This window comes from Paracoccus haematequi (genome assembly GCF_900631945.1).
GTDB classification, from domain to species: domain Bacteria; phylum Pseudomonadota; class Alphaproteobacteria; order Rhodobacterales; family Rhodobacteraceae; genus Paracoccus; species Paracoccus haematequi_A.
The window spans coordinates 54861-112313 of sequence record NZ_UZWE01000033.1; the positions used below are offsets into that span (position 1 = coordinate 54861).

Genomic DNA, 57453 nt, shown 5'->3' on the forward strand with positions numbered 1-57453 from the left:
GGACCGGGGGCAGGGCCAGCGCGCCGCGACGCCGCATCGCCCGGTCGCGGGCCTGGACGGCCAGCCAGGCGGTCGGCGAAAGCCCGCTGTCCGGGAAGCGCGCGGCGTCCTTCCAGATGCCGATATAGACCTGTTCCAGAACCTCCTCGGCCTCTCGGCGGTCCTTCAGGATCGACAGGCACAGTGCGTTCAGCCGGGCCGAACTGGCCTGATACAGCGCGTCGAAGGCGCGGCGGTCGGCCTTGGCGACTCGGCCGATCAGATCCGACAGCATCTTGTGATGAGCGTCCGGCACTGGCCACGATCCTCTTGTGGTTGCGCGGCCAACTTAGCAGCCGTCCCGCCCCCGTCAACGCAGGGGCGGCTTGCGCATGGCGGACTTATGCGCAATCAAGGCAACGATACGATGAAAGGGCCTTGCGATGCTGGACATGAACGCCAAACCGACTGAGGAGATCGACCTGCGCGAGGTGTTCGGTCTGGACAGCGACATGAAGGTCAAGGGGTTCGCCGAACGCAGCGACCGGGTGCCCGAGGTCGACAGCACCTACAAGTTCGATCCCGACACCACGATGGCGATTCTGGCGGGCTTCGCCTATAATCGCCGGGTGATGATCCAGGGCTATCACGGCACCGGGAAATCCACCCATATCGAACAGGTGGCGGCGCGGTTGAACTGGCCCTGCGTGCGGGTGAACCTGGACAGCCATGTCAGCCGGATCGACCTGATCGGCAAGGACGCGATCAAGCTGGTGGACGGCAAGCAGGTCACCGTGTTCCACGAAGGCATCCTGCCCTGGGCGCTGCGCAACCCGACCGCCATCGTCTTCGACGAATACGACGCGGGCCGGGCCGACGTAATGTTCGTGATCCAGCGGGTTCTGGAAACCGACGGCAAGCTGACCCTGCTGGACCAGAACGAGGTGATCACGCCGAACCCCTTCTTCCGGCTGTTCGCGACGGCCAACACGGTGGGCCTGGGCGACACGACGGGCCTCTATCACGGCACCCAGCAGATCAACCAGGGCCAGATGGACCGCTGGTCGCTGGTCAGCACCCTGAACTATCTGTCGCATGACGCCGAGGCCGCGATCGTGCTGGCCAAGAACCCGACCTATAACACCGAAAAGGGCCGCAAGACCATCAACCAGATGGTGACGCTGGCCGATCTGACGCGGACGGCCTTCATGCAGGGCGATCTGTCCACCGTCATGTCGCCGCGCACGGTCATCACCTGGGCGCAGAACGCGCGGATCTTCGGCGACAATATCGGCTATGCCTTCCGCCTGACCTTCCTGAACAAATGCGACGAGCTGGAACGCCAGACCGTCGCCGAATTCTATCAGCGCCTGTTCGACGAGGAATTGCCGGAAAGCGCCGCCGCCAAGGCGAAGTGACGGGCAGGCGGGCCGGATCGGCCCGCCCACCAGGTCATCAGACTTCTTCCGCCACCGGATAATCGACATAGCCCTTGGCGCCGCCGACATAGAAGGTCGCCGGATCCTGCTGGTTCAGCGGCAGACCGCTGCGCAGGCGGGCCGGCAGGTCGGGCGTCGCAATGAAGTCCCTGCCGAAGGCCACCGCATCCGCGCGGCCCGAGGCGACCAGATCGCGCGCGCTGTCCGGCGTCAGTTGTTCATTGGCGATCACCACGCCGCCGAAGGCCGCCTTGATGTCGTCGATCAGGCTGTCCGGCGCCAGATATTCGCGCAGGCAGATGAAGGCGATCTTGCGGGCCGCCATCTCTTTCGCGACATGGGTGAACAGCGCGCGCGGATCGCTGTCGCCCATGTCGTGGCTGTCGCCGCGCGGCGACAGGTGCAGGCCCACGCGGTCCGCGCCCCAGACCGGAATGACGGCATCGGCGATCTCTGTCAGGAAACGCGCCCGGTTCTGGATCGGGCCGCCATACTGGTCCGTCCGCCTGTTGCTGCCGTCTTGCAGGAACTGGTCGATCAGATAGCCGTTCGCGGCGTGGATCTCGATGCCGTCGAAGCCTGCCTCCTTGGCGCGGATGGCGGCCTGGCGATAGGCCTCGACGATGCCGGGGATCTCGTCGGTTTCCAGGGCGCGGGGCGTTTCGTATTCCTTTTTCGGGCGCAGTAGGCTGACATGCCCCGCGGGCCGGACGGCACTGGGCGCGACCGGGGTTTCGCCGTCCAGGAAGGTCGGGTCCGAAATCCGTCCGACATGCCACAGTTGCAGAAAGATCAGCCCGCCTGCGTCATGGACGGCCTTCGTGACCAGCTTCCAGCCCTGGACCTGGTCATCGTTCCAGATGCCCGGCGTGTCGGCATAGCCCACGCCCATCGGGGTGACGCTGGTCGCCTCGGACAGGATCAGCCCGGCACCGGCGCGCTGCGCGTAATATTCGGCCATCAGCGCATTCGGCACACGGCTGGCCCCCGCGCGACTGCGGGTCAGAGGGGCCATGACGATGCGGTTCTTCAGCGTCAGCGGCCCGATCTGGAGGGGGTCGAAAAGGGTCGGCATGAAAACGTCCTTCATTGGTCTATCGCCTGCACCTGTGCGCGGGCGGCGATGCTGTCAACGGCGCGCCCGGCGAATTTTCCTTTGTTCCGCGCAAAGCAGCCATGCGCCCTGGGCTTGGCGCAGGCGCGGCGGGCGGTTAGAACGATCCTCCGGCCAAGGAGGATCGCATGGACACAGCCGCCCGCATCGCCCGCACCATCGCCGCCGAAATCGGCGCCTCGCCCAGCCAGGTGACGGCGGCGGCGGACCTGCTGGACGGGGGCGCGACGGTGCCCTTTGTCGCGCGCTATCGGAAAGAGGCGACGGGCGGGCTGGACGACACGCAGCTGCGCACCCTGTCCGACCGGCTGGCCTATCTGCGCGACATGGAAACGCGGCGGGCGGCGATCCTGTCTTCCATCCGCGACCAGGGCAAGCTGACCGATGACCTGGCCCGCGCGATTGCGGGGGCCGAGACGAAGGCCGCGCTGGAGGACATCTATCTGCCCTTCAAGCCCAAGCGCCGCACCAAGGCGATGATCGCGCGGGAAAACGGGCTGGAGCCGCTGCTGCGCGCGATCCAGGCAGACCGCGCCGCCGATCCCGCCGTGCTGGCGGCGGGCTTTGTCTCGGACGCGGTGCCGGATGCGAAGGCCGCGCTGGACGGCGCGCGCGACATCCTGGTCGAGGAACTGTCGGAAAACGCCGCCCTGCTGGGATCGCTGCGCGATTTCATGCGGGCCGAGGCGTTCATCGCCGCCCGGCTGATCGCGGGCAAGGAACAGGCGGGCGCCAAGTTCAGCGACTATTTCGACCACCGCGAAAGATGGTCGGCGATCCCCTCGCACCGGGCGCTTGCGATCCTGCGCGCGGCCAAGGAAGAGATCGTCACCATCGATATCGCGCCCGATCCCGAGACCGGCGCCCAGCGGGCCGAGGGGATCGTCGCGCGGGCCATCGGCCCCCTGGGCGACCAGCCGGGCGACCAGTGGCTGCGGCAGGTGGCGGGCTGGACCTGGCGGGTCAGGCTGTCGAACACCATGTATATCGACCTGATGTCCGAACTGCGCAAACGCGCCCATGACGAGGCGATCCGCGTTTTCGGCCGCAACCTGCGCGACCTGCTGCTGGCCGCGCCCGCCGGGCCGCGGGTGACGCTGGGGGTCGATCCAGGGATCCGCACCGGCTGCAAGGTCGCCGTGGTCGATGCCACCGGCAAGTTGCTGGACACCGCGACGATCTATCCCTTCCAGCCGAATAACGACCTGCGCGGGTCCGAAGCCGTGCTGCTGGCGCTGATCGCGAAGCATGGCGTGGACCTGATCGCCATCGGCAACGGCACCGCCAGCCGGGAAACCGAGCGGCTGGTGGCCGAGGTGCTGAAGCGCCTGCCCAAGGGCGCCCGCGTGCCGACCAAGGTGGTGGTCAGCGAGGCCGGGGCCTCGGTCTATTCGGCGTCTGAACTGGCCGCGAAAGAGTTTCCGCAGCTTGACGTGTCGCTGCGCGGCGCGGTCTCGATCGCGCGGCGTTTGCAGGATCCGCTGGCCGAACTGGTCAAGGTGCCGCCCGAATCCATCGGCGTCGGGCAGTATCAGCACGACGTGGACCAGCGGCAACTGGCCCGGACGCTGGAAGCTGTGGTCGAGGATGCGGTGAACGCGGTCGGCGTGGACCTGAACATGGCCTCGGCCCCGCTGCTGGCCCATGTCGCGGGGCTGGGGCCGTCGCTGGCCCAGAACATCGTCGCCTGGCGCGATCAGAACGGCGCCTTCCCGTCGCGCGCGGCGTTGAAAAAGGTCACCGGCCTGGGGCCGCGGGCGTTCGAGCAATGCGCGGGCTTCCTGCGCATCCGGGGCGGCAAGGAGCCGCTGGACGCCTCGGCCGTCCACCCCGAGGCCTACGGCGTGGCGCGCAAGATCGTCGCCGCCTGCGGACGCGACATCCGCGCGATCATGGGCGACGGGGCGGCGCTGAGGGGGATCCGCGCCGAACAGTTCGTGGACGAGCATTTCGGCTTGCCGACCATCCGCGACATCCTGGCTGAACTGGAAAAACCCGGCCGTGACCCGCGCCCAGGCTTCGTCACCGCCAGCTTCGCCGACGGGGTCGAGGAGATCACCGACCTCAAGCCCGGCATGGCCTTGGAGGGCACCGTCACCAATGTCGCGGCCTTCGGGGCCTTCGTGGATATCGGCGTCCATCAGGACGGGCTGGTCCATGTCAGCCAGCTTGCCGACCGCTTCGTCAAGGATCCGAACGAGGTGGTGAAGGTCGGCGATGTGGTCCGGGTGCGCGTGACCGAAATCGATGTGCCCCGCAAGCGCATCGGCCTGACCATGCGCAGCGGCGCCGACGCCGCGAAGCCCGCGTCGAAGACCCAGGCCAAGGCGGGGCCACGGTCGGCCAGTTCTGCCCCGAAAAGCAGCAGTCCGGGCGGTTTCGGCGCAGCCCTGGCCGAGGCGATGCGGCGGAAATAGCGATCTTTCCGCCCGCACGGATCCGATCCGGCCCGGCCATCGTTCGGTGCGGTGGCAACAAGGCGGATGCGATGCGGATCAGGATCGAAGTCGAACTTCACTATAAATTCACGACCCCTGGGCCGGCGATCCTGGCGGTCGAGGCCGCCGGGGCCTTCGGCCAGGAAATCAGCAACGCGGCCATCGACTTCGGTCCCGTCAAGCACCTGGCCCGCATTCCGGGCGAGGAGGGGATCGGCGAAAAGATCATCATCCGCACGGCCGAGGATCTGCACTGCACCTATTCCGCCGATGTGGTCGTGACGCGGCCCTGTCCGGTCTTCGAACGCATGTCCGCGGCCGAGGTGGACGAAATGCCGGGCGACGCGCTGCGCTATCTTCTGCCGTCGCGATACTGCCCGGCGGAACGCTTCGTGCCCTTCGCGCAGCAGCGGTTCGGCGACAGCCAGGGCGGCGCCAAGGTTCTGGCGATTCGCGATTGGATCGAACAGCGCCTGGATTATGTCTCGGGCGTCAGCGATTCGAACACCACGGCGGCCGATACCTTTCTGGAACGGCGCGGAGTCTGTCGCGATTACGCCCATCTGATGATCGCGCTGTGCCGCGCCGCGCAGATCCCAGCCCGCCTTGCCAGCGTCTTCGCGCCGGGGGTCGAGCCGCCGGATTTCCATGCCGTCGCCGAGGTCTATCTGGACGGCACCTGGCACCTGATCGACCCGACCGGCATGGCGACCGCCGACCAGATGGCGCTGATCGCCGTGGGCCGCGACGCCGTGGACGTGGCGTTCCTGACGACCTTCACCGGAACCGAATTGCTGACGCAGTCGGTCGCGGTGCGCCAATCCCGCTGAGGCCGGATGTTGACCGGCCCGCCCTTCCGGCGCAGGCTTTGCCTTGACGGCCGGGGGGCGGACGGTCTATATCGGAAATGAACGGTCGTTCAATAAATCGGGTGGGGGGATTGCCGATGTTCACGCGGGGGATGGAATTCGATCTGGGCGAGGATGTGAACGCGCTGCGCGACATGGTGCATCGCTGGGCGCAGGACCGCGTGAAGCCCATCGCGGCCGAGGTTGACCGGACCAACGCCTTCCCGAACGAATTGTGGACCGAGATGGGCGATCTGGGCCTGCTGGGCATCACCGTCCCCGAAGACTTCGGCGGCGCGGGCATGGGCTATCTGGCCCATGTCGTCGCGACCGAGGAGATCGCGCGGGCCAGCGCCTCGGTCAGCCTGTCCTACGGGGCGCATTCGAACCTGTGCGTGAACCAGATCAAGCTGAACGGCACCGACGAACAGCGCCGCAGATACCTGCCCGACCTGTGCAGCGGCAAGGCCGTGGGCGCCCTGGCGATGTCCGAGGAAGGCGCGGGCAGCGATGTCGTGGGCATGAAGCTGCGGGCGGAGAAGAAGAACGACCGCTATGTGCTGAACGGCAGCAAATACTGGATCACCAATGCGCCCGACGCGCAGACCCTGGTCGTCTATGCCAAGACCGACCCGGATGCGGGCAGCAAGGGCATCACCGCCTTCATCGTCGAACGCGGCATGGCGGGATTTTCGACCTCGCCCCATTTCGACAAGCTGGGGATGCGCGGATCGAACACGGGCGAGCTGATCTTCGAGAATTGCGAAGTCCCGTTCGAGAATGTCCTGGGCGAGGAAGGCCGGGGCGTCCGCGTGCTGATGTCGGGGCTGGATTACGAACGGCTGGTGCTGTCGGGCATCGGCACCGGCATCATGGCTGCCTGTCTGGACGAGGTGATGCCTTACATCCGCGACCGCAAGCAGTTCGGCCAGCCGATCGGGAATTTCCAGCTGATGCAGGCCAAGATCGCCGACATGTATGTCGCGCTGAACACCGCCCGCGCCTATGTCTACGAGGTGGCGAAGGCCTGCGACGCGGGCAAGGTGACGCGGCAGGACGCGGCGGGTGCGGTGCTTTACGCCAGCGAACAGGCGATGGTGCAGGCCCATCAGGCGGTGCAGGCGCTTGGCGGGGCGGGCTTCCTGAACGACAGCGTGGTCAGCCGGTTGTTCCGCGACGCCAAGCTGATGGAGATCGGCGCGGGCACCAGCGAAATCCGCCGGATGCTGATCGGGCGCGAGTTGATGGGGCTGGTCTGATGCGTTGGCTGGCCGTGGCGCTGCTGGCGGCGTCTCCCGCCTGGGCGCAGGATGAACCCGAACGGCCGCCCTTCGACGCCGGGCTGATCGACGCCTGCCTGGACGATGCCCGGAAATCGGGTTCCGACGCGCCCGATCCCATGGCTTGCGTCGGCGCGGCGTCAGGCCCCTGCATCGACAGCCCGAACGGATACAGCACCGTGGCCATGTCCTATTGCCTGTCCGAGGAATTGGCCGTCTGGGACAAAAAGCTGAACGACAGCTATGCCCGCGTGCTGGAAGCCGCCAAGGCCGCCGATGCCGAGATGGCGGAACTGGGATCGGCCGCCGAAAAGCAGGAGCCGCTGCTGCGCCGGATGCAGCGCGACTGGATCGCGTTCCGCGATTCGGCCTGCTCGTACGAGGGCAGCCGCTGGGGCGGCGGCACCGGCGCCGGTCCGGCAGGCGTCGATTGCAGCCTGCACCTGACCGCACAGCAATATTTCCGCCTGCGCGCCTGGGAGCCGGAGGAATAGGCCATGCGAACTGCCGCGCCCGCCCTGATCCTGGCCTTGGCCGTTCCCGCCGCCGCCTTGTCACAGCCCGCCTCGGTCCCGCTGGATTCGGCTGTGGTCGAGGCCTGCCTGGCCCAGACCCCGCCGCGAGAGACCCAAACCGACTGCATCGGCCTGGCCGCGAAACTGTGCCAGACCGCGCCCGACGGCGAGACGACCCTGGGCATCAGCGCCTGCCTGATGGCCGAGCATGACGCCTGGGACGAGATCCTGAACCGCGAATATGCCGAGACCCGCGCGCATTTCAGCCAGACTCGGGGACTGACGGATACGCTTCTGGCCGCGCAGCGCGCCTGGATCGCCTTCCGCGATGCCGAATGCACTCTGGCCTATGACCGCTGGGACGGCGGCTCGATGCGCACCATCGCCAGCGCGGATTGCCGGATGCGCCAAACCGCGCGCCGCGCGCTGGAACTGCGCGCCATGCGGCAACCATGACCATGGCGCGCGCCCGGACAGCAAAACGGCGCGCCCACTGCGAGGCGCGCCGGAAGAATCGGTCCCGTGGGTTCGGCCGATCAGAACTTCATCACATAGCTGACGCCGGCGACCACCGGGTCCACCTCGACCTGGCCGATATCGGCGCCGTTCAGCGTCACGTCGGCGTCGATGTCGATCCAGCGGACATCCGCGCGAACGGCGGAACGGTCGTTGATCCAGTAATCGGCGCCCAGATGCGCGGCCAGGCCCCAGCTGTTCTTCACGCGCAGATCGCTGCCGGCCAGATCGCCCCTGGATTCGGCGTCATAGAAGCCGGTGAAGTTCACGCCAACGCCCACGAAGGGCTTCAACTGCGGCGTGGCGTCGAAGTGGTATTGCAGCGACACGACCGGGGGCAGGTGCTTGACAGTGCCGATCTCGGCGCCGTTCGACTTGATCGAATGCTTGAAGGGCAGGGCGCCCAGCAGCTCCACCCCGATATTGTCGCGGATGAAATATTCGACCGTGACCGAGGGCCGGGTATTGTCGCCGATACTGACCGGAACCGTCCCGCCCGCCAGGGTGCCGTTGTCGGATTTCGGGTTCACATTGGCAAGGCCCAGACCCACGGTCCAGTCCCCCGCCTGCTGCGCGGCCACCGGAGAGACGACCGCCAGCGCGGCTGCGGCAGCAATGCACAGAGTTTTCATCATACGGCTCCTTCAAAGGTTGCAAGGCGTGGCATGGACCCAGCGAGGCGCCGAAAACATGATCTGGATCAAACCACTGTGAACATAAGCTCGGCTGCGGCAAAACGCCGCGCCCCTGTCGGGAAAGCCTGCCCATGAAGCTGACATCCTCGGCCCTGACCACGTCGGACACCTTCCGCGCCAACCGCGAGGCGCATTTGGCGCTGATCGAGGTCGCCCGCGACGCGGCCCTTGCCGCCGCCGCCGGGGGCGGTCCGCGCGCGATGGAGCGCCACACCAGCCGCGGCAAGATGCCGCCGCGCGAGCGGGTGGCGAACCTGCTGGATCCCGGCAGCCCGTTCCTGGAAATCGGCGCCACGGCCGCGCATGGCCTGTATGACGGCGCAGCGCCGGGCGCGGGCGTGATCGCGGGCGTGGGCCGGGTCCACGGCCAGGACGTGATGGTCGTGGCCAACGACGCCACCGTGAAGGGCGGCACCTATTATCCCTTGTCGGTGAAAAAGCACCTGCGCGCGCAGGAAATCGCCCAGGAATGCCATCTGCCCTGCGTCTATCTGGTCGATTCGGGCGGCGCCAACCTGCCCAACCAGGACGAAGTCTTTCCCGACCGCGACCATTTCGGCCGAATCTTCTTCAACCAGGCGCAGATGAGCGCCAAGGGAATCCCGCAGATCGCCGTGGTGATGGGCAGTTGCACGGCAGGGGGCGCCTATGTCCCGGCCATGTCCGACGTGACGATCATCGTGCGCAACCAGGGCACGATCTTCCTGGCCGGTCCCCCGTTGGTCAAGGCCGCCACGGGCGAGGTCGTGACGGCCGAGGATCTGGGGGGCGGCGATGTCCACACCCGGCTCTCGGGCGTGGCCGACTATCTGGCCGAAGATGATGCCCATGCGCTGGCCATGGCCCGTCGCGCCATCAGGAACCTGAACCGCCGGCTGCCCGAGACGGTCGTCTGGCAGTCCCCCGAAGCCCCTGCCTTCGACCCCGAGGAGATCCTGGGCGTCGTCCCCGCCGACCTGCGCACCCCCTATGACATCCGCGAGGTGATCGCCCGCGTCGTTGACGGCTCGCGCTTCGACGAGTTCAAGGCCCGCTTCGGCGAAACGCTGGTGACGGGCTTCGCCCATGTCGAGGGCTGCCCCGTCGGCATCGTCGCCAACAACGGCGTGCTGTTCAGCGAAGCCGCCCAGAAGGGCGCGCATTTCATCGAACTCTGTTCGCAGCGGTCGATCCCGCTGGTGTTCCTGCAAAACATCACCGGCTTCATGGTGGGCCGGAAATACGAAAACGAAGGCATCGCTCGCCACGGCGCCAAGATGGTCACGGCAGTCGCGACCACGAATGTCCCCAAGATCACCATGCTGGTGGGCGGGTCATTCGGGGCAGGCAATTACGGCATGGCGGGCCGCGCCTATTCGCCGCGCTTCCTCTGGACCTGGCCCAACTCGCGCATCAGCGTCATGGGCGGGGAACAGGCGGCGGGCGTCCTTGCCACCGTCCGCCGCGAGGGCATCGAACGCGCGGGCGGCACCTGGACGGCCGAGGAAGAGGCCGAATTCAAGCGCCCCACCATCGAGATGTTCGACCGCCAGTCCCACCCCCTCTACGCCTCGGCGCGGCTCTGGGACGACGGCATCATCGACCCTCGCAAGACCCGCGAGGTGCTGGCCCTGTCCCTGCGCGCCAGCCTGAATGCGCCCATCAAGCCGACCCGCTTCGGCGTCTTCAGGATGTAGAACCGATGGCTCCTTCACCTTTGTCCAAATATCCCGCGGGGGTCCGGGGGCGCGAAGCCCCCGGCTTGGCCCGCCACATGCAGGTGCCGCCATGTTCCAGAAAATCCTGATCGCCAACCGGGGCGAGATCGCCTGCCGCGTCATCGACACCTGCCGCAGGCTGGGTGTGCGCACGGTCGCGGTGTTTTCCGACGCCGACCGCGCCGCCCGCCATGTCGCCATGGCGGACGAGGCTGTCCATATCGGCGGACCCGCGCCAAAGGACAGCTACCTGCGCGGCGACGCGATAATCCGCGCGGCGCTGGATACCGGCGCCCAAGCCATTCATCCGGGCTATGGCTTCCTGTCGGAAAACCCCGATTTCGTCGATGCAGTGACGGCGGCGGGGCTGGTCTTCATCGGGCCGTCCGCCAGCGCCATCCGCAAGATGGGGCTGAAGGACGCGGCCAAGGCGCTGATGGCCGACGCGGGCGTGCCCGTGGTGCCCGGCTATCACGGCGACAACCAGGATCCCGCCCATCTGGAGGAACAGGCGGGCCGGATCGGCTATCCCGTCCTCATCAAGGCCGTGGCGGGCGGCGGCGGCAAGGGAATGCGCCTTGTCGAACGCCCGGCCGATTTCGCCGCCGCCCTGCAATCCGCGCAGGGCGAGGCCGCGACCGCCTTCGGCAACCCCGCCGTGCTGGTCGAGAAATACATCCAGCAGCCCCGCCATATCGAGGTCCAGGTCTTCGGCGACGGCACCCGCGCCGTCCACCTGTTCGAACGCGACTGTTCCCTGCAACGCCGCCACCAGAAGGTGATCGAGGAAGCCCCGGCCCCTGGCATGACCGCCGACATGCGCGCCGCGATGGGCGACGCGGCGGTCCGGGCCGCCGAAGCCATCGGCTATTCCGGCGCGGGCACCATCGAGTTCATTGTGGATGGCAGCCGCGGCCTGCGCCCCGACGGCTTCTGGTTCATGGAGATGAACACCCGCCTGCAAGTCGAACACCCCGTGACCGAGGCCATTACCGGCGTCGATCTGGTCGAATGGCAGCTACGCGTCGCCAGTGGCGAGGGGCTGCCCGCCCGGCAACAGGGTCTGGCCATCCACGGCCACGCCTTCGAGGCGCGGCTGTATGCCGAGGACGTGCCCGCCGGTTTCCTGCCCGCCACCGGGCGGCTGGCCCATCTGAAATTCGCCGAGGATGCCCGCAACGAGACCGGCGTCCGGCAGGGCGATACGATCAGCCCCTGGTATGACCCGATGATCGCCAAGGTCGTCACCTGGGGCAAGACCCGCGCCATCGCCCTGGGCAAGCTCGAGGCCGCCTTGGTCGATACCGAGGTTGCGGGCACCGTCACCAATATCGACTTCCTGATCGCCCTGACCCGGCATCAGGGATTCCGCGCGGGCCAGGTCGATACCGGCCTGATCGGTCGCGATCTGGATGCGCTGGTGGCGGCCTCGGGGCCCGATGCGGCCGCGCGCGCTCTGGCGGTGATCGGACTTGCGGGGCTGGCCGATCCGGCCGTCAAGGGCGGCATGACCCTGTGGCAGCCCCTGCGCCGCACCGTGGCGTGGCAGGGCGGCCAGGCCGTGCTGGAGGTGCTTGGCCCCGGCGCCGCGCGGGTCACGCTGGACGGCCAGCCGCTTGATGTCCGCTGGCAGGGCGACCGCTGGTGGGTGGACGGCGCCCTCTGCCGCCACCGCATCACCGCGCATGAGGCGGGCGTCAGCACCTTCGGCGCGGGCAGCCTGCATCTGGTGCCGCTTGATCCGCTGGACCGGCAGGCGGATGCCGGGGCAGGGGCGGCGCTGACCCTGTCGCCCATGCCGGGGCTGGTGAAATCCGTCCATGTCGAGGCGGGCCAGGCTGTGAAGGCGGGCGACCGGCTGGCCGTGCTGGAGGCGATGAAGATGGAACACAGCCTGACAGCCGCCCGCGACGGCGTGGTGGCCGAGGTGCTGGCCAATGCGGGCGACCAGGTCGAAGCCGGCGCCCCCCTGATCCGGCTGGAGGACGAGGATGCCTGATCCCACCCCTACCGACGCGCCGCCCCCGGCACAGGGCGGCCCGGTCAAGGACACCACGGCCGAGATCATCCTGTGGCACGTCCCCCTGTCGCGGTCGATGCGCATCCTGTGGCTGCTGAACGAATTGGACCTGCCCTTCACCCTGCGCGTGATGGACCTGCGCGGCAAGGACATGCGCGCCGCCGAATACGCGGCCATCCATCCGGTTGGCCGCGCCCCCGCCTTGCAGATCGACGGCAGCGTGATCCACGAATCCGGCGCCATGGTCGAATACCTGTGCGAAACGCGCGGCCCGCAACTGTGGCGCGCGCCGGGGGCCGAGGGGCGATTGGGCTGGCTCGACTGGCTGCATTTCGCCGAAACCATCGGCCAGCATATCGCCAACCTGACGCAAAGCCATTTGATGTTGCGCGATCCTGCCACGCGGTCGCTGACCGTGATGAAGCTGGAAACCGCGCGCCTGGCCCGCGCGCTGCGGCTGGTGGAACAGGCGGTCGAGAGCCAGGACTGGCTGATGGGGCAGGGATTTTCGGGCGTGGACTGCGCCGTGGGCTGGTCGGTCTGGACGGCGGGCCGCTTCACCCGGCTGACGCCCGCGCTGCAAGCCTATGCCGACCGCTGCACCGGGCGCCCCGCCTTTCAGCGCGCTCTGCCGCAGGAAGGCGAGCCGCAGCTTTACGAACGCGATTTCTACGAGCTTCCCGATGCCTGACACCGTTGAAATCTTCGAAATGGGGCCGCGCGACGGCCTCCAGAACGAAAAGCGCCTGATCCCGGCGGCGGACAAGATCGCCCTGGTCGACCTGCTGTCGCAGGCCGGTTTCCGACGCATAGAAGTCACCAGCTTCGTGTCCCCGAAATGGGTGCCGCAGATGGGCGACGCGGCGCAGGTCATGGCGGGCATTACCCGCGCGCAGGGCGTCCGCTATGCCGTGCTGACCCCGAACATGAAGGGCTATGAGGGTGCCAGGGCCGCGCGCGCCAGCGAGGTGGCGATCTTCGCCAGCGCCTCGGAAGGGTTCAGCCGCGCCAACCTGAACGCCACCATCGCCGAAAGCCTGGAACGGCTGGCTCCGGTCGCGGCGGCGGCGCGGGATGACGGCATCCCGGTTCGCGGCTATGTCAGCGTGGTGACGGACTGCCCCTTCGATGGTCCCACCCCCCCCGCCCATGTCGCCCGCGTGGCGGCGGCGCTGCGCGACATGGGCTGCTATGAGATCAGCCTGGGCGACACCATCGGCCAGGGCCGCCCCGAGACCGTCGACGCCATGCTGGCCGCCGTGCTTGATGAACTGCCCGCCGACCGGCTGGCAGGGCATTACCACGACACGGCGGGCCGGGCCTTGCAGAATATCGACGCCAGCCTGGCGCGCGGGCTGCGGGTCTTCGACGCCGCCGTGGGGGGCTTGGGCGGCTGCCCCTATGCGCCGGGCGCGGCGGGCAATGTCGCCACGGAAAAGGTCGCCGCGCATCTGGCCGCGCGGGGATATGTGCATGGGCTGGACATGGCGATGATCGACAAGGCCGCCGCCTTCGCCCGCAGCCTCAGGGGGACGGCCCATGTTTGAAACGATCCGCATCGACACGGACCCGCGAGGGGTTGCGACCCTGTGGCTGGCGCGCCCCGACAAGCACAACGCCCTGTCACAGAGAATGATGGAGGAACTGACCCAGGCTGCCGCGCAACTCGGCGTCGATCCGGCGGTGCGTGTCGTCGTGCTGGCGGGCGAAGGCACCAGCTTCTGCGCGGGCGGCGACCTGGCCTGGATGCGCGCGCAGATGGACGCCGATGCGAACACCCGCAGGGCGGGCGCGCGCGTGCTGGCGGGGATGCTGTCGGCGCTGAACCTGCTGCCCAAGCCGCTGATCGCACGGGTCCACGGCAATGCCTTCGGCGGCGGCGTGGGCATGATGGCGGTGGCCGACATCGCCATTGCCGCTGATGCCGCGCGCTTCGGCCTGACCGAGGTGAAGCTGGGCCTGATCCCCGCCACCATCGGCCCCTATGTCCTGGCCCGGATGGGAGAGGACAAGGCCCGGCGGGTGTTCTTCTCGGCCCGGCTGTTTGACGCGGACGAGGCGGTGGCGCTGAACCTTGCCGCCCGCGCGGTCGCCCCCGGCGATCTGGACGCGGCGGTGGAAGCCGAGGTCGCGCCCTTCCTGCTGGCAGCCCCCGGCGCGGTGGCGGCGGCCAAGGCGCAATGCCGCGCCCTTGGCCCGCGCATCGACCAGGCCGTGATCGAGGACAGCATCGACCGCCTTGTCGCCGTCTGGGAAGGGGACGAGGCCCCGGAAGGCATCGCGGCCTTCTTCGACAAGCGCAAGCCGCGCTGGCAGGTCTGACCCGCATCCGCTATGGCGGACCCGGAAGAAAGGGGGCGTCATGGAAGTCAGGATACTGGACCCGCGGATTCGCGACTGGGGGATCCCCGATTACCAGACGGCGGGATCGGCGGCGGTGGATCTGTTCGCCTGCGTGGACGAACCGCTGGAAATCGCCCCCCAGGCGCCGGCCGTGCTGATCAGCGCCGGGATCGCGCTGTCCTTCGGCGATTTCTCCTTTGCCGGGCTGATCCTTCCCCGGTCGGGGCAGGGGCACAAGCGCGGGCTGGTGCTGGGCAATTCGACCGGGCTGATCGACCCGGATTACACGGGCGAGATCCTCATCAGCACTTGGAACCGCAACCCTGCCGGAAGCCCCCCCATCACCGTCCAGCCGGGCGAGCGGATCGCGCAGATGATCTTCGTCCCGGTGCTGCGGCCCGCCTTCACGGTGGTGGACAGTTTCAGCCGGGAAACGGCGCGGGCGGCGGGCGGCTTCGGCTCGACCGGGGCGTGATCCGGTGACGGGGGTCTGGCTGCTGGCGGCGATTGCCGCAGGGGGCTGGGTCTTCGGCCTGCCGCGCCGCTGGCTGCTGGCGGTGCTGGCGCTGGCCTGGGCGGGGATCGTGCTGTCGCATCTGGCCGGGATCGGCCTGTTCGGCGGATCGGCGCGCGGCTGGCTGGTCGCGGGCGGGCTTGCGGCGCTGATCCTGGCCTATCGCGCGGGACTCTCCTGGCTGCGGGCGCGCGCTCTGCCGGTTGACCAAGCCGCGTCCCCACCGCCTGTCCCTGCGCCGCCTGCGGTCAGCGATGCCGAGCTGGACCGCTATGCCCGCCATCTGGTGCTGCGAGAGATCGGCGGGCCGGGCCAGATGCGCCTGCGCGACGCGCGGGTGCTGGTGGTGGGCGCCGGGGGGTTGGGGGCGCCGGTCTGCCTGTATCTTGCGGCGGCGGGTGTGGGGCGGATCACGGTGGCCGATGACGACAGGGTCAGCCTGTCCAACCTGCAACGCCAGGTGATCTTTCGCAGCGACCAGCAGGGGCAGGGCAAAGCCCAGGCCGCCACCGCCGCGATGCGCGCCCTGAACCCGCATGTGCAGGCGACACCCCTGCCGCGCCGGATCGCGGCGGATGACGTGGAACTGGTTGCCGAACACGATCTGGTCCTGGACGGCACCGACAGCTTCGCCGCGCGCGAGGCCATCAACCGTGCCTGCGTCGCGGCGGGCGTGCCGCTGATCGCCGGGGCCATCGCGCAATGGGAAGGGCAGGTCACGATTGAAGACCCGGCGCGCGGCGGCCCGCGCCTGGCCTGCCTGTTCCCCACCGCCCCCGCGCCCGGCCTTGCCCCGCCCTGCGCCGAGGCCGGCGTGATCGGCCCCCTTCCGGGCGTCGTCGGCAGCCTGATGGCGATGGAGGCGGTCAAGCACCTGACCGGCGCCGGGCAGGGCCTGCGCGGGCGGATGCTGATCTTCGACGGGCTTTACGGCGAAAGCCGCATGATCGGCACCGCGCGGCGGGCGGATTGCCCGGTCTGCGGATCGGGTCTGGAAGGCGGCGCCTCTGCCCCTTAGGTTCGTTGCAACCAAGGAGGCGCCATGAACCCCGAACTGACCCGCTGGACCGGCCCCGAGGGGTTGCCCCGGTTCGATCTGATCGCGGACGACGACTTCGCCCCCGCCTTCGACCGCGAACTGGCCGCCGCCGAAGCCGCGATGGAGGCGATCGCCGCCAATCCCGAACCGCCCAGCTTTGCCAATACCGTCGCCGCGATGGAAACGGCCGAGGACGGGCTGAACCGCGTCCTGTCGATCTTCTATACGCTGGCGAATGTCGATTCGAACCCCGCGAGAGAGGCGCTGCAACGCGACTTCGCCCCGCGTCTTGCCGCCTATAACAGCAAGACCGGCATGGACCCCCGCCTTTATGCCCGCGTCAGGGCGGTGGCGGAAACGGCCGACCACCTGCCGCCTGAGGACCGGCGCATCACCGAACTGGCGCTGCGCGGCCTGACCCGATCCGGCGCCGGGCTTGACGGCGCGGCGCGCGACCGCATGGCCGAAATCCGCGCCCGGATGGCCGTGTTGACCACGCAGTTTTCCCAGAACGTGCTGGCCGATGAACGCGATTATGTCTTGCCGATCCCCGACGACCGGCTGGCGGGGCTGCCCGACTGGCTGATCGCGTCCCTGCGCGCGGCGGCCAAGGCGAGGGGGCTGAACGGGCAGATCGTGACGCTGAACCGATCTCTGATCGTGCCGTTCCTGGAACATGCGGGTGACCGGGCGCTGCGCGAGGTGGCGTTCCGGGCCTGGACCGCGCGCGGCTCGGGGCAGGGCGCGGGCGGCGCCGCGACCGACAACCTGCCCTTGGTGGCCGAGATCCTGGCCCTGCGCCACGAACGCGCCCGGCTGCTGGGCTATGCCGATTTCGCCGCCTACAAGCTGGAACCCGAAATGGCGGGCAGCGCCGACCGCGTGGCCGAATTGCTGAGCCAGGTCTGGGAACCCGCCCGCGCCCGCGCTTCGGCGGACGAAGCCCGGCTGACCGCCATGCTGCGCGACGACGGTGTGAACGGCGCCCTGGAACCCTGGGACTGGCGGCATTATGCCGAACGGCTGCGGCGGCAGGACCACGATTTCGACGCCGACCAGGTCAAGCCCTATCTGACGCTGGACGCGATGCTGGGCGCGATGATGGATGTCGCGCACCGCCTGTTCCGGCTGGAGTTCCAGCCCCTTGAAGCGCCGCTCTGGTCGCCCGACGCCCGCGCCTGGCGGATCACCCGCGACGGCAGGCTGATGGCGATCTTCGTGGGCGATTACTTCGCCCGCCCCTCGAAACGGTCGGGGGCCTGGTGTTCGTCGCTGCAAGTTCAGCACAAGATCGGCGCGGGCCAGCGTCCCATCGTCGTCAATGTCTGCAATTTCACCCCGCCCGAGGCATCGGGCGCACCCGCCTTCCTGTCCTGGGACGACGCCCGCACGCTGTTCCACGAGTTCGGCCACGCCACGCATCACATCCTGTCGGATGTGGACTGGCCGTCGATCTCGGGGACGGCGGTGGCGCAGGATTTCGTCGAACTGCCCAGCCAGCTTTACGAACACTGGCTGGAACAGCCCGCCGTGCTGGACGCCCATGCGCGGCATTACCAAACCGGGGAACCGCTGCCCGCCGACCTGCGCGACCGGCTGCTGGCGGCGGGCAAGGCGGATGCGGGGTTTTCCACGACCGAATACCTGGAAAGCGCGCTTGTGGATCTGGCCTTCCACCGGGGCGACCCGCCCGCCGATCCCCTGGCCGCCCAGGGCCGGGCTTTGGCGGACCTGGACGCGCCCGCCGCGATCCCGATGCGCCACGCCACGCCGCATTTCAGCCATGTCTTCAGCGGCGACAGCTATGCCAGCGGCTATTACAGCTATATGTGGTCCGAGGTGATGGACGCCGACGCCTTCGCCGCCTTCCAGGAGACCGGCGACATCTTCGACCCGGCGACCGCGCGGCGGCTGGAGGAGACGATCCTGTCCAAGGGCGGCTCGGCCCCGGCGGATCAACTGTGGCTGGCCTTCCGCCAGCGGATGCCCGGGGTGGACGCCTTGCTGCGCGGACGTGGGCTGGCCTAGTCCCGCACCTCGTCCGGGTCCACGCCCCAGATCGAGGTCTTGGGCACCCAGCCCCGCTGCCCGCCGCCGGAAATGCGGCACCAGCCGGGGTTGCATTCGCCCAGCCGGACGATGGCGCCCATCTCGGCGCGCGCGACGATGTCGGCGTCCGGGTTGGGGCGGTTGCGCAGTTCCACCATGTCCTGCGTCACAAGCGCGGTGCGCACGCCCGACAGCAGCGCATAATGGACCCAGCCGCCGGCGCCGTCCTTGTCCTCGACCCGGCGCCAGTGGCCGAATTCGGCGACGACCCGCAGCGGCATCCCGGCATGGCGGAACACCCAGTCGATCCGGTGCGACAGGCTGGGGCCGCGGCGGGCATTGCCCTCGGACCCCTTCAGGCTGACATAGCGGGGGACGGGCAGGTTCGTGACCGGGCCGCGCGTTCCGGCCTGGCCCTGGTCCTGGACGCGGACGATCCGTGCATCGGCCGATTGCGGCACGACGGCCGTCTGCGCCAGCGCCAGCCCCGCCGATGCTGCGAAAGCCAGCGCCGCGCCACCGAAAAGCCTGCCTGTCCTCATGATCCCGTCCGTTCCTGCCGACCGCCTTGCGGCGGCCCTTTCTGCCCTCTGCCGAGGCCGCGCAGCGTCCCCGATGGGGTCTTGTGCCTGCCCCATATCGCGGGCAGTTTGCCAAAAGCGGCGCCAGTTTGAAAGGCCGCCCCGACATGACATCGAGAAAGTGAGGCCATCATGCACAGCCCGCAACCCTCGCGCCAGAAACTGCGCATCGTCGTGACGCGCCGCCTGCCCGAGGCGGTCGAGACGCGCATGAAGGAACTGTTCGACGTGGTGCTGCGCGAGGACGACGCCAAGATGTCGCGCGACGACCTGGCGGCGGCGATGCGCGGGGCGGATGTGCTGGTCCCGACCGTCACCGACCATATCGACGCCAACATGCTGGCCCAGGCCGGAGAGCGGTTGAAGCTGATCGCCAATTACGGCGCGGGTGTCGATCACATCGACGTGCATTCCGCCCGGCAGCGCGGCATCCTGGTCAGCAACACCCCCGGCGTCGTGACCGAGGATACGGCCGACATGGTGATGGCGCTGATCCTGGGCGTCACGCGGCGCATCCCGGAAGGCATGGCAGAGATGCAGGCGGGCCGGTGGGCCGGATGGGCGCCGACCGCGCATCTGGGCGGCCGCGTCGGCGGGCGCCGCCTGGGGATCCTGGGCATGGGCCGGATCGGCCAGGCGGTCGCCCGGCGGGCCAATGTCTTTGGCATGCAGGTCCATTACCACAACCGACGCCGCCTGCGCCCCGAAATCGAGGAGGAATTGCAGGCCACCTATTGGGAAAGCCTGGACCAGATGCTGGCGCGGATGGACATCATCAGCGTGAACGCCCCGCATACGCCGTCGACCTTCCATCTGCTCAATGCGCGGCGGCTGAAGCTGCTGAAACCTTCGGCGGTGGTGGTGAACACCTCTCGCGGCGAGGTGATCGACGAGAACGCGCTGACGCGGATGCTGCGCGCCAAGGAAATCGCGGGCGCGGGCCTGGACGTGTTCGAACACGGGCACGAGATCAACCCCCGCCTGCGCGAGTTGCCCAACGTGGTGCTGCTGCCGCATATGGGATCGGCCACGGTCGAGGGCCGCGCCGAGATGGGCGAGAAGGTCATCATCAACATCAAGACCTTTGCCGACGGCCACCGTCCCCCGGATCTGGTCGTGCCGTCGATGCTGTAAGGGTGGGGGCGCTGCCCCCGTCCCCGTGCCGGGGACTCCCCCGGGATATTTTCGCACAGAAGATGGGATCGGGATGACGGCTGCTGTCGGGATCGGGGCGCGTTGGGCAGTGTCCGCGCTGTTCTTTGCGAATGGGCTGGTGGTCGGAAGCTGGGCCCCGAAGCTGCCTGCGATGATGGCGCGGCTGGGGATCGGCGAATCGGTGGCGGGGCTGCTGGTCCTGTCGCTGGGCGTCGGGTCGATCTGTCTGATGCCGGTCTTTGGCGCCCTGGTGGCGCGGCGCGGGTCGGCCTGGGCGGTCAGGCTGGCGGCGGTGCTGTTCGCGCCAAGCCTGATCTGGATTTCGCTTGCGCCGACGGTGTGGGCGGTGGCGGCGACGGTGCTGGTCTTCGGCGGGCTGATCGGCGCCATGGACGTGGCGATGAACGCCAATGCCGTGGCGGTCGAGCGCGCGCGACGGCGGGCGATCATGTCGTCCTGCCACGGGTTCTGGTCGCTGGGCGGCCTGGCGGGGGCAGGGGCTGGCGGCCTGGGCATCCAGGCGATGGGCGAGCTGGCCCATGCTGTCGTGGTGACGGGGATCGTCGCCGCGATCCTGGCCCTGGCTTTTCCCCGGCTGCTGCGCGACGGCCCGGAAGGCGGGCACGCGCACCAGCCGCTGCGTCTGCCGCGCACGCCGCTGCCCTATCTGATCGGGGTGATGGCGCTGGCCTCGATGATCCCCGAGGGTGCGATCCTCGATTGGGCGGCGGTTTACCTGCAACGGGAAATGGGCGCCTCGCTTGCCCTGGCGGGCTGGGGTTTCGCCGCCTGCGCGGGGACCATGGCGGTGATGCGCTTCCTGGGGGACGCCATCCGGCGGCGGCATGGCGCGGTCAGGACGTTGCAGGCCAGCACGGTGATCGCCATGGCGGGACTGGCGCTGGCGGCCCTGGCGGGATCGCCCCCGCTGGCGCTGATCGGCTTTGGCTTGGCCGGGATCGGCATCGCCAACATGGTGCCGATCGCCTTTTCCGCGGCGGGAAACCTGCCCGGACTGGCGCAGGGGGTGGGACTGTCGGTGGTGACGACGATGGGCTATTCCGGAATCCTGCTGGCGCCCGGAACCATTGGTTTCCTGGCCGAACGCACCGGCTTTTCGGTGATCTATCTGGGCCTGTCGCTGTTGCTGCTGGTGCCGCTGGCCCTGTCACGGCTGGCGCGCACGGCGGATTTCGAGGGCTAGCGACCAAGGCTCATGCGGCGCATGATCCGTCAGCGATAAACGTTCCCGTCACCCGGAAAGCCGCGGTCCCGGACGGCCGCCGCATAATCGGCGATGGCCTGGTCCGCCTGCGCCCCCAGATCGGCGAATCTGCGGACGAAGCGGGGCACCCGGCCGGTCAGGCCCAGCATGTCGTCCAGCACCAGGATCTGCCCGTCGCAGCGGACCGAGGCGCCGATGCCGATGGTGGGCGCGACCACTGCCTCGGTGATGCGGTCGGCCAGATCCTCGACCACGCCTTCGACGACGATGGAGAAGGCCCCGGCTTCGGCCACGTCGGCCGCGTCCTGGATATGGCCCGCCCAGCTGTCCGTTTCGCGGCCCTGGGTCTTGAAGCCGCCGAAGGTATGCGTCTGCTGCGGCGTCAGCCCGACATGGCCCATCACCGGGATGCCGCGTTCCGTCAGGAACCGGATCGTCGGCGCCATGCGGCTGCCGCCTTCCAGCTTGACCGCGCCGCAGCCGGTTTCGCCCATGATCCGGGCGGCGTTGCGGAAGGCCTGCTGGGGGCTTTCCTCGTAGCTGCCGAAGGGCATGTCGATCACCACCATGGCGCGGCTGCTGCCCCGGACGACCGCCTGGCCGTGCAGGATCATCATCTCCATCGTCACGCCGATGGTGGAGGGCAGGCCGTGGACCACCATGCCCAGGCTGTCGCCGACCAGGATGATGTCGGCATGGGGGTCCACCCTGGCCGCCAGCGGCGCGGTATAGGCGGTCAGCGCGACGATGGGGGTGGCGCCTTTGCGGGCAAGGATCTGGGGGGCGGTGACGCGCTTGACGGGGGCTTGGGCGGACATCGTGTCGTTCAGCCTTTCGGATGCGCGACCCGCTGGTCGATCAGCAGCACGTCGCCGAAGCGGACGGCCAGCAGGATCGCCACCGGGCGCTGGATGGAGGCGATGCGCGACAGGTCGTCGGCATCGCGGATGTCGATGGACCGGATTTCGGCCAAGGGTTCGGCGCGGATCATGCGGCGCAGTTCCGCGCGGATGGCGGCCAGGCCGGCGCCCTCGGCCACCATCCGCGCCGCGCGGTCCAGGGCGCGGGCCAGCACCGGGGCGGCGGCGCGCTGCGCAGGCGACAGGCGGCGGTTGCGCGACGACATGGCAAGGCCGTCGGCTTCGCGCACGGTGGGCACGGGCAGGATTTGCACCGGCACGTCCAGATCCGCGACCATCCGCCGGATCACGGCAAGCTGCTGGTAATCCTTCTCGCCGAAGGCGGCGGCATGGGGCTGGACGATGTTGAACAGCTTCGTCACCACCGTCGCCACCCCCCGGAAATGGCCGGGGCGCAACCGGCCCATCAGCATCCGGGACAGGCCCGTCACCTCGACCACCGTCTGCGCGCCGGGGCGATAGATGTCGGCGACGGTCGGCAGGAACACCGCGTCGCAGCCCGCCTTGCGCAGCAGGGCCAGGTCGTTTTCCTCGTCCCGAGGATAGGTCGCCAGATCCTCGTTCGGGCCGAACTGCGTGGGATTGACGAAGATCGAGGTCACGACCCGGCCGCCCCCCTGCGTCTCCAGCCAGGCCCGCGCCGCCGCGACCAGGGCCAGATGCCCGTCATGCAGCGCGCCCATCGTGGGCACCAGGGCCACGCGGCCCTGGCCCAGCCGCCAGTCGCGCATCGCCTGCCTGTCACGGCATATCTGCATCCGGTCCCCCATCCCCCCAGTGGCGCGCACCCTAAGGGACCGCTACAGATTCGCACAAGTGCTGCGTCGCAGCATGTCGCTTTTCGCCATTATAGGTCGGGCTTAACGAACCGTTTGGCGCGCGCCGTGGCAGTAACAGGGCAACAACAAGCCCAGGGAGTCGCGCGGATGAAGTCGCATGTAAAGGTTCTTGTCGTCGGGGGCGGCGCGGTCGGCTGCGGCATCGCCCTGCATCTGGCCCGCGCCGGATGGGAAACCCTGCTGGTCGAGCGGGACGAGCTGACCGCCGGATCCACCTGGCACGCGGCGGGCCTGCTGCCGCTGTTCAACATGGGCTATGCGACGACCCATATCCATGACTATTCGGTGAAGCTGTATGCCGAACTGGAAGCCCAGACCGGCCTGAACGCGGGCTTCACGCGCTGCGGCAACCTGCGCATGGCCCAGACCGACGCCCGGATGGACGAATACATGCTGTATTCCGCCACCGCCGAGACGGTGGGGATCGAGCATGAATTCCTGTCGCCCCGGCAGATCAAGGACCGCTGGCCCCTGGTCCGCACCGAAGATCTGAAGGGCGCGTTGTTCCACCCGACCGATGGCTATATCAACCCCGCCGACGTGACCCAGGCGATGGCCAAGGGCGCGCGCATGGCCGGGGCCGCGATCGAGCGCAAGATTCAGGTCAATGCCTACAAATGGACCGGCAGCGAATGGATCGTCACCTGCGAAAAGCTGGTGGAAAAGGGCGGCAACCTGGTCGGTTCCGGCGAGACCTTCGAGATCCGGGCCGAGCATGTCGTGACCGCGACCGGCAACCACGCGCAGCGCACCGCGCGCCTGCTGGGCATCAAGATCCCCGCGATCCCGGTCGAGCACCAGTATATCGTCACCGAACCCGACCCGGCCCTGGTCAAGTGGCGCGCCGAGGGGAATCCCGAACATCCGGTCCTGCGCGATGCCGACGCGAAATGGTATGTGCGCGAGGAACGCGGCGGCTGGATCCTGGGACCGTATGAAAGGAACGCCCCCGCGCGGTTCCTGTATGACGTGCCCGACAGCTTCCGCGCCGACCTGTTCCCGCTGGACCTGGAACGGATCGAGGAAGAATACATGTCGATGATCCATCGGATCCCCAGTTCAGAGACGGTGGGGCTGAAGGACGATTTCAACGGCCCGATCTGCTATACCCCCGACGGCAACCCGCTGGTGGGCCCGGCGCCGGGGTTGCGCAACATGTGGCTGGCCGAGGGGTTCAGCTTCGGCATCACGGCGGCGGGCGGGGTGGGCCATTACCTGACCCAGATGATGGTCGAGGGCGAGGCCGAGATCGACATGGCGTCCCTGGATCCGCGCCGCTACGGCGGCTGGATGACCACCGAATACGCCGCCCGCAAGAATGAGGAAGCCTATGAACACGTCTTCATCCTGCACCACCCCGACGAGGAACGGGAAGCCTGCCGCCCGCTGCGCACCTCGCCCGCCTATGACCGGCAGAAGGCGCGGGGCGCGCAGTTCGGCCATGTGAACGGCTGGGAACGCCCGAACTATTACGCGCCCGAGGGCTTTGACGACCATGCCAGCCGCAGCTTCCGGCGCGGCGGCTGGTGGCAATATGCCAAGGAGGAGGCCGAGGCGATCCGCAACGCGGCGGGCCTGATCGACGCCACGGCATTCGCCAAGCATACCGTCAAGGGGCCGGGCGCGACCGCCTTCCTGGACTGGCTGACGACCAACAAGCTGCCCAAGGTCGGCCGCATCAACCTGACCTATGCGCTGACCGATGCGGGCACGACGCGGACCGAATACACCATCGTCCGCCTGGCCGAGGACAGCTATTACCTGGTCTCGGCCGGGGCCTGGGCGGCCTATGACGGCGACCATCTGGTGAAATCCGCGCAGGACTTCATGGCGGCGGGCGGCGGGTATGTCGGCATCCAGGACGTGACGACCCAGTGGGGGGTCTTTGCCCTGGCCGGGCCTGCATCCCGCGACATCCTGGCGAAACTGATCCGGGACGCTCAGCCGGAAACCGCGCTGTCGAACAAGCGGTTCCCCTGGCTGTCGGCCAAGCAGATCGAACTGGGCATGGTGCCGGTGAACGCCATCCGCGTCGCCTATACGGGCGAGCTTGGCTGGGAACTGCACCACCCGATCGAGATGCAGAACCACCTGTTCGACCGGCTGATGGAAGCGGGCGAACCGCTGGGCATGAAGCTGGTCGGCGCGCGGGCGCAGAACTGGCTGCGGCAGGAAAAATCCTATCGCGCCTTCGGCACGGAACTGGGCCGCGACGCGACGCCGTTGGAAGCCGGGCTGGACCGCTTCGTCGATCTGTCCAAGGACTTCCGCGGCAAGGCGGCGATGCAGGACAAGGGCATCCGGTCGATGTGCGTCACGCTGCTGATCGACGGGCCGCAGGACGCCGATCCCTGGGGGCGCGAGGGGATTTTCCTGGACGGCCGGAAGGTCGGGCGCCTGACCTCCGGCGGCTATTCGGTGGCTTTTGGCAAGCAGATCGGCATGGGCTATGTCCGCCCCGACCTGGCTGCGCCAGGGACCAGGCTGAAGGTCCGCATGTTCCGCGACTTGTGGGATGCCGAAGTGGCCGAGGACAGCCCCTATGATCCGCAGAACGCCCGGATCCGAGTGGACGGCTGAAACTGCGCGTGGCGCCGCCGGTCAGCCGATCAGCAGGCGCAACGCGGCCTCGTATGACGAGAGCTCCAGGGGCGAATTCGGCGGCCGGCGCTGACCCATGTTCAGCGCCGCATAGCCGTGCGTCAGCCCCCAGACAGCGGTTTCCAGGGCCGCTGCCGGGCGCCCCTGGACGAAGGGCGCGCACATCTGTTTCAGCACGAAATAGCTGCCAAGCGCGGTCTTGCCCAACTCGGGGTCTTGGGTGGACAACTGGTCGAACATCAGCCGGAACAACCCTCTGCGCGAGGATGCGAACTGGATATAGGCCAGGTTCACGCCCAGAAGGCGCTGAAACGGATCGCTGTCGGACATGCCGTCGCGCGCGGCATTCAGGTGGTCCAGGAAGGACTGGAATCCGCAGGTCGCGATCGCGACCTTCAGCCCCGGCAACCCGCCGAAATGATGCGCCGGCGCGGCATGGGACACGCCCGCCCGTGCGGCTATTCGCCGCAGGGTCAACCCTTCGGTCCCGTCCTCGTCCAGGATGTCCATCCCGGCCTGAATCAGTAGCTGGGGCAGGTCAGGGCGCGGGGCCATCCCATCTCCATACTCAACTTGACAGTGTAAAGATAATCGACAAAATATGCCGCGACCCGGATGGTTAACGGTACGCTCAGGAATGAGTCGGCCGTATTTTTTGTGCTTTTGTCAGGGGTTTCCGGGTCGCCTGCTTAAGCTCTGGCCTGTTATTGTTGTTTTTTCGAGTCATTGGTGATCGGGCCAGAGCCTTTTTGGGCGATCATAACCCTCATTGCAGATTCTGCAACCGACAGGCGAATTTTTTTATCCGGAAAAAACAAAAGCCAGACCCGAAGGTCCGGCTTTTTTTGTTTGGAGCGGGCGATGAGATTCGAACTCACGACCCTAACCTTGGCAAGGTTATGCTCTACCCCTGAGCTACGCCCGCATCCGTTCCCGATGGCGTATCGCCTTCGGTGAGCGGTGATTTATGGGACTGCGACGGGGGGTGCAAGAGGAAAATCGCCCAACCCCGCGAAATTTTCCGCCCCGTTGACAGTCTGGAGCAAAGCGCATGAACCTGCCCGGAAAAGGGGCGGGCACGGTGGCGACGGTCGATCATCTTTCGGATTTCGTGCGCGAGGCGTTGGCGTCCGGCCATGACGCGGCGCGAATCCGCGCGGCGCTTGGCGAGGCGGGCTGGACGGGGCCAGAGATCGACCAGGCCTTGTCCGCCTGGGATCCCGGCGGCGACCTGCCGCCGGTGCCGCGCCCACGGCCCTATGTCTCGGCGCGCGAGGCGATGCTTTACGCCCTGCTGATGATCGCCCTGGTGCTGGTCTGCTATCATATCCTTGGACTGGGGTTTCAGGTAATAGACCGAGTTTTTCCCGACTTGGTGGACAGGGGACTGCGCGACAGCGGGTCGATGCGGTTTTCCATTGCCGCCCTCATCGCCTTTCTGCCGCTGTTCGTGGGACTGGACGCACGGATGGCGCGTCGCGACATCGGCTCTGATCCCCGGCGCCGGTCGCAGGCCCGCCGGGTCTTCGCGTCGATCACGGTGCTGGCGGCTGCCCTGGTGTTGCTGGGCGATGTGGTGGCCGCCGTCCATGCGTTTCTTTCGGGCGACCTGACGCCGCGCCTTGCGGCCAAGCTGGCCTTGGTCGCGCTGACCGGACTGCTGGTCGCCGCTTGCTATCGCGAGGATCTGGATGGCTAGGCGGTGGGCGGTCCATGGATTGACGGTGCTTGGCGTGACGGTGCTGGTGGCGGGGCTGGTCGCCACAGGCGGGCCGGGGCAGGGTCGGGCAGAAAAGCGCGACCGGACGCGGGACAACGACCTTGCCCAGATCGAGACGCTGCTCGACTGCAAGGCGCAACAGGCGGGGCAGGTTGTGGTCGATCCGACCCCGACCGAGGCTTGCCCGATGACGCCCCGCTTGGCCGATCCCTTTACCGCCGCACCCTATCGCGTCGAACTTGTGCCGCCCGACAGCGTCCGCCTTTGTGCAGACTTTGAACAGCCGGCGGAAATGTCCCTGCGCGACGAGGCAGGGTGCAGGGTGGGGCGGATAGAGATTCGCTAGACCGTCATTCCGCCGCCCGCACCCGCGCGGGTTTCAGCATCGGCGCCAGATAGCGGCCGGTATGGCTTTCGGGAACCTTGGCGACATCCTCGGGCGTGCCCTCGGCGATGATGCGTCCGCCGCCGTCGCCGCCTTCCGGCCCGATGTCGATGATCCAGTCGGCGGTCTTGATGACATCCAGGTTGTGTTCGATCACCACCACCGTATTGCCCTCATCGACCAGGTGGTGCAGCACCTCCAGCAGCTTGCGCACGTCCTCGAAATGCAGGCCGGTGGTCGGTTCGTCCAGGATATACAGGGTCTTGCCGGTGGACTGGCGGGCCAGTTCCTTGGCCAGCTTGACCCGCTGCGCCTCGCCCCCCGACAGGGTGGTGGCCTGCTGGCCGACCTTCACATAGCCCAGGCCCACCTGCATCAGCGCGTCCATCTTCGACCGGATCGAGGGCACGGCCTTGAAGAATTCCTGCCCCTCCTCGATGGTCATGTCCAGAACGTCGGCGATGGACTTGCCCTTGAACTGCACCTCCAGCGTTTCGCGGTTATAGCGCTTGCCCTTGCAGGTCTCGCAGGTGACATAGACATCGGGCAGGAAGTGCATCTCGATCTTGATGACGCCGTCGCCTTGGCAGGCCTCGCAACGCCCGCCCTTGACGTTGAAGCTGAAGCGGCCGGGTTTATAGCCGCGCGCCTTGGATTCGGGCAGGCCCGCATACCAGTCGCGGATCGGCGTATAGGCGCCGGTATAGGTCGCGGGGTTCGACCGGGGGGTGCGGCCGATGGGCCGCTGGTCGATGTCGATCACCTTGTCCAGATGTTCCAGCCCCTTGATCGTCTCGCAGGGGGCGGGGGTCTGGCGCGCGCCGTTCAGGCGCAGGCTGGCGGTCTTGAACAGCGTCTCGATGGTCAGCGTGGACTTGCCGCCGCCCGAGACGCCGCTGACGCAGACGAACTTGCCCAGCGGGAATTCCGCCGTGACGTTCTTGAGGTTGTTGCCGGTCGCCTTGACGACCGTCACCTTCTTGCCGTTGCCCTTGCGGCGCTCGGCGGGCACGGCGATTTCCCGCGCGCCCGACAGGTACTGGCCGGTCAGGCTGGCCGGATCGGCGGCGATCTCCTCGGGCGTGCCTTGGCTGACCACGGTGCCGCCATGGACGCCCGCGCCCGGCCCCATGTCGAAAACGTAATCGGCATGGCGGATCGCGTCCTCGTCATGTTCGACCACGATGACCGAATTGCCCTGGTCGCGCAGTCCCTTCAGCGTGTCCAGCAACCTATCGTTGTCGCGCTGATGCAGGCCGATGCTGGGTTCGTCCAAGACATACAGGACGCCCGTAAGCCCGCTGCCGATCTGGCTTGCCAGCCGGATCCGCTGGCTTTCGCCGCCCGACAGCGTGCCCGCCGCGCGGCTTAGCGTCAGGTAATCCAGGCCCACATTCACCAGGAAGCCCAGCCGTTCGCGGATTTCCTTGAAGATCGCCACGGCGATCTCGTTCTTCTGCCTGGACAGGTGCTTGGGCGCGGCCTCGATCCAGGCCAGGGCCTCGCGGATCGACAGTTCCACCACCTCGCCGATGTGGTTTCCGGCGATCTTCACCGCCAGCGCCTCGGGCTTCAGGCGATAGCCGTGGCAGGCGCCGCAGGGACGGTTGTTCTGATACCGCTCGAATTCCTCGCGCACCCAGGCGCTGTCGGATTCGCGCAACCGGCGTTCCATGTTGGGGATCACGCCCTCGAACACGCGGGTGACGTTATAGACCCGCCCGGCATCGTCGAAGCGGAAAGCGATCTCCTCGGCCCCCGATCCGTGCAGGAACATGCGCTGCACATCGGCGGGCAGATCCTTCCAAGGCGTTTTCTTGTCAAAGCCGTAATGCCTGGCAAGCGCGTTGATCGTCTGGGTCAGATAGGCCGATTTCGACTTGGCCCAGGGCGCGATGGCACCCTTGTCCACGGACAGGGCTGCGTCCGGCACCACCAGCCGTTCGTCGAAGAACAGTTCCGCCCCTAGCCCGTCGCAGACCGGGCAGGCGCCCAGCGGCGCGTTGAAGCTGAACAGGCGCGGCTCGATGTCCGGGATGGTGAAGCCGCTGACCGGGCAGGCGAAGTTTTCGCTGAAGGTGGTGCGTTCCGGGTCATCGCCCGCCGTTTCCACGATGGCGATGCCGTCGGCCAGGTCCAGGGCGGTGCGCAGGGAATCGGCCAGCCGCGTCTCCAGCCCCTCGCGAACGACGATCCGGTCCACCACCACGTCGATGTCGTGGCGGAATTTCTTGTCCAGGGTGGGCGGCTCGTCCAGCTCGTGGAATTGGCCGTTCACCTTGACCCGCTGGAAACCCTGCTTGCGAAGCTCCAGGAATTCCTTCTTGTATTCGCCCTTGCGGTCCCGGACGATGGGCGCCAGCAGATAGGCGCGGGTGCCCTCGGGCATCTCCATGATCCGGTCCACCATGTCCTGGACCTGCTGCGCCTCGATCGGCAGGCCGGTGGCGGGGGAATAGGGCGTGCCCGCGCGGGCGAACAGCAGCCGCAGATAGTCATAGATTTCCGTGACCGTGCCCACGGTGGACCGGGGGTTCTTCGACGTGGTCTTCTGTTCGATGCTGATCGCGGGCGACAGGCCGCTGATATGGTCCACGTCGGGCTTGCCCATCATGTCCAGGAACTGCCGGGCATAGGCCGACAGGCTTTCCACATAGCGGCGCTGGCCTTCGGCATAGATCGTGTCGAAGGCGAGGGAGGACTTGCCCGATCCCGACAATCCGGTGATGACCACCAGCTTGTCGCGCGGGATGTCCATGTCCACGCCCTTGAGGTTGTGTTCGCGCGCGCCGCGAACCTCGATGAACTTCTGTTCCATGCTGCGTCCCTGGCCGACCAAGCGCATCAGATAGGGGCGCGGTTCCAAAAAGCAACCGCAAAATGGGAACATCCTGCGAACACGACCTTGCGTAAACCTTTTGTTGCAGCCAGGCCGACGCGCCGCTTGCGCTGCGCTGCGGCATCGCTAGTGTTTCGCGCAACTGCGAAGGGGGACCGCGCGAATGTTTCAGAAAATCCTGATCGCCAACCGTGGCGAGATTGCGATCCGCGTGATGCGGGCGGCCAACGAGTTGGGCAAGAAGACGGTGGCCGTCTATGCCGAGGAGGACAAGCTGGGCCTGCACCGCTTCAAGGCGGACGAGGCCTATCGGATCGGCGAGGGTCTGGGGCCGGTGGCGGCTTACCTCTCGATCCCCGAGATCATCCGGGTGGCGAAGGAATCGGGCGCGGACGCGATCCATCCGGGCTATGGGCTGTTGTCGGAAAACCCCGATTTCGTGGATGCCTGCGTCGCCGCCGGGATCACCTTCATCGGCCCGCGATCCGAAACGATGCGCGCGCTTGGCGACAAGGCCTCGGCCCGGCGCGTGGCGGTCCAGGCGGGCGTGCCGGTGATCCCCGCGACCGAGGTGCTGGGCGAGGATTTCGAGGCGATCAAGGCCGAGGCCGCCGGGATCGGCTATCCGCTGATGCTGAAGGCAAGCTGGGGCGGCGGCGGGCGCGGGATGCGGCCGATCAACGGCCCCGAGGAACTGGTCGAGAAGGTCCGCGAAGGCCGCCGCGAGGCCGAGGCCGCCTTCGGCAATGGCGAGGGTTATCTGGAAAAGATGATCCTGCGCGCCCGCCATGTCGAGGTGCAGCTGCTGGGCGACACGCATGGCGGCCTTTATCACCTGTATGAACGCGACTGCACCGTGCAACGCCGCAACCAGAAGGTCGTCGAACGCGCCCCGGCGCCCTATCTGACCGACGAACAGCGCGCCGAGGTCTGCGAGCTGGCGCTGAAGATCGGCCGCGCCGTCGGCTATCAGAACGCCGGCACCGTCGAGTTCCTGATGGATATGGACAGCCAGCGGTTCTACTTCATCGAGGTGAACCCGCGCGTCCAGGTCGAGCATACCGTGACCGAGGAGGTCACCGGCATCGACATCGTGCAGTCCCAGATCCGCATCGCCGAGGGCGCGACCCTGGCCGAGGCGACAGGTGTTCCCAGCCAGGACAAGATCACGCTGTCGGGCCACGCGCTGCAATGCCGGGTCACGACCGAGGATCCGCTGAACAACTTCATCCCGGATTACGGCCGGATCACCGCCTATCGCAGCGCCACCGGCAACGGCATCCGCCTGGACGGCGGCACGGCCTATTCCGGCGGCGTGATCACCCGCTATTACGATTCGCTGCTGGTCAAGGTCACGGCCTGGGCGCAGACGCCCGAGGGGGCGATCCGGCGGATGGATCGCGCCTTGCGCGAATTCCGGGTGCGCGGGGTCAGCACGAATATCGACTTCGTGATCAACCTGTTGAAGCACCCGACCTTCCTGGACGACACCTATACGACGAAGTTCATCGACACCACGCCGGATCTGTTCCAGTTCGGCAAGCGCCAGGACCGGGCCACCAAGATCCTGACCTATCTGGCCGACATCAGCGTGAACGGGCATCCCGAAACCGCGGGCCGCGCCATGCCGCCCGCCCAGGCCCGTCCGCCGGTGCCGCCCGCCCCGAAAGCGCCGCCCGCGCCCGGCACCCGGCAGTTGCTGGAGGAGAAGGGCGCCCAGGCCGTGGCCGACTGGATGGCCGGGCAAACGCGCCTGCTGATGACCGACACCACCATGCGCGACGGCCACCAGTCGCTGCTGGCGACCCGGATGCGGTCCATCGACATGATCCGCGTGGCGCCCTCCTACGCCGCCAACCTGCCGCAACTGTTCAGCGTCGAATGCTGGGGCGGGGCGACCTTCGACGTGGCCTATCGCTTCCTCCAGGAATGCCCCTGGCAGCGGCTGCGCGACATCCGCGAACGGATGCCGAACCTGATGACGCAGATGCTGCTGCGCGCCTCGAACGGGGTGGGCTATACCAACTATCCCGACAATGTGGTCGTGTCTTTCGTGAAGCAGGCGGCGGCAAGCGGCGTCGACGTGTTCCGCGTCTTCGACAGCCTCAACTGGGTCGAGAACATGCGCGTCGCCATGGACGCGGTGATCGAGACCGGCAAGATCTGCGAAGGCACGGTCTGCTATACCGGCGACATGCTGGACCCGGAGCGGTCGAAGTATGACCTGGCCTATTACGTCCGCACCGCGCAGGATCTGAAGGCCGCCGGCGCGCATGTGCTGGGCCTGAAGGACATGGCGGGCCTGCTGAAGCCCGCCGCCGCGCGCGTCCTGATCAAGGCGCTGAAGGAACAGGTCGGCCTGCCGGTCCACTTCCACACCCACGACACTTCGGGCCTGGCGGGGGCGACGATCCTGGCCGCAGCCGAGGCGGGGGTGGACGCGGTCGACGCGGCGATGGACGCGTTCTCGGGCGGCACCTCTCAGCCCTGCCTCGGCTCCATCGTCGAGGCGCTGGAGGGGACCGAGCGCGACACCGGCCTGGACATCGCGGCGATCCGGCAGATCAGCAACTACTGGGAACGCGTGCGCGAGACCTACGCGGCGTTCGAAAGCGGCCTGCAATCCCCGGCATCGGAGGTCTATCTGCACGAGATGCCGGGCGGGCAGTTCACCAATCTCAAGGCGCAGGCCCGGTCGATGGGGCTGGAGGATCGCTGGCACGAGGTGGCCCAGGCCTATGCCGACGTGAACCGGATGTTCGGCGACATCGTGAAGGTCACGCCGTCTTCGAAGGTGGTGGGCGACATGGCGCTGATGATGGTGGCGCAGGGCCTGACGCCCGCGCAGGTGCTGGACCCGGCCGTCGAGGTCAGCTTCCCCGACAGCGTGGTGGACATGATGAAGGGCAACCTGGGCCAGCCCCCCGGCGGCTGGCCCGAGGCCTTGCAGCGCAAGGTGCTGAAGGGCGAGGCCCCGATCACCGACCGCCCCGGCGCGCATCTGGAGCCGGTGGACATGGAGGCCACCCGCGCGAAGCTGTCGGCCGACCTGGGCGTCGAGATCGACGACGAGGATCTGAACGGCTACCTGATGTATCCCAAGGTCTTTTCCGACTACATGGCGCGGCACGAGACCTATGGCCCGGTCCGCACCCTGCCCACGCGCAACTTCTTCTACGGCATGGAGCCGGGCGACGAGATCAGCGTCGAGATCGACCCCGGCAAGACCCTGGAGGTGCGCTTCCTGACCATCGGCGAGACCGACGAGAAGGGCGAGGTCAAGGTCTTCTTCGAACTGAACGGCCAGCCCCGCCAGGTCCGCGTGCCGAACCGCAAGGCCACCGGCACCAAGGCCGCCCGTCCCAAGGCCGATCCCTCGAACGCGGGCCATGTCGGCGCGCCGATGCCGGGGGTCGTCGCCTCGGTCGCGGCCACGGCGGGGGCGAAGGTCCGCCAGGGCGACCTGCTGCTGACCATCGAGGCCATGAAGATGGAAACCGGCCTCCACGCCGACCGCGACGGGGTGGTGAAAGCCGTCCACGTCCGACCAGGCGAACAGATCGACGCAAAAGACCTGCTGGTCGAAGTCGAGTGACGCGCCGCCGCGGCCCTTACAGCAGGGTCGCGGCGATCAGCACCCACAGGGTCAGCGCCGTGCCGGTGGTCAGGGCGTACAGCCCGTTCCAGACCATTCCGGCATGGCGCGCCTCGACCCCGCCCAGCTTGCCGACCAGCAGCACCGAGGCCGTGAAGGGCGAGGTGTTGCCGCTGATCGCCCAGCCGCCGGTGATGGCAAGCACCATGGCGGTCGGGTGGATGCCAAGCGCCGCAGGCGAAGGCAGCAGCGGCACCAGCAGCGACACGGCCAGGATCGGGTTCATGCCGATCTGGCCGGTCAGCGGGATGACCCAGACCAAGGCCGCCAGGATCAGCAGCGGCGGGACGGCCGACAGGTCAGGCCCATGCGCCTGCATGATCGGCACCAGAAGCCAGCTTCCCAGGCTGCCGATGAAGCCCGCCATGAACAGCAGGATGACCTCGCCGCGATAACCCGCCATCTCTCGGGTGGCGAATTGCCCGATCCGCGCGCCCAAGGTGGCGATGCGTCCGCCGGGCAGCGGCGGCAGGGCCAGGATCCAGGCCATCGCGATCAGCGGCACCACGGTCATGACAGCGCCGGTCACGGCGACGCCCGTGGCCAGATGCAGGGCAAAGACGCCGCCCACGACGATGCCCAGCAGCATCAGCAGCGGACGCAGGCGCAGCAGCCAGTTGTCGGTTTCCACCGCGCGCGGCGGGGGCGGGGCGGACAGGTGCGGCTTGAACACCGTGTCCAACAGCCAGCCGATGCCGATCATCAACGCGGAACTGACCAGGCAGAAGGCGACGGCGTTCGGCCAGGATGCACCAGGGACGACCGTCATCGCCACGGCGATCGACAGCCCCATCGGGGACCAGCACAAGGTCGAGGCGAAACCCCGCTGGACCGCCACCAGCATCCGACGCAGGCGGTGGCGGCGCAGCTCCTCGTTTCCTTCTCGCGCGGTGCCCTCGGCCGCCAGCGATCCGAGCAGGGAGATGGAGCCATACAGCAGGATCAGCCCGAACAGATGCCCGCCGACCGTCAGCGCCAGATAGCGGCGGCGGGGCGGCTGGCGGGCGAGGAAGCGCCCGCAGTCCAGGATCGCCTGCGATCCGATGGCTGCGCTGCGCAGCGCCGACAGGGCCGTGAACAGCGCGATAATGAAGCCGCCTCGCGTCAGGGCGGTCAGGGTCGCGTCCTGCCACTCGGCGCGGGTCGCGGCAGCCCAGAGGATCAGGACAACGCCCACGGCGACAAAGGCCAGCCGGGAGAGTGGGGCTGTCATCGAAAACAGCGCCAGAGCGCTGACCAGCAGCATGGCGGCAAGGATGGCGAAGCCTTTCCCGGCGCCGTATTGATGCGGGATCGTCACCAGCAAGCCGCAAACAGTCAGGATGCCGCCGATCTGGGCGCTTTTGGGGGGCATGGCATGGATCCGTGGTCAGGGTCGCTCTGCCATAGATCCGCCTTGCACGATGTGCAATTCGTCAGCCGCCGCCACTTAGCCGCCCGTCACGAAGGGCAGGCGATAGCTGATCGCCTCGGCCAAGTGGGGCGCGCGGACGGCGGCGGACCCGGCCAGGTCGGCGATGGTGCGCGCGGTGCGCAGGATGCGGTGATAGCCGCGCGCGGTCAGGCCCAGTCTTTCCGAGGCCTTCAGGATCAGCGCCCGGCCTTCCTCGTCCGGCGCGGCGATCCGGTCCAGCAGGCTGCCCGAGGCCTCGGCATTCACGCGCACCTGGGGGTGGTCGCGGAACCGCGCCGCCTGCACGTCGCGCGCCGCCGCCACCCGCGCCGCGATCTGGACCGAGGTATCGCCGCCCGAGGGCAGTTCCAGGTCCATGAAGCTGACCGCCGGAACCTCCAGCCGCAGGTCGAATCGGTCCATCAGCGGACCCGAGATCTTGCCCATATAGTCAGACCCGCAGGTCGGCGCGCGCGAACAGGCGCGGCTTGCATCGGCCAGATAGCCGCAGCGGCAGGGGTTCGCGGCAGCGATCAGCAGGAAGCGGCAGGGATAGCGGATATGGGCATTGGCGCGGGCCACCACGACCTCTCCGGTCTCGATGGGCTGGCGCAGGGTTTCCAGCACCTGCCGGGGAAATTCGGGAAACTCGTCCATGAACAGGACACCGTTATGGGCCAGGCTGATCTCGCCCGGCTTGGCGCCGCGCCCGCCGCCGACGATGGCGGCCATGGATGCCGTATGATGCGGTTCGCGGAAGGGCGCGCGGCGGGAAATGCCGCCATCGTCCAGCGTGCCCGCTAGCGAATGGATCATGGATGTCTCCAACGCCTCGGCCGCGCCCAGGGGCGGCATCAGGCCGGGCAGGCGGGCGGCCAGCATCGACTTGCCCGCGCCGGGCGGCCCGACCATCAGCAGGTGGTGACGGCCTGCCGCCGCGATCTCCAGCGCGCGCTTGGCGCGTTCCTGGCCCTTCACCTCGGACAGGCAGCCGCCCAGGGGCGCGTCGCCGATCATGCCGGGGGCGGCGCGGGCGATAGGGGCGCGGTCGGTCAGGTGGTCGATCACCTCGCGCAACGTGGCGGGGGCCAGCACGGGCACCGCGTCCACCCAGGCGGCTTCCGGGCCGCAGGCGCGGGGGCAGATCAGGGCGCGGTCATCCTCGGCCGCGGCCATCGCGGCGGGCAGGGCGCCCGCGACGCCGACCAGCCGCCCGTCAAGCGCCAGTTCCCCCAGGGCCACGCAGCGGGACAGTTCCTCGGACGGGATGATCTCGAGCGCGGCCAGGATCGCAAGCGCGATGGGCAGGTCGAAATGAGAGCCTTCCTTGGGCATGTCGGCGGGCGACAGGTTCACGGTCAGCCGCCGGTTCGGCATGGCGATGGACAGCGACCCGAAGGCAGCCTTGACGCGTTCGCGCGCCTCGGACACGGCCTTGTCGGGCAGGCCGACGATGGCGAAGCCCGGCAGGCCCGCCGCCACGGAACACTGAACCTCGACCAGCCGCGCCTCGATCCCCTCGAAGGCGACCGAATAGGCGATGGCGACCATGGAAACCCCCTTCGATCCCGCCAATGGTTAACGGGCCCGGTTTAAGGAAAGGTTAACGGACGCGATTGCTTGCGAGGGGGGGGCGGGATGGCTATGTGTCTGACGCGGAACGCCAAGGGGGACATGATGAACGGCAAGCGCATCCTGTTGGTCATCGGCGGCGGCATCGCGGCCATGAAGGCGCCGCAACTGATCCGGCTGCTGCGGGCCGAGGGCGCCGCCGTCACCCCGGTCCTGACGCAGGCAGGCGCGCAGTTCACCACGGCGATGACCGTATCCGTCCTGGCCGGAGAGGCCGCGCAGGCGGGCCTGTGGGACATCGCCTCCGAAGCCGAGATCGGCCATATCCAGCTGTCGCGCAATGCCGATCTGGTGGTGGTGGCGCCCGCGACAGCCGACCTGCTGGCCAAGATGGCGCATGGGCTGGCGGACGACTTGGCCTCGACCCTGCTGCTGGCGACCGACAAGCGGGTTCTGGTCGCGCCCGCGATGAACGTGCGGATGTGGCACCACCCGGCGACGCAGCGGAACCTGCGCACCCTGCGCGACGACGGCATCCTGTTCGTCGGGCCCGAGGACGGCGACATGGCCTGCGGGGAATTCGGCACCGGCCGCATGTCCGAACCCGAGGCCATCGTTGCCGCGATCCGCGAGGAACTGGCCCCGCCCGCGCCCCTGAAGCTGCTGCCGGAATCGCAGGTGCGGTCGGGCGCGCTGGCGGGGCGGCATGTGATCGTCACGTCGGGCCCGACGCATGAACCCATCGACCCGGTGCGATACATCGCCAACCGATCCTCGGGCGCGCAGGGGACGGCGATCGCCGCCGCGCTGCGCGACATGGGCGCGCGGGTCAGTTTCGTCACCGGCCCGGCCGAGGTCGCCCCGCCCGAGGGCGTGACGGTGATCCGCGTCCAGACCGCCCGGCAGATGCGCGACGCGGTGGAAGCCGCGCTGCCCGCCGATGCGGCGGTGATGGCGGCGGCGGTGGCCGACTGGCGGATCAAGAATTCCTGGGCGAAGAAGATGAAGAAGGACGGGTCGGGCAAGCCTCCGTCGCTGGAAATGACCGAAAACCCGGACATCCTGGCCTGGGTCAGCCAGGCGGGCGCACGGCGTCCCCGGCTGGTGGTGGGCTTTGCCGCCGAAACCAACGACGTGGTGGCCCATGCCACCGACAAGCGGCTGCGCAAGGGCTGCGACTGGATCGTCGCCAACGATGTCAGCGAAGGCACCGGCATCATGGGCGGGTCCGAAAACGCCGTCACCGTCATCACCGAGGACGGCCCCGAGGAATGGCCGCGCATGGCCAAGAACGCCGTGGCCCGAAAGCTGGCCCAGAAGATCGCCGGGGTGATCGGATGAGAACCTATCTGGACTGGAACGCCACCACCCCTCTGCGCCCCGAGGCGAAGGCCGCGATGCGCGAGGGGATGGAGATCGTCGGCAATCCGTCATCCGTCCATACCGAAGGCCGGGCGGCGAAGATGGCGATGGAACGCGCCCGCGAACAGGTCGCCGCTGCCCTGGGGGCGGAAGGGGCGGACGTGATCTTCACCTCGGGCACGACCGAGGCTGCGGCGATGGTGCTGGCGGGCCGCGGCGCTCACTGCGCGCCGGTCGAACACAGCGCCGTCAAGGTCTGGTGCGATCAGGATCTGGCGGTGGACGGGAACGGGATCGTCATTGTGCCCGATCCGACGAATGCCAGCCTGCAACTGGCCAATAACGAAACCGGCGTGATCCAGGACTTGCCGCAGGGGCTGGCCTCCAGCGACCTGACCCAGGCCTTCGGCAAGGTGCCCTTTGCCTTCAACTGGCTGGGCGTCACGGCGGGCTTTGTCAGCGCGCACAAGCTGGGGGGGCCGAAGGGCATCGGCGCCCTGATCGTGAAGCGCGGCACCGATATTCCCGCACTGATCCGGGGCGGCGGGCAGGAACAGGGCCGGCGTGGCGGGACCGAGAACCTGATCGGCATCCTAGGATTCGCCGCCGCCGCCGCCGCCGCGCAGCGCGAACTGGACGCCGGGCTGTGGGATCAGGTCGCCGAACGCCGCGACGCGTTGGAGGATCGGCTGCTGGCGGCGGCGCCCGGCGCAATGATTGCCGGAAAGGGCGCGAAACGCTTGCCGAACACGACCTGCCTTCTTACATCGGGCTGGAAGGGTGAAACCCAGGTCATGCAGATGGATCTGGCGGGCTTCGCGATTTCGGCGGGGTCTGCCTGTTCGTCGGGCAAGGTCCGGGCCAGCGGCGTCTTGCAGGCCATGGGTTTCGACGACAAGGCCGCGCAATCGGCAATTCGGATATCCATAAGCCCGGCTGTGGGCGACGATCAGGTGAACCGATTTGCGGAAGCGTGGGAAAGCGCGTATTCACGCTGGCGCGACAGGAATGGCTAGGTGACCCCCCGGCCGATGGAAGGACAAAGGATGAACGAGATCACCGATCTTGAGGTGCGCGAGGGCGTCGACCGTGAAACGGTCGAGACCGTGCAGAACATGGGCAGCTATAAATATGGCTGGGACACCGAGATCGAGATGGAATATGCCCCCAAGGGGCTGTCCGAGGATATCGTCCGCCTGATCTCGCAGAAGAACGGCGAACCGGAATGGATGACGGAATGGCGGCTCGAGGCGTATCGCCGCTGGCTGACCATGACCGAACCGAAATGGGCGATGCTGAACTATCCCCAGATCGACTATCAGGATCAGTATTACTATGCCCGCCCGAAAAGCATGGAGGTGAAGCCCAAGTCGTTGGACGAGGTGGATCCCAAGCTGCTGGCGACCTATGAAAAGCTGGGCATCCCCCTGAAGGAACAGATGATCCTGGCAGGGGTCGAGGGCGCCGACGAGGCCCCGGCCGAAGGCCGCCGCGTGGCGGTCGACGCGGTGTTCGACAGCGTGTCGGTGGGCACGACCTTCAAGGACGAGCTTGCCAAGGCGGGCGTGATCTTCTGTTCGATCAGCGAGGCGATCCGCGAGCATCCCGAACTGGTGAAGAAATACCTTGGGTCGGTGGTGCCGCAGTCCGACAACTATTTCGCGACTCTGAACAGCGCGGTGTTTTCTGACGGATCCTTCGTCTATGTTCCGAAGGGGGTGCGCTGCCCGATGGAACTGTCCACCTATTTCCGCATCAACGCGGAAAACACCGGGCAGTTCGAACGCACCCTTATCATTGCGGATCAAGGGTCTTATGTCAGCTATCTCGAAGGCTGCACGGCACCCAAGCGCGACACCAACCAGCTTCATGCGGCGGTCGTGGAAATCGTCATCCTGCAAGATGCCGAGGTCAAGTATTCGACCGTCCAGAACTGGTTCCCCGGCGATGAGGAAGGCCGGGGCGGCATCTACAACTTCGTCACCAAACGGGCCGATTGCCGCGAGGCGCGGGCCAAGGTGATGTGGACGCAGGTGGAAACCGGGTCGGCGATCACCTGGAAATACCCGTCCTGCATCCTGCGCGGCGACGAGTCGCAGGGCGAGTTCTACTCGATCGCCATCGCCAACAACTTCCAGCAGGCGGATACCGGGACCAAGATGATCCATCTTGGCAAGAACACCCGCTCTCGTATTGTTTCCAAAGGGATTTCTGCGGGTCAGGCGCAGAACACCTATCGCGGGCTTGTGTCGATGCACCCGCGCGCGACCAACAGCCGCAACTATACCCAATGCGACAGCCTGCTGATCGGCGACAAATGCGGGGCGCATACCGTGCCCTATATCGAGGTGAAGAACACCTCCAGCCGCGTGGAACACGAGGCGACGACCAGCAAGGTCGATGACGACCAGTTGTTCTATTGCCGCCAGCGCGGCATGGACGAGGAAGAGGCCGTGGCCCTGGTCGTGAACGGCTTCTGCCGCGAGGTCTTGCAGGCCCTGCCGATGGAATTCGCCATGGAGGCGCAGTCGCTGGTCGCCATTTCGCTGGAAGGCTCGGTCGGCTGAGGCCGCAGGAACATGATGATGGTGCCGCAGGCACCGCCGCCACCATCCGATGAGGAAAAGATGCTGAAAATCGACAACTTGCATGTGAAACTTGAGGAAGAGGACAAGCAGATCCTGAAGGGTCTGTCGCTGGAGGTTCCCGCCGGTCAGGTTCATGCGATCATGGGGCCGAACGGGTCCGGCAAATCCACGCTGTCATATGTCCTGTCGGGCCGCGACGGCTATGAGGTGACCGAAGGATCCGCGACGCTGGACGGCGAGAGCCTGTTGGACATGGAACCCGAGGAACGCGCCGCCGCCGGCCTGTTCCTGGCCTTCCAGTATCCGGTCGAGATCCCCGGCGTCGGCAACATGACCTTCCTGCGCACCGCCGTAAACGCGCAGCGCAAGGCGCGGGGCGAAGCCGAACTGTCCTCGGGCGAGTTCCTGAAGATCGTGCGCGCCAAGGCCGCCGAATTGCAGATCAGCCCCGACATGCTGAAGCGCCCGGTTAACGTGGGCTTTTCGGGCGGGGAAAAGAAGCGCAACGAGATCCTGCAAATGGCCATGCTGGAACCCCGCATGTGCATCATGGACGAAACCGATTCGGGTCTTGACGTCGATGCGATGCGGCTGGTGTCGGACGGGGTGAACGCGCTGCGCGGCCCCGACCGCAGCTTCCTGGTCATCACGCACTATCAGCGCCTGCTGAACCACATTCAGCCCGATGTCGTGCATATCATGGCCGATGGCCGGATCGTCAAATCGGGCGGTCCCGAACTGGCCTTGCAGGTCGAGGAAGAAGGCTATGGCGATCTGCTGGCGGAGGCCCGCTGATGGCGGACGCGGCAGTCAGGACCAAGGACCAGACCCCGACCGTCGAGGGATCGCCCAAGCCCGCCAATGCGCTTGACGCGCGGCTGGCGGCGCTGACCCTCCCGCAGGGTGGCTTCACGGCGGCGGCGCGCCGGGACGCGCTGGCGCGGTTGCGCGAGATGGGCTTGCCCGGTCCGCGCGACGAATACTGGCGCTATACCGAACCGCGCGCCTTCAATGCGCCGGTCCCCCAGCCCATCCCGCTGCTGGACAAAGAGGCGGATTCGCCGCTGTTCGGTGACCGCGACCGGCTGAAACTGGTTTTCGTGGACGGGCGCTTCGACGCCGCCGCCTCGGACGACCTGGCGCTTGAGGGGATCCAGATCGACACTCTGGCCGATGCCGACACCCGGCAGGACCATTGGGCGGCCGATCTGTATGGCAGGCTTGAAACGGCGGGCCAGACCCCGGTGCGCCGTCCCTTCGCCGCGCTGAACACGGCCGCGGCAGCGGACGGTGTGCTGATCCGCGTCACATCCTCGCCCGCTCGCCCGGTCCATGTCGTCCACCGCCGCGCGTCCGAGGATGCGGATGTCGTCTGGCACCACGTCATCCGGGTCGAGGAGGGCGCCGAGCTGACCTTCCTGGAAACCGGCATGGTCGGCGCGCGGTCCAATGGCGTGATCGAGGCCGACCTGCGCCCCGGCGCCCGGCTGCACCACATCACCGCCAAGCGCGCGGGGCACCAGAAGCTGGGCCTGTCGCATCTGTTCGTGCGCGTGGCCGAGGGCGCGCTGCTGAAAAGCTTCTGCCTGTCGGTCAACGGCACGCTGATGCGGCACGAGGCGGTGATCGACATCGCGGGCGACGATGCGGTGGCCCATATCGCCGCCGCCGTGCTGGGCGACGGCAATGTCGGGGCGTTCCATCACGACGACACCGTGTTCATCACCCATGGCGCAGAACGCTGCGAAAGCCGCCAGGTCTTCAAGAAGGTGCTGAAGAACGGTGCCGAGGGCGTGTTTCAGGGCAAGATCCTGGTCAAGCCCGGCGCCCAGAAGACCGACGGCTATCAGATCAGCCAGGCGCTGCTGCTGGATGAACGCAGCCAGTTCCTGGCCAAGCCGGAACTGGAAATCTACGCGGACGACGTGAAATGTTCGCACGGATCGACCACCGGCGCGATTGATGAGGAGGCGCTGTTCTATCTCCGCTCTCGCGGGGTGCCGTACGGGCGGGCCATCGTGTTCCTGGTGCTGTCCTTCCTGGCCGACGCGCTTGAGGAGATCGAGGACGAGGATCTGCGGGCCGAGATCAACGACCGGCTGGAAGCATGGCTGACCCTTCACGCCACGCAATGAGCAGGGGGGGCATCGTCCCCCGCATGCTGCAAAGCTGGGTGGCCCCGCGCCGGGTGGTGCGGGGCCTTTCCGACATGCCGGAACGGGTCAAGCTGGCGGTGCTGATGGCGGCGATGCTGATCTTCCTGATCGCGCAGGCCCCCGCCAACGCGCGGCTGGCGCAGATCGACCCCTCGGTCCCGTTCCAGGCACGGATGGGCGGCGCGTTGCTGGCGGTGATGTTCATGATGCCGATCCTGGCCTATGCCCTGGCCGGGCTGGTCGCGGCCCTGTCGCGGCTCAGCCGGTGGCGGCTGACGCCCGAGGATTCGCGCCTGGCCCTGTTCTGGGCGCTGCTGGCCGTCGCGCCCGCGATGCTGCTGGCCGGTCTGGTCGCGGGGCTGGTGGGGCAGGGACCGGGCCTGACCCTGGTTCGCGCCGCCTGCGGCCTTGGTTTTCTGATGATCTGGGGCGCCGGCCTTTCGGCGCTGGCGAGGAAAGCATGAGTTTCGACGACTTCAAGGCCCTGGTCGGTTTGTCCTTCCGCGATCCGCAGACAGCGGCCCATGCGCTGATGGCGCAGGGCTGGCCCGTCCAGGCCCGCTGGATGGCACTGATCGCAGCGGTGTCCGTTTCCGCGTTGCTGGCCTCGCTTGCCGCCATGCTGGTTGGCGGCGCGGATCCTGAGGGGACGCAGGTCGTGATGCTCAGCCGTCAGCCCATGGCGCTGGCCGCCATGCAACTTGTCGCCATCGTCCTGGCGGCCGGGCTGATGTCGGGCGTCGGCCGCCTGTTCGGCGGCCACGGCCGGTTCGAGGACGCGCTGCTGCTGACCGTCTGGATCGAGGTTCTGCTGCTGCTGATCCAGGTCGTCCAACTGGTCCTGTCCCTGGTCCTGCCCGGCGTGGCGGGCCTGCTGGGCCTGGCTGCCATCGCGTTGTTCCTGTGGCTGACGGTGCAGTTCACCAAGGCGCTGCACGGGTTCCGCAACAGCGCGAAGGTCGCTTTGGGCCTGATCGGCACCGCCTTCGTGGCGGGCTTCATCCTGTCGCTGATCGCGGCCGCCCTGGGTATCCTGCCGGAGATAGCGCAATGAGCTTTGATGTCGATCGTGTCCGCGCCGATTTCCCCATCCTGTCGCGGCAGGTGAACAACCGCCCGCTGGTCTATCTGGACAGCGGCGCCAGCGCCCAGAAGCCGCGCCAGGTGATCGAGGCGATCACCCGCGCCTATGAGGGCGAATATGCCAATGTCCATCGCGGCCTGCATTTCCTGTCGAACCTCACGACCGACAATTACGAACGCGTCCGCGCCATCATCGCCCGTTTCCTGAACGCCCCGCATGAAGACGAGGTGATCTTCACCAGCGGATCCACCGAAGGCATCAACCTGGTCAGCTATGGCTGGGCCGCGCCCCGGTTCCAGCCGGGGGACGAGATCGTGCTGTCGGTGCTGGAACACCACGCCAATATCGTGCCGTGGCATTTCCTGCGTGAACGTCAGGGGGTGGTGCTGAACTGGGTCGAACCCGAAGCAGACGGCAGCCTGCCGGCTGATAAGGTGCTGGCCGCCGTGGGGCCGCGCACGAAACTGATCGCGGTCACGCATATGTCGAACGTCACCGGAACCATCGTCGATGTGGGCGCCATCGCGCGGGGCACCGATGTGCCGGTGCTGGCCGATGGCAGCCAGGCGGCGGTCCATATGCCGGTCGATCTGGCGGCGCTTGGCGTCGATTTCTACTGCATCACCGGGCACAAGCTGTATGGCCCCTCGGGGTCGGGCGCGATGTGGATCCGCCGTGAACGCCAGGCCGAGATGCGCCCCTTTCTAGGCGGCGGCGACATGATCCGCACGGTCACCCGAGACGCCATCGACTATGCCGACCCCCCCCTGCGGTTCGAGGCGGGAACCCCCGGCATCGTCAACCAGATCGGCCTGGGCGCGGCGCTGGAATACCTCATGGATCTGGGGATGGAGAATATCGCCGCCCATGAACGCAGCCTGCGCGACTACGCCCGCGACCGGCTGCGCAGCCTGAACTGGCTTCAGATCCAGGGCGACGCGCCGGACAAGGGTGCGATCTTCTCGATGACCATGCAGGGCGCCCATGCGCATGACCTGTCCACCATCCTCGACAAGCGCGGCATTGCCGTGCGGGCGGGCAGCCATTGCGCCATGCCGCTGATGGAGTTCTTTGGAATCACCGCAAGCGCCCGCGCCTCTTTCGCGATGTATAATACCAGGCAGGAAGTGGACGCTTTGGCCGAAGGATTGAGCTTCTGTCGAGAGCTTTTCGCCTGAATCTTGCAAAGTTTTGAAAGGTTGCCGAAGATCGTGCGATAATCCTTGCCCGATTCGACCGATATCTGCATCCCTGATCCAAACTTGGTCAGGGGAAGGACATGGCAGAGATTCTGGTTCTGGGTGCGGGCATGGTCGGCGTCACGACCGGACTGGCCTTGCAGGCGCGCGGCCATCAGGTGACCATCGTCGAACGCGGCGTGCCGGGGCGGGAAACCAGCTATGGCAATGCCGGTCTGATCCAGACCGAGGCGGTCGAACCCTATGCCATGCCTCTGGCCCCCGGCGCGCTGATCCAGATCGCGCTTGGCCGGGGCTATGACGTGAAATGGAACGTCGGCGGGCTGCTGTCGCAACTCAACGCCGTCTGGACTTATGCGCTGAACTCGCTGCCTGCGGGCCATCGCCGTGCCACGTTGACCTGGGGCAAGCTGATCCGCCAGTCGACCGACCGCCACGCGCCGCTGGTCGCCGCTGCGGGCGCCGACAACATCATCCGCCGCGACGGCTATATCGAGGTGCACCGGACCGCCGCGCGCATGGAAAAGGCCCGCGTCACCGCCAAGCGGTTCATGGATGAATTCGGGGTCGAGGCCAAGCTGATGGACGGCCGCGCCCTGCGCGCCCTGGAACCGGCCATCAAGATCGAGGTCGAGGGCGCGACCCATTGGGCCGACACCTGGACCTGTTCCGATCCCGGCGGGCTGGTCGCGGCCTATGCGGCGCTGTTCGAACGCCAGGGCGGGCGGATCGTCAACGCCGACGCGGGCGACCTGCATCGCGCGGGCAACGGCTGGCAGGTGGACGAGCATACCGGCGAACATGCCGTCGTAGCGCTCGGCCCCTGGTCGCCGATGCTGCTGCAACGCTTCGGCCTGACCGTGCCGATGGTCTTCAAGCGCGGCTATCACCGCCACTACCACATGGAGACGCCGCCCAATCACCCGATCGCCGATTTCGGCAATTCGGTGGTGCTGTCGCCCATGCGTCGCGGTCTGCGCATCGCCACCGCCGCCGAACTGACCAGCCACCCGCGCCTGACCCCTCCGCAACTGAAGCACGGCGAAAAGGCCGCGCGGGAACTGTTCGACATCGGCGCCCCGGTCGAGGCCGAACCCTGGACCGGCCGCCGCCCCTGCATTCCCGACATGCTGCCGGTGATCGGCCGCGTCCCCGACCAGCCGAATCTGTGGGCGCATTTCGGCCACGGCCACCAGGGTTTTACCCTGGGTCCGGTCACGGCCGAGATCATCGCCGACGAAATCGACGGCAAGCAGGGATGGGCGGAACTGCAACCCGCGCGCTTCAAGCGGTGATCGCCGTTTCTCCTTTGCACAAATATCCTCGGGGGATGAATTGGCCGCAGGCCAAGAAGGGGGCAGACAGCCCCCTTCCGCCGCCGCATTCCGTCTACCGCCCCGGTTGACTTTCGCGCAACTGCCCACACCTTAAGGCTCTGCCGCACAAGGGTCGTCCATGGGTCACAACAACACCAACGCGCCGGTTGCGCGCCCGATCGAAGTCACCCGCCCCAAGCTGGAAGGCGGGCGGCGCTTCGTGATGAAAAGCGAATTCCAGCCCGCGGGCGACCAGCCGACCGCCATCGTCGAACTGACCCAGGGGGTGCAGGCGGGCGAACGCGACCAGGTGCTTTTGGGCGCGACCGGCACCGGCAAGACCTTCACCATGGCCAAGGTGATCGAGGCGACGCAGCGCCCGGCCATCATCCTGGCGCCGAACAAGACGCTGGCCGCCCAGCTTTACGGCGAATTCAAGGGCTTCTTTCCCGACAACGCGGTCGAATATTTCGTCAGCTACTACGACTATTATCAGCCCGAGGCCTATGTGCCGCGCAGCGACACCTATATCGAGAAGGAAAGCCAGATCAACGAGGCCATCGACCGGATGCGCCACTCGGCCACGCGGGCGCTTCTGGAACGCGACGACGTGATCATCGTCGCTTCGGTCTCCTGCATTTACGGCATCGGCTCGGTCGAGACCTATTCGGCGATGACCCAGGACATGGTGGTGGGCGACAGCTACGACCAGCGGGAATTCATCGGCCAGCTTGTCGCCCAGCAATACCGCCGCCTTGACGCGGCCTTCCAGCGGGGCGGGTTTCGGGTGAAAGGCGACGTGGTCGAGGTCTGGCCCGCCCACCTTGAGGACCGCGCCTGGCGCTTCGATTTCTTCGGCAACGAGCTTGAGGCGATCACCGAGTTCGACCCGTTGACCGGGCAAAAGACCGACAATTTCCGCCAGATCCGCATCTATGCCAACAGCCACTATGTCACGCCGCGCCCCACGCTTCAGCAGGCGATCAAGGGCATCAAGGCGGAATTGCAGGGGCGGCTGAAGCAACTGGTGGACGAAGGCAAGCTGCTGGAAGCTCAGCGGCTGGAACAGCGCACCAATTTCGACCTGGAGATGCTGGAGGCCACCGGCGTCTGCAACGGCATCGAGAACTATTCCCGCTATCTTACCGGGCGCGCGCCGGGCGAACCGCCCCCCACGCTGTTCGAGTTCATCCCCGACAACGCCATCGTCTTTGCCGACGAATCCCATGTCAGCGTGCCGCAAATCGGCGGCATGTATCGCGGCGACTTCCGGCGCAAGTTCACGCTGGCCGAACACGGCTTCCGCCTGCCCAGTTGCATGGACAACCGCCCGCTGAAGTTCGAGGAATGGGACGCGATGCGCCCGCAATCGGTCTTTGTCAGCGCCACCCCCGCGCAATGGGAGCTGGACCAGACCGGCGGCGTCTTCACCGAGCAGGTCATCCGCCCGACCGGCCTTCTGGACCCGCAGATCGAGATCCGTCCCGTGGACATGCAGGTGGACGACCTGCTGGACGAGATCCGCAAGGTCAGCGCGGCGGGGCTGCGCACGCTGGTCACGACCCTGACCAAGCGCATGGCCGAGGATCTGACCGAATATTTCCACGAACAGGGCATCCGCATCCGCTACATGCACAGCGACATCGACACGATCGAGCGGATCGAGATCCTGCGCGACCTGCGCCTGGGCGCCTTCGACGTGCTGGTGGGCATCAACCTGCTGCGCGAGGGGCTGGACATCCCGGAATGCGGTCTGGTGGCGATCCTGGATGCCGACAAGGAAGGATTCCTGCGCAGCGAAACCTCGCTGATCCAGACCATCGGCCGCGCCGCACGCAACGCCGACGGGCGCGTCATCATGTATGCCGACCGCATCACCGGCAGCATGGAACGCGCGATGGCGGAAACCGAACGCCGCCGTGCCAAGCAGATGGCCTACAATAAGGCCCACGGCATCACCCCCCAAACCGTCCGCAAGAACGTCGAGGATGTGCTGGCGGGCCTGTGGCAGGGCGACACCGACCAGTCGCGCGTGACGGCGAAGATCGACAAGCCAATGGTCGGCGCCAACCTGGCCGCCCATCTGGACGCCTTGCGCGCGCAGATGCGCAAGGCCGCCGAAAACCTGGAATTCGAGGAAGCCGCGCGGATCCGCGACGAGGTGAAGCGCCTGGAAGCCGTGGAACTGGCCGTGGCGGACGATCCGCTGGCGCGTCAGTCGGTGATCGAGGAGGCGGCCGAGGATGCCGTCAAGGCCTCGGGCCGGTCCACGGCGGGCAGGGCGGGACAGCGCGGCGGCAACAAGCGGTCCAAGCGGCGGCGCTAGGGCCGGAACGGGCGGCTTCCTTTCACGACGTCGTGCGAATCGGCGCCCGTGTTACGGTGCCAAAGCAGACTGGTCGGTTTGCCTTGGTTAACGATACCGGGGGTGCCGCAGGATGGACATCAAGCGAATGACGACCGCCTTCTTTCTTGCGATGGCAGCGACTCCTGCACTGTCTGCCACGATGCATGGACCAATCTCTATTCCCTGAACACAATGACCGGGGTGGGAAGCTCGCTTGGATCCGTCGGGTTCTATTCGGGCGGCGATCTGGCTTTCGTGGGAAGCGATTTCTATCTCGCATCCAGCGCGAACCAATTGGTCAAGATCGATCTGGGCAATCCGGGCGGCACGGCCGCCGTTGGTCCGTTCGGCGTCAGCGATGTCTTCGGGCTGGCGACGGCGCCTGGCGGCAGGCTGTATGGCGTAGCCGGCACATCGATCTATGAGGTGGACGTGACGACCGGGCTTGCGACGAATCCGCTGTCTTTCGCGGGGCACGGCCTGGGGATCGCCTATGGGCAGAGCTTCTATACGAAATCCGGCGCTGAGCCCGCGCCCGTTCCGGTCCCGCCCGCCGGGGTGCTGCTGGCGGGTGGGCTTGTGCTGCTGGGCAGGGCCAGGCGGCGCGGCAAGGCCCTGGCCTGACCGCCTGTCACAAGGAACCACGGGCTGCGGCAACCCCGCTGCGGCCCGCGCCGTTCAGGCCAGCATCGCGCCGATCTTGCGCGCCAGTTGGTCGAAGCTGAAGGGTTTGGCCAGGAAGTTGCCGCCCGCCCTGATCCGTTCGTCGGTTTCCGAGGATTCGCCCGTATAACCGCTGGTGAACACGACCTTCAGATCACCCCGGATCCGGCGGGCCTGTTCGATCAGCTGCGGTCCGGTCATCTGCGGCATCACCACATCCGTGAACAGCAGCGCGATGTCGTCGCGCCGCGCCAGGATGTCCAGCGCCGCCGAACCCGACGCCGCCTCCAGCACGGTATAGCCCAGGTCGCGCAGCGCGGCGACGGTGAAGGCGCGAACGCGTTCCTCGTCCTCGACCACCAGGATCACCTGGTCGGGGCGTCCGGTCGGCACGTCGTCCGCCTGATCGCCCGACGCCTGGTTCTCCTGGTCCAGGCAGCGCGGCAGATACAGGTCGACCGAGGTGCCCTGGCCGACCTGCGAACGGATCGAGACATGGCCGCCCGACTGGCGGATGAAGCCGTAGACCTGGCTCAGCCCCAGGCCGGTGCCGCGCCCGGTGGGCTTGGTGGTGAAGAACGGATCGAAGGCCTTGGCCAGAACCTCGGGCGTCATGCCGCTGCCGGTGTCGCGGACGCGGATCCGCACATAGGCCCCCGGTTCGGCCCCCAGGTCGCGCGCAGCATGGGGGTCCCGGCGGATATTGGCAGTTTCCAGCGCGACCTGTCCCCCGTCCGGCATGGCGTCGCGGGCGTTCACGGCCAGGTTGATGATGGCGTTTTCCAGTTGGTTGGGATCGACGCGGGTGGTCCACAGCGCCGGTTGCAGCCCGGTTTCCAGCACGACTGTTTCGCCCAGCGACCGCGACAGCATGTCCGACAGCCCGGCCAGCAGGGCGTTGGCATCGACCACCGCCGGTTCCAGCGGCTGCTGGCGCGAAAAGGCCAGCAGGCGTTGGGTCAGCGCGGCGGCGCGGTTGGCCCCGTCCAGGGCGCCCTCGATAAAGGGGCCGACATCGGCATTCCCGCGCGCAAGCTGGCGCTGCGTCAGGTTCAGGCCGCTGATGACGATGGCCAGCATGTTGTTGAAGTCATGCGCGATGCCGCCCGTCAACTGACCCACGGCCTCCATCTTCTGCAACTGGCGCAGCTGGCGTTCGGCGGCTTCGCGCCGTTCGAATTCCTCGCGCAGGACGATCTCTCGATGGGCCAGCGCGGCCTCTTGTTCCTCGACCCGGCGGTTGAGGCTTTGCAGCGCCTCGGCCCGGTCGATGGCAAGCCAGGTTTGCTGGACGATTTCCGTGGCCAGGGCGATCTCGGACCCGGTCCAGACGCGCACCGCAGCCTGGTGAAGATAGATCCCCGCCGCCCATTTGCCGTCCGTCAGCAGCGGCACGCAAATCCCCGCCAGAACGCCTTCGCGGGCATAGGGCAGCAGGCTGCCATCCGCATCGACGCGGCTGTCGCCGAAGACCAGAGAACGGCCTGCCCGGCGTTCGCGGTCGGCATGGCTGCCATAGTAGTCGGTGGCCTGGTGTCCTTCCAGCGGGGGCAGGGTGCCGTCCGTCCAGGACGCCTGATGGCAGATGCTCTGCGGCCCGGTCAGCCGGTAGAAGCCGACGCGGTTCACGCCCAGCCGCTTGCCCAGAGCCTCGGACGAGGCGCGCAGGATCTCCTGCGGGTCGGTCTGCATCCGCTGCCGGGCGATCTGGTCCAGGACGAATTCGCGTTCCTCTTTCGCGGCGCGCAGTTGCAGTTCGGCCTCTTTCAGGGGGGTGATGTCATAGCTGACGCCGGGCAGGCGGGCGCAGCGCCCGTCCGGTCCGGGAATGCAGCGCCCCTGGGCCGAGACCCACGAGACCGAGCCGTCCTGGCGCAGCAGCCGGTATTCCGACGCGAAGGTTCCGACGCTGCGCAACGCCTCGGCGATCTCGGCCTCGACGCGGTGGCGGTCATCGGGATGGATGCCGCCGAAGAAGTCCTCGATTGCGGCGCCCTGAACCGCCAGGGCGGGATCCACCCCGTAAAGGCGGGCAAAGCGGCTGTCGGCGGTGACGCGGTTGGCGATCACGTCCCAGTCCCAGGTGCCGACGCTGTTGCCCGACGACATAGCCAGGTCCAGCCGCTCGTCCGCTTCGGCCCGCGCGCGTTCGGCCAGGATCCGGTCGGTGGTCTCCCCGGTGACGCAGAGCAGCCCGGCGATGCGTCCTCGGGCGTCGAAGGCGGGCGAATAGGTGAAGGTCCAGTAGCTTTCCTCGGGCAGGCCCCGGCGGCTGAGATCCAGCCGCATGTCCACGACCTGCTGGCTTTCCCCGCGCAGGCAGCCTTCGACCAGCGGCAGGATGTCGTCCCAGATGCTGGCCCACAGATCGCGAAAGGGCCGGCCCACCGCACCATCGGCCCGATAGCCCAGGATCGGCACATAGGCATCGTTATAGAACGAGATCAGCTGCGGTCCCCAGGCCAGATACATGGGCGTGGGGCAGGCCAGCATGGTGGCCAGGATCGCCCGCAGATCGGCGGGCCAGCCCGCCAGCGGCCCCAACGGGCTGTCCGACCAGTCGCGCGCCGCGATGTCGCGCGCCACACTGCTGATGCGGGCAGGCAGCCAGTCGCCCGAAGGCTGTTCGACATTCATCCGTTCTTCCAATCGCGCGCCTGCTGGCAGAATCGCCCGGTTCGAGGGGCCGCCGCATGGCGGCAATATTCGCGCTTGGCCGGTTCGCCGCAAGTCCCTGTCATTCCCCTGGCCGGGGCGGCGGCGGGAACCCGAAGGTCCGGGTTCCCCCCCTTGCAGGCCGTTACTGCCAGCTTTGCGCCAGCTCGTCATAGCTGATGGCGGGGCGGCAAGGTTGAAGCGAGCCTGATGCGGCGTCGTGCAGGGTCCGGGATGGAGGGGACGGATGAAGGACGAACGCGGCCCGGAGGCCGCGTTCCAGGGATCAGTCCTCGACGAAGATCTCGTCTCGGGATTTTCGGATCGAGGGCAGGACGGCGATCACCAGGGCTGCGGCGCCGACCAGCAACAGGCCCAGCGACAGCGGCGAGGTGACGAAGGTCGTCATGCTGCCGTCCGAGATGATCAGCGCCTGGCGCAGCTTTTCTTCCAGCAGGCGGCCCAGCACGAAGCCCAGGGCCAGCGGCGCCGGTTCGAAATGCAGCTTGTAGAGCGCGAAGCCCACCAGCCCCATGATGCCCGCCATGATGACCTGCGCGCCGTCGTTCGAGATCGAGAACAGGCCGATGCAGCAGAACGCGACGATGGCCGGGAACAGCAGGCGATAAGGCACCTTCAGCAGCTTCACCCAGACCCCGATCAGCGGCAGGTTGATGATGACCAGCATCAGGTTGCCGATCCACATCGAGGCGACCAGGCCCCAGAACAGGTCGGGGCTGTTCTGGATCACCTGCGGGCCGGGGACGATGCCCTGGATCATCATCGCGCCGACCATCAGCGCCATCACCGCATTGGGCGGAATGCCCAGCGTCAGAAGCGGGATGAAGCTGGTCTGCGCGCCCGAGTTGTTGGCCGATTCCGGGCCTGCCACCGCTTGCGGCACGCCGGTGCCGAAATCCTGCGGCCGGTCCGAGATGCGCTTTTCCAGCGCATAGCTGGCGAAGGGGGCCAGGATCGCGCCGTTGCCCGGCAGAACCCCCAGGACCGAGCCCAGGCCGGTGCCGCGCAGGATCGCGCCCAGGTTCTGGCGCAGTTCGGTAAGGGTCGGCAGCAACCGGCCGATCTTGCCGCGCATCACGTCGCGCTTTTCGGGGTCGGCCAGGTTCTTGAAGATCTCGCCAAAGCCGAAGACGCCCATGGCCAGCACGACGAATTCGATCCCGTCGGTCAGCATGTAGATGTCGAAGGTCATGCGCTCGCGCCCGGTTTCCATGTCGGCGCCGACGCAGGACAACAGCACCCCCGCGACGATCATCGCCAGGGCCTTGACCAGCGAGCCATGCGCCAGGACCACCGCCAGGACCAAGCCCATGATCATCAGCGAGAAGTATTCCGCAGGCCCGAACAGCAGCCCCAGCCTGGTCATCGGCATCGCCAGCGCGGCGATCACGATGGTGGCGATGGTGCCCGCGATGAAGGATCCGATCGCGGCCAGGCCCAGGGCCAGCCCGGCCTGGCCCTTCTTCGCCATCTCATGCCCGTCGATGGCGGTGACGACCGCGGTGGCCTCGCCCGGGATATTGACCAGGATCGCCGTGGTCGAGCCGCCGTATTGCGCGCCGTAATAGATGCCGGCCAGCATGATCAGCGCGCCGGTCGGGTCCAGAGACAGCGTCACCGGCAGCAGGATCGAGATGGTCGCCACCGGACCCACGCCCGGCAGCACGCCCACCAGGGTGCCGATCAGGCAGCCCAGAAAGCAGAAGAAGATGTTTTGCAGGGTCGCCGCGACCGACAGGCCCAGACCCAGATGTTCGAACATGGCCATCATGTCAGTATCCGATCAGCCAGGGCGCGACGGGCAGAGACAGCCCCAGCGCGTAACGGAACAGCCCGATGCAGACTGCGGTCAGGATCGCGGCGAAGATCACCAGCTCGCCCAGGCGGACATCCTTGGCGGCAAGGCCCGACAGGATCACCGCCAGCGGCGTGGCGACGGCCATGCCCAGGGTCGGCACCTCGAACGATCCGAAATGGTGGCCGCGGATGGTGATGGCGAACAGGAATACCCCGATCAGCACCGGCAGCATGTCGCGGATCGGCCAGCGGCCGGTGGATTCGGGCCGGTCCTTCCAGGTCACGGCCAGCTGCACCGCGCCCAGCACGATCAGGATGATCGACAGCGCGCGAGGCAGCATCCCGGACCCGACGCCGGATTCGCTGCGGAAGGGCAGGTCGGCACCGGCATAGAGGGCGAACAGTCCAAAGGCCACAAGGCTGAGACCCGCAATCCTTTCGCGGCCGAGCCACGGATTGGACGGCGGCGGGGCCGGCGAGGTCGGATGCCCCGGCGGGACATCGACCTGGATCACCTCGGCGGTATCCTGGCTCATGGCTTATTCCACCTTGATGTCGGCGGCCTTGACGACATCGCCCCAGCGGGCGCGCTCGGCCGCCATGAAGTCCGCGAAGTCCTGGCCGACCAGATGCGACGGAACGCCGCCATCCTTTTGCAGGCTTTCGATGAAGGCCGGGTCGGACAGCGTTTCCGCCGTGGCGGCGGCCAGCTTGTCGCGCACGTCCTGCGGCAGGCCGGTCGGCCCCAGCAGGCCATACCAAGCCGAGGCGCTGTAGTCCGGCAGCGCCGCTTCGGCGACGGTCGGCACGTCCGGCAGCTCCGAGAAACGCTCTTTGCCGGTCACGGCCAGGGCCTTCAGCGTGCCGTCCTGCACCAGCACGATCACCGAGGGAACCGTCGTCACCATGAAGTCGACATGGCCGCCCAGCAGGTCGTTGATCGCCGGACCCGCGCCCTTGTAGGGAACATGCTTCAGCTTCACGCCGGCCATCTGGCCCAGCAGCAGCGTGGCCACATGGCTGGCCGAGGCATTGCCCGCCGAACCATAGACCAGTTCGCCCGCCTTGGCCTTTTCCAGCAATTCCTGCATCGAATTGACTTCAAGGCTGGGACCGGCGACGACCACCAGTTGCGCGTCGGCGATCATGGCGATGGGATCCAGCGTTTCTGCCGGGTCGTTGCGCAGCTTGAAGATATGCGGGTTGACGACCATCGGCCCCTGGTTGCCGATCAGCAGCGTGTAGCCGTCGGGCTGGGACTTGGCGACCACGTCGGTGCCCATGTTGGCGGCGGCGCCGGGGCGGTTCTCGACGATGACGCGGCCGCCCAGGGCTTCTTCCAGCCGGGCGGCGAAGACGCGGGCGATGGCGTCGGTGCCGCCGCCGGCCGCATAGGACACGACGATGGTGACGGGCTTGGACGGATAGTCCTGCGCGGCGGCGGGCAGCGCGGACAGCGCGAGGCTGGCGGCCGTGACGCCCAGCATGACGCGGCGGGTAAAGCTGAACATTGTTATAGTCCTCCCTTGGGGTTCAAACGGTCCGGGCGGTTCCTCGGCGCCCGGAATAGGGTCAGTTGCGGCGGCGGACCAGGGCAGCGCCCTCGAACAGGCGGCGGCAGGTCCGGGTGACGAAGACGACAGGCGTGCCCCCGGCGGCCAGGTCGATCTCGACGCGGACATCCATCCGTCCGGTCGGGTGTTCAAAGGTCAGGTCGGCAGGAAATTGCAGTTCCGGCAGCGCCGCCCCGACGATGCTGTCGGGCAGGGTGGCGGCGATGGCGACCGACACCGCGCCGGTCGTCGCCAGGGACGTATGGCAGGCATGGGGCGTGAAATACCGCACCGCCAGCGTGCCGCCCTGCGCGGGCGCGCCGATCAGGACGGGCTTGGGCAGCACCGATCCGCCGACATCGCCCAGTCCCATGCGCCGCCCGGCCTCGATGCGGACCGCTTCCAGCCGGGCCAGGAAGGCCGCGTCCCCGTCCAGCCGGGCCGCGCTTTCCGATCCCGTCAAACCGAAGGTTTCGGCCCGCGCGATCACCACCGGGGTCGCCCCGTCGATCAGCGAGACCGGGACGCCCTCGATGATTTCCTGCGGTGTTCCCGACGGCAGCAGCCGCCCGGTCTTGGCGCCGATGGCCTCCAGGAAGGCCAGATAGACCGGCGCGGCGGTGCCCGGCACCCCGTCGATCGAGGCATCGCCCTGATAACGCAATTCGCCGCCGGGGGTCTGGACGCGGGCCTCGATGATCTTGCCGGTGTTCACGTTATGAACCTTGACGCGGGTTTCGCCGCTTTCCGCCGGGACCAGCCCCTGTTCGATGGCGAAAGCGCCCACGGCGGACAGCATGTTGCCACAGTTCGGGCCGGTATCCACCACCCGGTCAAGGACATTGACCTGGGCGAACAGGTAATCGACATCCGCCCCGTCGCGCGTGGACGGCCCGACGATGGCGACCTTGGACGACAGCGTGTTGCCGCCGCCGATGCCGTCGATCTGCAACGGATGACCCGATCCCATGATCTCGACCAGCAGGGCGTCGCGCTGCCGGGGGTCCGCGGGCAGGTCGCGTTGCAAGAAGAACGGCCCCTTCGAGGTGCCGCCGCGCATCATGACGCAAGGGATGCGGATCTGATCGTCCACGATGATTCTCCTCTGCGGCACCTCCTGCCGCCTTGGAGACCCGGAATGCGCTATCGGGACTGTGTTGTGAATTGCAAAGAATTTGTCTATTGTTGCGCAATGCGGAACAATTTTGAATTCCTGGACCTTCGCGCCTTTCTGGCGGTGCTTGAACTGTCCTCGTTCAACGAGGCCGCGCGGCACCTGAACCTGTCCACGCCCGCCCTGTCGCGCCGGATCAAGGCCTTCGAAGAGGCTGTCGGCGCGCA

At 67.5% G+C, this 57453-nt stretch carries 48 protein-coding genes and 1 tRNA gene (2 of these 49 running past the window's edge); 32 read left to right on the forward strand and 17 right to left on the reverse strand.

Features of this window, described 5'->3' with window-relative positions; translation table 11 throughout:
• Positions 1 to 295, reverse strand: the beginning of a protein-coding gene (locus tag PARHAE_RS11910) for a sigma factor (protein ID WP_126154839.1). The gene continues 455 nt to the left of window position 1, outside the view; 295 of the gene's 750 nt are visible here — the first part of the coding sequence; the start codon lies at positions 293 to 295; its stop codon lies off the left edge, out of view.
• Positions 296 to 422: 127 nt separating this feature from the next.
• On the opposite strand from PARHAE_RS11910, the gene cobS reads away from it, so the two are divergent.
• Positions 423 to 1397, forward strand: a complete 975-nt coding sequence (gene cobS, locus PARHAE_RS11915; protein WP_126154840.1) for a cobaltochelatase subunit CobS — start codon at positions 423 to 425, stop codon at positions 1395 to 1397.
• Between the two features lie 37 nt (positions 1398 to 1434).
• Here the strand turns inward: cobS and PARHAE_RS11920 are convergent, their stop codons facing one another.
• Complete coding sequence (locus PARHAE_RS11920; RefSeq protein WP_126154841.1) at positions 1435 to 2493, reverse strand: alkene reductase; 1059 nt, start codon at positions 2491 to 2493, stop codon at positions 1435 to 1437.
• A gap of 167 nt (positions 2494 to 2660) precedes the next feature.
• Between PARHAE_RS11920 and PARHAE_RS11925 the strand changes: the two genes are divergently transcribed.
• The 5 genes from PARHAE_RS11925 (at position 2661) to PARHAE_RS11945 (ending at position 8069) form a co-directional block, all read left to right on the forward strand.
• A complete protein-coding gene (locus PARHAE_RS11925; protein WP_126154842.1) occupies positions 2661 to 4949 on the forward strand; it encodes a Tex family protein in 2289 nt (762 codons plus the stop codon).
• Positions 4950 to 5020: 71 nt separating this feature from the next.
• Positions 5021 to 5800, forward strand: a complete 780-nt coding sequence (locus PARHAE_RS11930; protein WP_126154843.1) for a transglutaminase-like domain-containing protein — start codon at positions 5021 to 5023, stop codon at positions 5798 to 5800.
• Between the two features lie 116 nt (positions 5801 to 5916).
• Positions 5917 to 7077, forward strand: coding sequence for an isovaleryl-CoA dehydrogenase (locus PARHAE_RS11935; protein ID WP_126154844.1), 1161 nt, complete (start codon positions 5917 to 5919; stop codon positions 7075 to 7077).
• On the forward strand, positions 7077 to 7592 hold the full coding sequence (locus PARHAE_RS11940) for a lysozyme inhibitor LprI family protein (protein WP_126154845.1): 516 nt from the start codon (positions 7077 to 7079) through the stop codon (positions 7590 to 7592). The genes PARHAE_RS11935 and PARHAE_RS11940 overlap by 1 nt, the downstream gene beginning before the upstream one ends.
• 3 nt (positions 7593 to 7595) lie before the next feature.
• A complete protein-coding gene (locus PARHAE_RS11945; protein ID WP_126154846.1) occupies positions 7596 to 8069 on the forward strand; it encodes a lysozyme inhibitor LprI family protein in 474 nt (157 codons plus the stop codon).
• An 80-nt stretch (positions 8070 to 8149) separates the two neighbouring features.
• Here PARHAE_RS11945 and PARHAE_RS11950 read toward each other — a convergent pair whose 3' ends face one another.
• Positions 8150 to 8764: an OmpW/AlkL family protein gene (locus tag PARHAE_RS11950; protein WP_126154847.1), complete on the reverse strand. Its 615-nt coding sequence runs from the start codon at positions 8762 to 8764 to the stop codon at positions 8150 to 8152.
• Positions 8765 to 8895: 131 nt separating this feature from the next.
• Between PARHAE_RS11950 and PARHAE_RS11955 the strand changes: the two genes are divergently transcribed.
• From PARHAE_RS11955 to PARHAE_RS11990, 8 genes are all read left to right on the forward strand, one after another.
• Positions 8896 to 10500 carry a carboxyl transferase domain-containing protein gene (locus PARHAE_RS11955; RefSeq protein ID WP_126154848.1) on the forward strand — a complete coding sequence of 535 codons (1605 nt, stop codon included), beginning with the start codon at positions 8896 to 8898 and terminating at the stop codon, positions 10498 to 10500.
• 91 nt (positions 10501 to 10591) lie between these two features.
• Positions 10592 to 12520 carry an acetyl-CoA carboxylase biotin carboxylase subunit gene (locus PARHAE_RS11960; RefSeq protein WP_126154849.1) on the forward strand — a complete coding sequence of 643 codons (1929 nt, stop codon included), beginning with the start codon at positions 10592 to 10594 and terminating at the stop codon, positions 12518 to 12520.
• Positions 12513 to 13232 carry a glutathione S-transferase family protein gene (locus PARHAE_RS11965; RefSeq protein WP_126154850.1) on the forward strand — a complete coding sequence of 240 codons (720 nt, stop codon included), beginning with the start codon at positions 12513 to 12515 and terminating at the stop codon, positions 13230 to 13232. Before PARHAE_RS11960 ends, PARHAE_RS11965 begins: the two co-directional genes overlap by 8 nt.
• Positions 13225 to 14088 carry a hydroxymethylglutaryl-CoA lyase gene (locus PARHAE_RS11970; RefSeq protein WP_126154851.1) on the forward strand — a complete coding sequence of 288 codons (864 nt, stop codon included), beginning with the start codon at positions 13225 to 13227 and terminating at the stop codon, positions 14086 to 14088. The genes PARHAE_RS11965 and PARHAE_RS11970 overlap by 8 nt, the downstream gene beginning before the upstream one ends.
• Entirely contained in the window at positions 14081 to 14863 is a 783-nt protein-coding gene (locus PARHAE_RS11975) for a crotonase/enoyl-CoA hydratase family protein (protein ID WP_126154852.1), read from the forward strand. The genes PARHAE_RS11970 and PARHAE_RS11975 overlap by 8 nt, the downstream gene beginning before the upstream one ends.
• A gap of 40 nt (positions 14864 to 14903) precedes the next feature.
• A complete protein-coding gene (dut, locus tag PARHAE_RS11980; protein ID WP_126154853.1) occupies positions 14904 to 15359 on the forward strand; it encodes a dUTP diphosphatase in 456 nt (151 codons plus the stop codon).
• 4 nt (positions 15360 to 15363) lie between these two features.
• Positions 15364 to 16416 carry a HesA/MoeB/ThiF family protein gene (locus tag PARHAE_RS11985; protein ID WP_126154854.1) on the forward strand — a complete coding sequence of 351 codons (1053 nt, stop codon included), beginning with the start codon at positions 15364 to 15366 and terminating at the stop codon, positions 16414 to 16416.
• Positions 16417 to 16440: 24 nt separating this feature from the next.
• The gene (locus PARHAE_RS11990) at positions 16441 to 18465 is read left to right on the forward strand and encodes a M3 family metallopeptidase (RefSeq protein WP_126154855.1); all 2025 of its coding nucleotides are present in this window, start codon (positions 16441 to 16443) and stop codon (positions 18463 to 18465) included.
• Here the strand turns inward: PARHAE_RS11990 and PARHAE_RS11995 are convergent.
• Entirely contained in the window at positions 18462 to 19028 is a 567-nt protein-coding gene (locus PARHAE_RS11995) for an SH3 domain-containing protein (RefSeq protein WP_126154856.1), read from the reverse strand. The two genes, PARHAE_RS11990 and PARHAE_RS11995, sit on opposite strands and share 4 nt — an antisense overlap.
• Before the next feature lie 171 nt (positions 19029 to 19199).
• Between PARHAE_RS11995 and PARHAE_RS12000 the strand changes: the two genes are divergently transcribed.
• Positions 19200 to 20201: a 2-hydroxyacid dehydrogenase gene (locus PARHAE_RS12000; RefSeq protein ID WP_126154857.1), complete on the forward strand. Its 1002-nt coding sequence runs from the start codon at positions 19200 to 19202 to the stop codon at positions 20199 to 20201.
• A gap of 73 nt (positions 20202 to 20274) precedes the next feature.
• A complete protein-coding gene (locus tag PARHAE_RS12005; RefSeq protein WP_126154858.1) occupies positions 20275 to 21426 on the forward strand; it encodes an MFS transporter in 1152 nt (383 codons plus the stop codon).
• A gap of 29 nt (positions 21427 to 21455) precedes the next feature.
• On the opposite strand, the gene panB is transcribed toward PARHAE_RS12005, so the two are convergent.
• Positions 21456 to 22265: a 3-methyl-2-oxobutanoate hydroxymethyltransferase gene (panB, locus tag PARHAE_RS12010; RefSeq protein ID WP_126154859.1), complete on the reverse strand. Its 810-nt coding sequence runs from the start codon at positions 22263 to 22265 to the stop codon at positions 21456 to 21458.
• Between the two features lie 8 nt (positions 22266 to 22273).
• Positions 22274 to 23125, reverse strand: a complete 852-nt coding sequence (gene panC / locus PARHAE_RS12015) for a pantoate--beta-alanine ligase (RefSeq protein WP_126154860.1) — start codon at positions 23123 to 23125, stop codon at positions 22274 to 22276.
• A gap of 168 nt (positions 23126 to 23293) precedes the next feature.
• On the opposite strand from panC, the gene PARHAE_RS12020 reads away from it, so the two are divergent.
• The gene (locus tag PARHAE_RS12020) at positions 23294 to 25786 is read left to right on the forward strand and encodes a GcvT family protein (protein WP_126154861.1); all 2493 of its coding nucleotides are present in this window, start codon (positions 23294 to 23296) and stop codon (positions 25784 to 25786) included.
• A gap of 21 nt (positions 25787 to 25807) precedes the next feature.
• Here PARHAE_RS12020 and PARHAE_RS12025 read toward each other — a convergent pair whose 3' ends face one another.
• From PARHAE_RS12025 to PARHAE_RS12030, 3 genes are all read right to left on the reverse strand, one after another.
• Entirely contained in the window at positions 25808 to 26362 is a 555-nt protein-coding gene (locus tag PARHAE_RS12025; RefSeq protein ID WP_126154862.1) for a TetR/AcrR family transcriptional regulator, read from the reverse strand.
• 149 nt (positions 26363 to 26511) lie between these two features.
• Positions 26512 to 26685: a hypothetical protein gene (locus PARHAE_RS21095; RefSeq protein WP_164555229.1), complete on the reverse strand. Its 174-nt coding sequence runs from the start codon at positions 26683 to 26685 to the stop codon at positions 26512 to 26514.
• Positions 26658 to 26732, reverse strand: a tRNA-Gly gene (locus tag PARHAE_RS12030). The genes PARHAE_RS21095 and PARHAE_RS12030 overlap by 28 nt, the downstream gene beginning before the upstream one ends.
• A 126-nt stretch (positions 26733 to 26858) precedes the next feature.
• On the opposite strand from PARHAE_RS12030, the gene PARHAE_RS12035 reads away from it, so the two are divergent.
• Both PARHAE_RS12035 and PARHAE_RS12040 read left to right on the forward strand, forming a co-directional pair.
• Positions 26859 to 27506 (forward strand): DUF5671 domain-containing protein, encoded by a 648-nt coding sequence (locus tag PARHAE_RS12035; protein ID WP_241232788.1) that lies wholly within the window; start codon positions 26859 to 26861, stop codon positions 27504 to 27506.
• A complete protein-coding gene (locus PARHAE_RS12040) occupies positions 27499 to 27873 on the forward strand; it encodes a hypothetical protein (protein WP_126154863.1) in 375 nt (124 codons plus the stop codon). The genes PARHAE_RS12035 and PARHAE_RS12040 overlap by 8 nt, the downstream gene beginning before the upstream one ends.
• Positions 27874 to 27877: 4 nt before the next feature.
• Here the strand turns inward: PARHAE_RS12040 and uvrA are convergent, their stop codons facing one another.
• Complete coding sequence (gene uvrA / locus PARHAE_RS12045) at positions 27878 to 30730, reverse strand: excinuclease ABC subunit UvrA (protein ID WP_126154864.1); 2853 nt, start codon at positions 30728 to 30730, stop codon at positions 27878 to 27880.
• 184 nt (positions 30731 to 30914) lie between these two features.
• On the opposite strand from uvrA, the gene pyc reads away from it, so the two are divergent.
• Positions 30915 to 34346 (forward strand): pyruvate carboxylase, encoded by a 3432-nt coding sequence (pyc, locus tag PARHAE_RS12050; protein WP_126154865.1) that lies wholly within the window; start codon positions 30915 to 30917, stop codon positions 34344 to 34346.
• A gap of 16 nt (positions 34347 to 34362) precedes the next feature.
• On the opposite strand, the gene PARHAE_RS12055 is transcribed toward pyc, so the two are convergent.
• Both PARHAE_RS12055 and PARHAE_RS12060 read right to left on the reverse strand, forming a co-directional pair.
• A complete protein-coding gene (locus tag PARHAE_RS12055) occupies positions 34363 to 35760 on the reverse strand; it encodes a hypothetical protein (RefSeq protein WP_126154866.1) in 1398 nt (465 codons plus the stop codon).
• Positions 35761 to 35835: 75 nt separating this feature from the next.
• Positions 35836 to 37350: a YifB family Mg chelatase-like AAA ATPase gene (locus PARHAE_RS12060; protein ID WP_126154867.1), complete on the reverse strand. Its 1515-nt coding sequence runs from the start codon at positions 37348 to 37350 to the stop codon at positions 35836 to 35838.
• A 123-nt stretch (positions 37351 to 37473) separates the two neighbouring features.
• Here PARHAE_RS12060 and coaBC point away from each other — a divergent pair, with 123 nt between their 5' ends.
• From coaBC to PARHAE_RS12115, 11 genes are all read left to right on the forward strand, one after another.
• Positions 37474 to 38712 carry a bifunctional phosphopantothenoylcysteine decarboxylase/phosphopantothenate--cysteine ligase CoaBC gene (coaBC, locus tag PARHAE_RS12065; protein WP_126154909.1) on the forward strand — a complete coding sequence of 413 codons (1239 nt, stop codon included), beginning with the start codon at positions 37474 to 37476 and terminating at the stop codon, positions 38710 to 38712.
• The gene (locus tag PARHAE_RS12070; RefSeq protein ID WP_126154868.1) at positions 38709 to 39749 is read left to right on the forward strand and encodes a cysteine desulfurase family protein; all 1041 of its coding nucleotides are present in this window, start codon (positions 38709 to 38711) and stop codon (positions 39747 to 39749) included. Before coaBC ends, PARHAE_RS12070 begins: the two co-directional genes overlap by 4 nt.
• Before the next feature lie 30 nt (positions 39750 to 39779).
• Positions 39780 to 41300, forward strand: a complete 1521-nt coding sequence (gene sufB, locus PARHAE_RS12075; protein ID WP_126154869.1) for a Fe-S cluster assembly protein SufB — start codon at positions 39780 to 39782, stop codon at positions 41298 to 41300.
• A gap of 60 nt (positions 41301 to 41360) precedes the next feature.
• On the forward strand, positions 41361 to 42116 hold the full coding sequence (gene sufC, locus PARHAE_RS12080) for a Fe-S cluster assembly ATPase SufC (protein ID WP_126154870.1): 756 nt from the start codon (positions 41361 to 41363) through the stop codon (positions 42114 to 42116).
• Positions 42116 to 43456: a SufB/SufD family protein gene (locus PARHAE_RS12085; RefSeq protein ID WP_126154871.1), complete on the forward strand. Its 1341-nt coding sequence runs from the start codon at positions 42116 to 42118 to the stop codon at positions 43454 to 43456. Before sufC ends, PARHAE_RS12085 begins: the two co-directional genes overlap by 1 nt.
• A complete protein-coding gene (locus PARHAE_RS12090) occupies positions 43453 to 43941 on the forward strand; it encodes a hypothetical protein (RefSeq protein ID WP_126154910.1) in 489 nt (162 codons plus the stop codon). The genes PARHAE_RS12085 and PARHAE_RS12090 overlap by 4 nt, the downstream gene beginning before the upstream one ends.
• Entirely contained in the window at positions 43938 to 44531 is a 594-nt protein-coding gene (locus tag PARHAE_RS12095; RefSeq protein WP_126154872.1) for a YIP1 family protein, read from the forward strand. Before PARHAE_RS12090 ends, PARHAE_RS12095 begins: the two co-directional genes overlap by 4 nt.
• Positions 44528 to 45739, forward strand: a complete 1212-nt coding sequence (locus PARHAE_RS12100) for a cysteine desulfurase (protein ID WP_126154873.1) — start codon at positions 44528 to 44530, stop codon at positions 45737 to 45739. The genes PARHAE_RS12095 and PARHAE_RS12100 overlap by 4 nt, the downstream gene beginning before the upstream one ends.
• A gap of 101 nt (positions 45740 to 45840) precedes the next feature.
• A complete protein-coding gene (locus PARHAE_RS12105; protein WP_126154874.1) occupies positions 45841 to 47055 on the forward strand; it encodes an NAD(P)/FAD-dependent oxidoreductase in 1215 nt (404 codons plus the stop codon).
• 160 nt (positions 47056 to 47215) lie between these two features.
• Complete coding sequence (uvrB, locus tag PARHAE_RS12110) at positions 47216 to 49402, forward strand: excinuclease ABC subunit UvrB (protein WP_126154875.1); 2187 nt, start codon at positions 47216 to 47218, stop codon at positions 49400 to 49402.
• Positions 49403 to 49615: 213 nt separating this feature from the next.
• Complete coding sequence (locus PARHAE_RS12115) at positions 49616 to 50047, forward strand: hypothetical protein (RefSeq protein WP_164555230.1); 432 nt, start codon at positions 49616 to 49618, stop codon at positions 50045 to 50047.
• 54 nt (positions 50048 to 50101) lie between these two features.
• On the opposite strand, the gene PARHAE_RS12120 is transcribed toward PARHAE_RS12115, so the two are convergent.
• The 5 genes from PARHAE_RS12120 to PARHAE_RS12140 all read right to left on the reverse strand — a co-directional run bounded on the left by PARHAE_RS12120 (position 50102) and on the right by PARHAE_RS12140 (position 57205).
• A complete protein-coding gene (locus tag PARHAE_RS12120; protein ID WP_164555231.1) occupies positions 50102 to 52723 on the reverse strand; it encodes an ATP-binding protein in 2622 nt (873 codons plus the stop codon).
• Positions 52724 to 53027: 304 nt separating this feature from the next.
• Positions 53028 to 54530 carry a tripartite tricarboxylate transporter permease gene (locus PARHAE_RS12125; protein WP_241232789.1) on the reverse strand — a complete coding sequence of 501 codons (1503 nt, stop codon included), beginning with the start codon at positions 54528 to 54530 and terminating at the stop codon, positions 53028 to 53030.
• Positions 54531 to 54534: 4 nt separating this feature from the next.
• Positions 54535 to 55095 carry a tripartite tricarboxylate transporter TctB family protein gene (locus PARHAE_RS12130; RefSeq protein WP_126154879.1) on the reverse strand — a complete coding sequence of 187 codons (561 nt, stop codon included), beginning with the start codon at positions 55093 to 55095 and terminating at the stop codon, positions 54535 to 54537.
• A gap of 3 nt (positions 55096 to 55098) precedes the next feature.
• On the reverse strand, positions 55099 to 56070 hold the full coding sequence (locus PARHAE_RS12135; RefSeq protein ID WP_241232790.1) for a Bug family tripartite tricarboxylate transporter substrate binding protein: 972 nt from the start codon (positions 56068 to 56070) through the stop codon (positions 55099 to 55101).
• A 61-nt stretch (positions 56071 to 56131) separates the two neighbouring features.
• Positions 56132 to 57205 (reverse strand): 4-oxalomesaconate tautomerase, encoded by a 1074-nt coding sequence (locus tag PARHAE_RS12140; protein WP_206436940.1) that lies wholly within the window; start codon positions 57203 to 57205, stop codon positions 56132 to 56134.
• Positions 57206 to 57304: 99 nt separating this feature from the next.
• Between PARHAE_RS12140 and PARHAE_RS12145 the strand changes: the two genes are divergently transcribed.
• Positions 57305 to 57453 carry the 5' portion of a LysR family transcriptional regulator gene (locus PARHAE_RS12145; RefSeq protein WP_126154880.1) on the forward strand. 757 nt of this gene lie beyond the right edge of the window, so the window shows 149 of its 906 coding nt (coding positions 1-149); it begins with the start codon at positions 57305 to 57307; its stop codon lies off the right edge, out of view.

Excerpts from the sequence above, each read along its gene's own strand:
- cobS (WP_126154840.1), top strand. The coding sequence starts at position 423 with ATGCTGGACATGAACGCCAAACCGACTGAGGAGATCGACCTGCGCGAG.
- PARHAE_RS11920 (WP_126154841.1), bottom strand. The coding sequence starts at position 2,493 with ATGCCGACCCTTTTCGACCCCCTCCAGATCGGGCCGCTGACGCTGAAG.
- PARHAE_RS11925 (WP_126154842.1), top strand. The coding sequence starts at position 2,661 with ATGGACACAGCCGCCCGCATCGCCCGCACCATCGCCGCCGAAATCGGC.
- PARHAE_RS11930 (WP_126154843.1), top strand. The coding sequence starts at position 5,021 with ATGCGGATCAGGATCGAAGTCGAACTTCACTATAAATTCACGACCCCT.
- PARHAE_RS11935 (WP_126154844.1), top strand. The coding sequence starts at position 5,917 with ATGTTCACGCGGGGGATGGAATTCGATCTGGGCGAGGATGTGAACGCG.
- PARHAE_RS11940 (WP_126154845.1), top strand. The coding sequence starts at position 7,077 with ATGCGTTGGCTGGCCGTGGCGCTGCTGGCGGCGTCTCCCGCCTGGGCG.
- PARHAE_RS11945 (WP_126154846.1), top strand. The coding sequence starts at position 7,596 with ATGCGAACTGCCGCGCCCGCCCTGATCCTGGCCTTGGCCGTTCCCGCC.
- PARHAE_RS11950 (WP_126154847.1), bottom strand. The coding sequence starts at position 8,764 with ATGATGAAAACTCTGTGCATTGCTGCCGCAGCCGCGCTGGCGGTCGTC.
- PARHAE_RS11955 (WP_126154848.1), top strand. The coding sequence starts at position 8,896 with ATGAAGCTGACATCCTCGGCCCTGACCACGTCGGACACCTTCCGCGCC.
- PARHAE_RS11960 (WP_126154849.1), top strand. The coding sequence starts at position 10,592 with ATGTTCCAGAAAATCCTGATCGCCAACCGGGGCGAGATCGCCTGCCGC.
- PARHAE_RS11965 (WP_126154850.1), top strand. The coding sequence starts at position 12,513 with ATGCCTGATCCCACCCCTACCGACGCGCCGCCCCCGGCACAGGGCGGC.
- PARHAE_RS11970 (WP_126154851.1), top strand. The coding sequence starts at position 13,225 with ATGCCTGACACCGTTGAAATCTTCGAAATGGGGCCGCGCGACGGCCTC.
- PARHAE_RS11975 (WP_126154852.1), top strand. The coding sequence starts at position 14,081 with ATGTTTGAAACGATCCGCATCGACACGGACCCGCGAGGGGTTGCGACC.
- dut (WP_126154853.1), top strand. The coding sequence starts at position 14,904 with ATGGAAGTCAGGATACTGGACCCGCGGATTCGCGACTGGGGGATCCCC.
- PARHAE_RS11990 (WP_126154855.1), top strand. The coding sequence starts at position 16,441 with ATGAACCCCGAACTGACCCGCTGGACCGGCCCCGAGGGGTTGCCCCGG.
- PARHAE_RS11995 (WP_126154856.1), bottom strand. The coding sequence starts at position 19,028 with ATGAGGACAGGCAGGCTTTTCGGTGGCGCGGCGCTGGCTTTCGCAGCA.
- PARHAE_RS12000 (WP_126154857.1), top strand. The coding sequence starts at position 19,200 with ATGCACAGCCCGCAACCCTCGCGCCAGAAACTGCGCATCGTCGTGACG.
- PARHAE_RS12005 (WP_126154858.1), top strand. The coding sequence starts at position 20,275 with ATGACGGCTGCTGTCGGGATCGGGGCGCGTTGGGCAGTGTCCGCGCTG.
- panB (WP_126154859.1), bottom strand. The coding sequence starts at position 22,265 with ATGTCCGCCCAAGCCCCCGTCAAGCGCGTCACCGCCCCCCAGATCCTT.
- panC (WP_126154860.1), bottom strand. The coding sequence starts at position 23,125 with ATGCAGATATGCCGTGACAGGCAGGCGATGCGCGACTGGCGGCTGGGC.
- PARHAE_RS12020 (WP_126154861.1), top strand. The coding sequence starts at position 23,294 with ATGAAGTCGCATGTAAAGGTTCTTGTCGTCGGGGGCGGCGCGGTCGGC.
- PARHAE_RS12025 (WP_126154862.1), bottom strand. The coding sequence starts at position 26,362 with ATGGCCCCGCGCCCTGACCTGCCCCAGCTACTGATTCAGGCCGGGATG.
- PARHAE_RS12035 (WP_241232788.1), top strand. The coding sequence starts at position 26,859 with ATGAACCTGCCCGGAAAAGGGGCGGGCACGGTGGCGACGGTCGATCAT.
- PARHAE_RS12040 (WP_126154863.1), top strand. The coding sequence starts at position 27,499 with ATGGCTAGGCGGTGGGCGGTCCATGGATTGACGGTGCTTGGCGTGACG.
- uvrA (WP_126154864.1), bottom strand. The coding sequence starts at position 30,730 with ATGGAACAGAAGTTCATCGAGGTTCGCGGCGCGCGCGAACACAACCTC.
- pyc (WP_126154865.1), top strand. The coding sequence starts at position 30,915 with ATGTTTCAGAAAATCCTGATCGCCAACCGTGGCGAGATTGCGATCCGC.
- PARHAE_RS12055 (WP_126154866.1), bottom strand. The coding sequence starts at position 35,760 with ATGCCCCCCAAAAGCGCCCAGATCGGCGGCATCCTGACTGTTTGCGGC.
- PARHAE_RS12060 (WP_126154867.1), bottom strand. The coding sequence starts at position 37,350 with ATGGTCGCCATCGCCTATTCGGTCGCCTTCGAGGGGATCGAGGCGCGG.
- coaBC (WP_126154909.1), top strand. The coding sequence starts at position 37,474 with ATGATGAACGGCAAGCGCATCCTGTTGGTCATCGGCGGCGGCATCGCG.
- PARHAE_RS12070 (WP_126154868.1), top strand. The coding sequence starts at position 38,709 with ATGAGAACCTATCTGGACTGGAACGCCACCACCCCTCTGCGCCCCGAG.
- sufB (WP_126154869.1), top strand. The coding sequence starts at position 39,780 with ATGAACGAGATCACCGATCTTGAGGTGCGCGAGGGCGTCGACCGTGAA.
- sufC (WP_126154870.1), top strand. The coding sequence starts at position 41,361 with ATGCTGAAAATCGACAACTTGCATGTGAAACTTGAGGAAGAGGACAAG.
- PARHAE_RS12085 (WP_126154871.1), top strand. The coding sequence starts at position 42,116 with ATGGCGGACGCGGCAGTCAGGACCAAGGACCAGACCCCGACCGTCGAG.
- PARHAE_RS12090 (WP_126154910.1), top strand. The coding sequence starts at position 43,453 with ATGAGCAGGGGGGGCATCGTCCCCCGCATGCTGCAAAGCTGGGTGGCC.
- PARHAE_RS12095 (WP_126154872.1), top strand. The coding sequence starts at position 43,938 with ATGAGTTTCGACGACTTCAAGGCCCTGGTCGGTTTGTCCTTCCGCGAT.
- PARHAE_RS12100 (WP_126154873.1), top strand. The coding sequence starts at position 44,528 with ATGAGCTTTGATGTCGATCGTGTCCGCGCCGATTTCCCCATCCTGTCG.
- PARHAE_RS12105 (WP_126154874.1), top strand. The coding sequence starts at position 45,841 with ATGGCAGAGATTCTGGTTCTGGGTGCGGGCATGGTCGGCGTCACGACC.
- uvrB (WP_126154875.1), top strand. The coding sequence starts at position 47,216 with ATGGGTCACAACAACACCAACGCGCCGGTTGCGCGCCCGATCGAAGTC.
- PARHAE_RS12115 (WP_164555230.1), top strand. The coding sequence starts at position 49,616 with ATGACCGGGGTGGGAAGCTCGCTTGGATCCGTCGGGTTCTATTCGGGC.
- PARHAE_RS12120 (WP_164555231.1), bottom strand. The coding sequence starts at position 52,723 with ATGAATGTCGAACAGCCTTCGGGCGACTGGCTGCCTGCCCGCATCAGC.
- PARHAE_RS12125 (WP_241232789.1), bottom strand. The coding sequence starts at position 54,530 with ATGGCCATGTTCGAACATCTGGGTCTGGGCCTGTCGGTCGCGGCGACC.
- PARHAE_RS12130 (WP_126154879.1), bottom strand. The coding sequence starts at position 55,095 with ATGAGCCAGGATACCGCCGAGGTGATCCAGGTCGATGTCCCGCCGGGG.
- PARHAE_RS12135 (WP_241232790.1), bottom strand. The coding sequence starts at position 56,070 with ATGTTCAGCTTTACCCGCCGCGTCATGCTGGGCGTCACGGCCGCCAGC.